This window comes from Bacillus sp. FSL K6-1145, assembly GCF_038003425.1.
GTDB classification, from domain to species: Bacteria; Bacillota; Bacilli; order Bacillales; family Bacillaceae; genus Bacillus; species Bacillus pumilus.
This window is the reverse complement of record NZ_JBBOPC010000001.1, coordinates 3,632,741-3,687,785: the sequence shown is the minus strand read 5'-3', so window position 1 is coordinate 3,687,785 and position 55,045 is coordinate 3,632,741. Positions and strand designations below refer to the sequence as shown.

The window sequence follows — 55,045 nt, the reverse complement described above, 5'->3', positions numbered from 1 at the left end:
AAGGCTTCTCCCCCCTCCTTTTCTTTTTAAAATGACCAGTATCAAACTGTTATAGAACACGAAAAAGAGCAAATGGTCATCACCATTCGTGCACATACATTGTTGAAAACAAATAATATAGTAGAAAAACGTCTTTTCGACAAATTACACAGCCTGTGGATAAACAATTCAACAACCTGTGTAATATCTTTCCACAGCTTATCCACAGATTGTGGATAACGCAAATAGGTCAGATAAGTAATTAAGAGTTAAAACACAAATATAATATCAAAATAAACGAGATGGTGCAATGGGTGTCACAAACTTATCCACACACTTTACATCCTGTTGAAAAATAATTATCCACATCGGTTATTTGTGTGAAAAAAATGTCGATAATGGATGTGGATAGTCTAAATATGCCGGAAAAATATCCACACCCTTGTTTTGGAGGCTTTTTAGGAGGAAAAAAAGAATAAAATGTTGGAAACTGAAAAAGAAGGTTTCTTCGTTTGATAAATTATGTTATGCTTATAAGGTTGATAATAAGAGTTTTATCATTGATATTGACAATCGATGGGTTACACAAATATAATGAGTTAGACTGTCTTAAACAGCTATTCCTCAGGGAGGTGTCATAAATGAAAAGAACGTTTCAACCAAATAACCGTAAGCGTAGTAAAGTTCATGGCTTCCGCAGCCGTATGAGTTCTAAAAACGGACGTCTAGTTTTAAAGCGACGCCGCAGCAAAGGTAGAAAAAAATTATCAGCTTAGGCCACTGAATAATGTCAGTGGTCTTTTTTACATAAAATCGTAATTGAACTGTCAGTTTTTATCGGAGTGGAAGAAAACATGAAGAAGCGAAACAGGCTAAAAAAAAATGAAGAGTTTCAAAAGGTGTTCAAAAAAGGTCAATCAATGGCGAACCGCCAATTCGTTATTTACCAGCTGGATCAACCAAATCAAGATGAACTGCGTTTAGGATTGTCTGTCAGTAAGAAGATTGGTAATGCAGTGATGAGAAATCGTATTAAACGACTGATCCGCCAGGTGTTTTTAGAGGAAGGTCATAAGTTAAAGCAAGAAAAAGACTACATTGTCATTGCAAGAAAACCAGCAAGTGAATTGACCTTTGAAGAAACAAAAAAGTCTCTCCAACATTTATTTAGAAAATCCGCTGTTTATCAACAACAACCGAAAAAGTCTTCGTAATAGAAACTTTCGTTGAATCAATTTTTAAAAGCGCTTCCTTCATCTAGTGAATTAAAATGAAACCACCACTTTGTAATGAAAAAATGTTACCATACTGATTAGGTGAGTCACTTTCGTAATCAATTCCAACTTAAATAAAGTTTGAAGTAATGGGAGGAATCTTGTTGAAAAGGCGATTATTACTAATATTTAGCTTGATTGGCGCATTGGTTCTATTGGCAGGATGTACACAGATTAATGAACCAATCACATCAGATAGTAAGGGATTCTGGAACTCATATATTGTTTACCCGCTATCTCAATTAATCACGTACATGGCAAATTTGACTGGTGAAAACTACGGGGTTGCGATCATTATTGTGACACTGTTAATCCGTTTGCTCATTTTACCATTAATGATTAAGCAGTTAAGAAGTACAAAAGCAATGCAAGCATTGCAGCCTGAATTGAAAAAACTTCGTGAAAAATATAGCTCTAAAGATCAAAAAACTCAGCAGCAGCTTCAGCAGGAAACAATGGCCCTTTTCCAAAAGAATGGCGTCAATCCATTGGCTGGCTGTTTCCCAATTTTAATTCAGATGCCAATCCTAATCGGTTTTTATCATGCGATTATGAGAACAGCAGAAATTAAAAAGCATACATTCTTATGGTTTGACTTAGGCAGTCCAGATCCATTGTTCCTATTACCGATCATTGCGGGGGTAGCTACTTTCATTCAGCAAAAACTGATGATGGCTGGAAATCCTTCGGACAACCCTCAAATGGCGATCATGCTGTGGGTTATGCCGATTATGATCATTGTATTTGCTATTAGTTTCCCAGCAGCACTTTCATTGTACTGGGTTGTAGGTAACATTTTCATGATCATCCAAACATTAGTGATTAAAACTCCTCAAGTAAAATTAGATACAAAAGAAAAAGCTGGCGGGAATAAAAAATGAAGGAAATAACTGCTGTCGGTCGCACAATCGAAGAAGCAGTAGATTCCGGACTTAAACAAATGCAGCTTCTAAAAGAAGAAGTAGATATCACAATAGTTGATGAAGGAAATAAAGGGTTCTTAGGATTATTTGGCAAAAGACAAGCTGTAGTCAAATTGATAGAAAAGAGAAATGCTCTTAAATTAGCTACACAGTATTTAGATAATATTGTTAAATCAATTGATCCTAAAGCGAAGATTGTTTCCAAACAGGAACCGAAAAAGATTTCTTTCCACATTGATGGAGATAAAACGTCATTAATGATTGGAAAAAGAGGTCAAACTTTGTACTCTTTAGAAACCTTGGTACAGTTAGTGTTTAATCGCTATTCTGATCAGTATCATCATATTACCATTGATATTGGAGATTATAGGAAGAAGCGACAAGAAGCACTTGAACAATATGCCGTCAAGACAGCAAACAAAGTTTTAAAAACGAAGAGAAAGGTTCATTTAGAACCAATGCCTTCGAACGAACGAAAAGTAATTCATGATACGATCGCTGCTTTTTCTAAAGAACTAGCAACGGCATCGGAAGATACAGGCAGCAAGCGTCATGTTGTGGTGCTGTATAAAAAATAACAGAAAGGCTAGAATTCAGCAAAGCTGGATTTTAGTCTTTTTTTATTGAAAAATTGTGTTTCTATAGAAGATTCATCCTTTATTTCTAAAAAGTTAGGGTGTAATTTGAGTGGAAAATGCCATTTTCACAAGTAAACAAAGGCATCGGGGCGTTTAAATTTATTGGGTTTCGGTGTAAGATGTGAAGATAAGTTGAGAACGTCGTTATTCACATGTGGATAAGTTAAGTGTTAAAATAGATAGGATGCCAAGCTGTGGATAATTAGATGGAGGATACTTTCACTTCGCTTTCATTTATGGTATCTTTAAATTTTGGATTAAGCGTTTTTGATATAGAGATGGACAACGTCCATTTAATAGATAAAAGACTGTCTATTAAGTAGAGAAAGAGGTGATTGAGCGATGGATACAATTGCAGCCATTTCGACACCGATGGGTGAAGGAGCAATTGCGATTATTCGTTTAAGTGGGCCTGAAGCGGTACAGATCGCTGATCGGATGTATAAAGGGCCTAAGGAGAAAAAACTTGTATCAGTGGATTCTCATACCATTCATTATGGTCATATCGTGGATTCAAAGACTGATCAAGTAATAGAAGAGGTCATGGTGTCAGTACTTCGAGCGCCAAAAACATTTACGAGAGAAGACGTTATTGAGATTAACTGCCATGGCGGAATTGTAACGGTCAATAAAGTATTGCAGCTTGCTTTAAGAGAAGGAGCAAGATTAGCGGAGCCAGGTGAGTTCACAAAGCGTGCTTTCTTAAATGGAAGAATAGATCTATCGCAAGCAGAGGCTGTCATGGATTTGATTCGGGCAAAGACGGATCGTGCGATGAATGTAGCAATCACTCAAATGGAGGGACGACTCTCCGGTTTGGTTCAGCGACTGCGCGGCGAGATCCTAGAAACACTGGCGCATATTGAAGTCAATATTGACTACCCAGAGTATGACGATGTTGAAGAAATGACACATCGCGTTTTAGTGGAAAAAGCGACATCGGTCAAAAAAGAAATTGAGTCGCTGCTCTCGACCTCTCAGCAGGGGAAAATCCTTCGAGAGGGCTTATCCACTGTAATTATAGGAAGGCCGAATGTTGGAAAGTCTTCCTTGCTGAATAGCCTTGTACAGGAAACAAAGGCGATTGTCACAGATATTCCTGGAACTACGAGAGATGTCATTGAGGAATATGTGAATGTAAGAGGTGTACCTCTCCGTCTTGTTGATACTGCGGGTATACGTGAGACAGAGGACATTGTTGAACGTATAGGGGTTGAACGATCTAGACAGGTCTTAAAAGAAGCTGACCTGATTTTACTTGTGCTCAATTATAGCGAAGAATTATCAGAAGAAGATATTAAGCTTTTTGAGGCTGTCTCAGGTATGGATATCATCGTAATTGTGAATAAGACAGACCTTGAGCCTAAGCTTGATGTAGAAAAGGTCAAGCAGTTAGCGAAGGATCGTCCGGTGGTCACTACATCATTATTACAAGAAAAGGGCATTGATGAGCTAGAAATGGCGATTCAATCACTGTTCTTCACTGGATCAATTGAAAGTGGAGATTTAACGTATGTAAGTAATACAAGGCATATTGCCTTACTTCAGGCAGCAAAACAATCAATTGAGGATGCTCTTGAAGGAATTGCAATGGACGTACCGATCGACATTGTTCAAATAGATTTAACACGCTGCTGGGAACAGCTCGGTGAAATTATAGGAGATGCTGTTCATGAAAGCTTGATTGATCAGTTATTCTCTCAATTCTGTTTAGGAAAGTAAAGGGAGGAACATAAGAAATGGGTTATGAAGCTGGCAATTATGACGTCATCGTCGTGGGTGCCGGTCATGCTGGGGTTGAGGCTGCTCTTGCTTCTGCAAGACAGGGCGCCAAAACACTTGTATTGACTATCAACCTCGATATGGTTGCTTTTATGCCATGTAATCCGTCCGTAGGCGGTCCTGCAAAAGGGATTGTCGTTAGAGAAATTGATGCACTGGGCGGAGAAATGGCACGAAATATAGATAAGACGCATATCCAAATGCGCATGCTGAATACGGGGAAAGGACCTGCTGTCCGTGCGTTAAGAGCGCAAGCAGATAAGTTCCAATATCAGCATGAAATGAAAAAAACAATGGAAAATGAACCGAACCTGACAATGCTTCAAGGGATGGTGGATCATTTAATTGTAGAAGATGATGAATGTAAAGGTGTCGTTACCCAAACAGGAGCAAACTATCGTGCGAAGTCTGTTGTATTAACGACTGGGACTTTCTTAAAAGGTCGCATTATTTTAGGGGATCTATCGTATTCAAGTGGTCCAAATAACCAGCAGCCATCCATCAAATTATCGGATCACCTAGCAGAGTTAGGATTCGATTTGGTTCGCTTTAAAACAGGAACACCTCCTCGAGTGAATAGTCACTCGATTGACTATAGTAAAACAGAAATTCAACCAGGTGATGACGTACCGCGGGCGTTTTCCTATGAAACGGTTGAATATATTACTGATCAACTGCCATGCTGGTTAACTTATACGAGTTTAGAAACACATCAAATTATTGATGAGAATCTTCACCGTTCTCCAATGTATTCAGGTATGATTAAAGGAACTGGTCCTAGATACTGCCCTTCCATTGAAGATAAAGTGGTTCGTTTCAATGACAAACCAAGACATCAAATTTTCTTAGAGCCAGAAGGTCGTAATACGCAGGAAGTGTATGTTCAAGGATTATCTACAAGTCTTCCAGAGGATGTACAGCAGCGCATGCTTTCCACCATCCCAGGGCTCGAAAATGTACAAATGATGAGAGCGGGTTATGCCATTGAGTATGATGCAATTGTGCCTACTCAGTTGTGGCCTACACTTGAGACGAAGAAAATTTCTGGATTATATACAGCCGGCCAAATTAATGGTACGTCAGGTTATGAGGAAGCAGCAGGTCAAGGGATTATGGCAGGTATTAATGCAGGAAGAAAAGCATTGGGTAAAGAAGAAGTCATTTTAAGCCGATCTGATGCATATATCGGTGTTCTCATTGATGACCTTGTCACAAAGGGAACAAATGAACCTTACCGTCTTTTGACATCCCGTGCAGAGTATCGTTTGCTTCTTCGTCATGACAATGCGGATTTAAGATTAACTGAACTTGGCTATCATATTGGATTAATTTCTCAAGAAAGATTCCAGGCATACCAGCAGAAAAAAGAAGCCATTGAAGCAGAGAAAAAACGTTTATATTCTGTCATCATTAAACCCACAGTAGAGACACAAGAATTTATTCGTTCACTTGGTGGAAGTGAGCTGAAGGACGGTATTCGTGCAAGTGATTTGATGAAGCGTCCAGAAATGAACTATGAATCTGTTGTGAGGTTAGCTCCTGCTGAAACACCGCTTCCTTCTGATGTGTGTGAGCAGGTAGAGATTCAAATTAAATACGAAGGTTATATTGAAAAGTCACTCCAACAAGTTGAAAAGCTGAAAAAGATGGAGAACAAAAAGATTCCTGATCGTATTGATTATGATGCCATCAAAGGGATTGCAACTGAAGCGAAACAAAAGCTGAAAGAAGTCCGACCGCTTTCTGTTGCACAGGCTTCTCGTATTTCAGGCGTTAACCCTGCTGATATTTCTATCCTTTTAGTATATTTAGAGCAGGGACGTATTGCGAAGATAGCAGAATAGAAAGGATGTCGGCATGAACATTGAACAATTTACAGCAGCACTAGAGGAGAAAGGGATGACTCTTTCTCCTGTGCAGCTTGAACAATTTGAAACTTACTTCCGCATGCTTGTAGAATGGAACGAGAAAATGAATTTGACGTCCATTACTGAAAAGGAAGAAGTGTATTTAAAGCATTTTTATGATTCAATTTCCGCATCATTTTTCATTGATTTTCACAAAGTAACGACGATTTGCGATATAGGAGCTGGTGCTGGTTTCCCAAGCATTCCTCTTAAAATTTGCTTCCCTCATCTACATGTGACCATTGTTGATTCTCTTCAGAAACGAATTACGTTTCTCAATGAGTTAGCAAAAGGGTTAAACTTACAAGATACTACTTTTTATCATGATCGTGCGGAGACGTTTGGACAACGTAAGGAAAAGCGTGAAAGCTATGATCTTGTCACTGCTAGAGCAGTTGCGCGTTTATCCGTCTTGAGCGAACTATGTCTGCCCCTTGTAAAAAAGGAAGGATTGTTTGTGGCATTAAAAGCATCTGCTGCTGATGAAGAAATGCAAGCAGGGAAGAAAGCCGTTACTGTCCTCGGAGGAGAGGTTGTTGAAAAGCATTCCTTTGTCCTTCCTTTAGAAGAAAGCGAACGGAACATCATTGTCATTGAAAAGAAAAAGCAAACACCAAAAAAATATCCTAGAAAACCAGGAACACCTAATAAATCACCAATAGAAGGTTGATCATGTAAAAGGTCGGTTTTTCTTCAATATTTAAGATTTTACAGAAGGAAAAAACATGAGAAAATAGAATTATAAAAAGGTAGTTTTTAAAGGTGGTGTAGGTTCATGAAGCATTCACTCTCACGCTTCTTCGGGCTTGGTGACAAAGAACATCCTGAGCGTGAAACCGAAATAGAGGCAGAGATTGCTGAGCATGATACATTAAAGGAAGAGATACAGGAGCTCCCGGTCGACACAATTATGCCAAACCGTTTTCAGCCACGCACCATTTTTTCAGAAGAAAAGATACATGAGCTGGCCACGACGATTCATACCCATGGCATTATCCAACCTATTGTTGTCAGACCGACAGAAGAAGAAGGAAAATATGAACTGATCGCCGGCGAAAGACGTTGGAGAGCGGTACAGACTCTTCACTGGGAGAAAATCCCCGCTATTATAAAAGATTTTACTGATACGGAAACGGCATCTGTGGCATTGATTGAAAATTTGCAAAGAGAAGAGCTGTCTGCTATTGAAGAGGCTCATGCCTATGCACGTCTTTTAGAGCTTCATGATTTAACACAGGAAGCGCTTGCTCAGCGTCTAGGTAAGGGACAATCAACTGTTGCAAACAAATTAAGACTTTTAAAGTTGCCTGAAGAGGTACAACAGGCCATCCTAGAGAAAAAAATCTCTGAAAGGCATGCACGTTCACTTGTACCCCTAAAGCTTCCAGAATTACAAATCGCGCTATTGCAGGAAATCATCGAAAAACAGCTGAATGTAAAACAGACTGAAGAGCGTGTAGTGAAAATGCTTGAACAAAAAACAGATCGCAAACCGAAGCCAAAACGTAAGGCGTTTAGTCGTGATACACGAATTGCGATGAATACCATTCGTCAGTCTCTCCATATGGTAGAAGACAGCGGGCTTAAAATAAATACCGAGGAAGAAGAATTTGAGGAATATATCCAATTAACAATTCGGATTCCTAAATAGAAAAAAGCTGATGAGAGCCACTCGTCAGCTTTTTTTATTGGTTCTACTTTATATTTACTTATTATTCACAAATTGGTAAAATATGATTTTCATAGAGGAAAGGAGGTGACATGACTCGATGAAAATGAAAAAGACGAATTTTGTTATTATTTGTTATTTACTATTTTCTTTTTCTCTTTTTACAAATGAAACAACCACATTTGCTGTGAATTCGCCAACGGTTCCTGCAGAAGAAAGTCCGCTGACCAAAAAAGAACTGAACGTCCTGAAGAAACAAGGTGTTGTTTCGAAGGAGATCACTTTAGATCAATTAAATCATGAGCATGAGTCTCAGGACGACACAATTGACCTGATTTCAGCTGGCGATCATTTGAAGGCTTATGGCTTACAACAAAACAAGCAGGATGAGTTTGTGACGGATGAAAAGCCGCACACCATCAAGCGCCTTTTAGGAAAGCCGTATCCTGGTACTGATATTTTGCCTAAAAAAGGGGATATATTGGTGACAAACACTGATGCTTTGAAGGGCATCGTTGGACATGCAGGTATCGTCATTAATGAGAAGAGCTTTGCTTCTATTCCAGGGTTTCGACAGCATCCTCAGCTTGATTCCATTCTTAACTGGTTTCGCTATAATGCCAATACAAAGGTCATTCGTATTAATCAAGAGAAAACAGCAGACCTAGCTGGGGAATGGGCGCGCGATTATGTGAAAGCTCATCCAAAGGCTCGATACTCCATCACCATGTCTATTCAATCACTGGACCCGACTTATTGTTCAAAGATTGTGTGGCAGGCCTATGCCAAAACAGGCGATGCTGTAGGACATGCGACATTTACCATTAAGACCCCCTATGGATTCTTAAAAAAGAGAAGCTATAAAACGGTGACCCCTAAGATTATTGTGAACGAAGGCCGTACAATTGGTGGATTACATTTTTGACAAGTGCCCCTCACTTATGATGGAAGTGAGGGTTTTTTATGCATATCTTTTTCTCCAAAAAGATATATTGATATATTTTTTACTACGTTTAAGTTCGTCTTTTCATGTACGAAAATAGACATTTGCTGACGAATATATAATGGAGAAACAAAAAAAGCAAACGTTTCATACTTTTTTTGATAGAATAGGAAGTATGAATGAATGAGAAACTTGTTAAGTTGAAAGTGGGTGACATCGTGGGAAAAATCATAGCGATTACCAACCAGAAGGGCGGCGTTGGGAAGACGACAACTTCTGTTAATTTGAGTGCGTGTTTAGCATACATAGGTAAACGAGTGTTGTTAGTTGATATTGATCCGCAGGGCAATGCCACGAGTGGTATTGGGATTGAGAAGGCCGACGTAGAGAAGTGCGTGTACGATATTTTAGTTGATGATGCAGATGTTCTTGATGTGATTAAGACGACAGAGGTCGAAAATCTTGATGTCATTCCTGCGACAATACAGCTTGCAGGGGCTGAAATAGAGCTTGTGCCTACGATTTCACGTGAAGTGAGATTGAAGAGAGCACTTGAATCTGTTAAGCAAAATTATGATTATATGATTATTGACTGCCCGCCATCACTCGGATTACTGACGATTAATGCGTTAACAGCATCCGATTCCGTTTTAATCCCGGTACAGTGCGAATATTATGCGCTTGAAGGATTGAGCCAGTTGTTAAACACCGTTCGTCTCGTGCAAAAACATTTAAATACGGATCTCGCCATTGAAGGTGTCTTGCTGACAATGCTTGATGCACGAACAAATCTTGGGATTCAAGTCATCGAAGAAGTGAAGAAATACTTTAGAGATAAAGTCTATCAGACCGTGATTCCGCGAAATGTAAGACTGAGTGAAGCGCCTAGTCATGGGAAACCGATTATCTTGTATGATCCACGTTCAAGAGGTGCAGATGTCTATTTAGACTTAGCAAAGGAAGTGGATGCGAATGGCTAAAGGTCTTGGAAAGGGTATTAATGCACTATTTAACACTGTAGACTCAAATGAAGAAACGGTTGAAGAAATCAAAATAAAGGATTTGCGTCCAAACCCGTATCAGCCAAGGAAAACGTTTGATGAAGATGCATTGTCTGATCTCAAAGAATCCATTCAGCAGCACGGTGTTTTACAGCCGATCATTGTCCGTAAATCGATTAAAGGATATGACATTGTAGCAGGTGAACGTCGTTTCCGTGCAGCACAACAAGCTGGTCTGACAACGATTCCTGCGATCGTCAGAGAATTTTCAGAAACGCTGATGAGAGAGATTGCCCTTTTAGAAAATCTGCAACGCGAGGATTTATCTCCATTAGAAGAAGCGGAAGCCTATGCTTCCTTACTAGATCACTTAAGTGTGACGCAAGAGGAATTAGCGAAGCGATTAGGGAAGAGCAGACCGCATATTGCGAACCATCTCCGTCTTTTGACTTTACCGGATGAAGTACAAAAGCTGATTGCAGATGGAAAGTTATCAATGGGTCATGGAAGAACATTGCTTAGCTTGAAAAATAAAAATAAGCTGGCGCCATTGGTAAAGAAAATTGTGGACGAGGGGTTAAACGTACGTCAGGTTGAGAAACTTGTTCAGCAATTAAACGAAAATGTTCCACGTGAAACAAAGAAAAAAGAAGCACCAAAAGATCGAGTGTTGAAAGAAAGAGAGTCTTTCTTACAAAACTACTTTGGCACTTCAGTGTCGATCAAGAAACAGAAGAAAAAAGGAAAAATAGAGATTGAATTTCTCTCCAACGAAGATTTAGAAAGAATCCTCGAATTGCTTTCTACAAGAGAATCATCAGAGTGACCATCTTGATACGAGATGGTCTTTTTTATATTCTCCCAGTGATATTTTGAATAGGAGCGAAGAGAGAACGGCTTTTTTCTCTTGTCCAATCCATTTGATCAATATGAGATAGACTTTCAGAAAGTGTGTTGGCCATAGACATGACAAGATGAAGGCGTGTGTTTTGGAGAACGAAGTATTCCATAAAGCCGCTCACATTGACGATCCCATTAATATGAATATCTCCTACCTCTGGCAGTTCCTTTTGTACACCTGCTCCAGGCTTTAACGGTCCATCTCCAATTTGGAAGGAGCCTACACTTTTCACTCTTCCTAAACAGGCATCAATCGCTACAATAAACGGATGTTTATGAGCTTGTTCAATTTCGGCGAGCTTTTCTTTTAAATTGACCGCATGAACTGGGTCAGAGAGCGTGCCATATACATGAAGCTTTTTCAAATCAAGACCTGAAAGCTTTGTACCAACAAGTGGACCTAGAGAGTCGCCAGTTGAGCGGTCTGTTCCAATACAAACGATGGCAACGGGTCTTTTTCCTGCTTTCTGAAGATGCGAGAATAAAATACTTTTAAGCTGTTGAATGGCGTTTGTATCCGTATGGGACACGTATTCTTTCACCCTATTTCTAAAAAAAAGACCGTTCTTGCTATTCATAGGTCTCACTTCCTTGTCATAGTAGTTAGTAACAGTATACGGAAACAAGCTTAATTCTATACCTATGAGGTGATGATTGTGTGGAAGGCTGGTTCAAGGTGGACGCTTTTAATTTTAGGAAGCTTAATAGGAGCGGGGTATGCTTCCGGCCAAGAAATTTGGCAGTTTTTTGGCATTGATAGTGGACTAGCCATTCTACTGTTTACATTGATGTTTATGCTGTCTACCTATGTGGTGTTGAAAATCAGTTATGAGGTACGTGCCGATCACTTTGTGCCAGTGCTAGAGCGGCTTGTCGGTCCATGGCTGGCTAAAGTGTATGATGTTTTAATTGTCCTTTATTTATTCACGACAACGACAGTCATGATTGCCGGTGGCGGGGTGACACTCGAGATGTATCATGTGCCATTTTGGATTGGCATCGGTGCATTTTGTCTGTTTTCATTTATGATTTTTTTCTGGGATGTGAAAGGGCTTTTATCTGTGAATGCTTTCATTATACCAATTTTGGTGGCGGGGCTCATCTATGCATTTGTTTTTTATTATATGAACCATGATCATATGTGGCGGATTGATTTTGGGCAGCAGTACAATTGGCCTGCCAGCATTGTCTTTGCTTCTTTGAATATATTATCTGTAGTCGCAGTGCTGTCTTCGGTTGGAAAAGAAATGAAGGGGCTTGGCGAGGCAAAAGTGGCGAGTATATTAAGCGGCCTGATTTTTGGGGTCATCTCGTACGTGTATAACGAAATACTGGTTGATATTTCTGGGAGCCTATCAGCAGAAGGCATTCCTTTGTTTACAGTATTAGAAGGAGCGCCGACATCATTGTTTGTGTTTATGACTGTTGTCCTTTGTCTAGCCATTTATACGACGACAGCGGCAGGTTTATTTGGTTTATCGAGCCGAATGCTCTCTTTTGTACCATTGCCCCGCTGGCTGGTTGTGTTCGTGATGCTTCTGTTGATGGCGCCTTTGACATCTCTTGGGTTTGCCGATTTAATTGCTTTCTTGTATCCGATATACAGCTTGCTGAATCTTTATTTGCTTGTCTGTTTAATGCTATATCCGATTTTAAGTAAAAAGATATTTTCTCGCCCTAAAAATTATATTGATAAAATAAAATAAGCACCTCTCTTTGTCAGAGCTGTGCTTATTTTATCCGAATAGAGTCAATGGCGTCTTTGATATCATCATAGACTGGCATTTGCTTGAGACGCTGAAGGCGTTCCTCTAATTCTGAAATGGCTTGTCCCTTTAAATGCTGGGAGATGTGTTGCTTGACAATGGTCGTCTGGTTGATCATGTCTTCGGTTTTAGACAATTGATACTCCAAGTGCACGCGAGTGTTTGCTAATTCGTCATGCAGTCGCATTTTGAGCAGCCGTTTTAGATCTTTTCGCTGTCCTTCTCTTCGTAGGGCCTGAATTGCGGCTATTTCTTCTGGGGACTGCGTTTGCGTTTGTGGTGCCGATTGATTTTCAAATACAGACATGGATCGGCGGGTACTCACATTTTGCAAGAAACGCTGGGCGTCACTAGGAGGTTTATTTTGATTGATCATGCGGCGACTCCTTTCTTAATGAATACCCATTTGCATCGCAAGGCGCCTATCTGCCTTGGCGTAATCATCACCCATTGTGTACATATGTCTTGAAAGGGAAGAAAGTTCTTGTTCGTAATCTCTCAAGGTGTACAGGGCATTCAGTTGTTTTTCGTGTGAATAAAAGGAGGAATGATGTTGTTCCATCCTCACTTCTTCTACCAATGCTTCCACATCACTTGAACTTAATAAATCATAGTGGCCAAAGCCGATGAGTCCTTTGAGCTCTTGTTTTACATGCTGGACGGCGTCTTTTACACTTTCATCGATCCCATCGATTTTATCAAATATAGTGTGTACTTCATGTTCAATCACACTTTGGAGATCGTAGGATGAATTTTTCAGTAAATGGGATTTTATGATAATTTCTAGACCGCTTTGTGCATATGCACGTCCAGAATGGATTTCTTGCAACAGCAAGGCTGTAAAACTTGTATTATGATCAAGCTGTTCATCTAAAATCCGGGCAGATCCATCTTTGTGGAATGAATACCCATTTCCTTTTAAACTCCCAGAAATAAGAGCTAAAAAGGCATTTGTATCAAAGGATTCGTTCCATTCTATATTCATAGACGCAAAAGCTGATTTTAAAAAGGTGTCAATTTCTCTTTGTTTATATTTAACGGATTCTTGGGCGTCGCCTTGCTGCCTTGGCGGTACGGTGTACTTCACTTGACCAACTCCATGATCATGGCGATTGAGTAAACCTACATAATGACTGGGTTGAATATATTCAGTCAAGATCCGTTTATATTGACCTTGCTGCGCTTTCTGCTGAATCGAAGGCGCCAGACTGCTCCATATATTTGGGCTATCAAAGGTGACGGCTTTTTTGACAGCTGGCTGTTCTGTCGCAACATAAGCACAAACAGCACCGGCAAGGGCTTGTCCAGTGAGATAGATACCTGCATTGGGATGCTTCTGGCTGACTTGCTCTATGTATTCCTTCCCTTTAAAAAAGACATGATCTTGATTGCTATCAAGGGACTTCCTTTCAATGGGATAGGCATAATCCGTTTTGAGCAATGACTGTGCCGCGGTGTGTACATCTTGTGGCGAGGTCACCGGCATTTGCTTTGGCATCGGACAGTGAAAAGCGACGATGAACTCGTCTGATTGTTCAGGCTGCATCGTTAAACCATATAATTGATGATCGACCTTGAGAAAATCATGGACAGTGAGCGTTTGCTGACCTATTTCTATCGTATGGTGCTGCTGGTAATTGTCTATGTTTCCAGCATGATCGGATATGATTTTATATTCTTTATCAGTTAATCTATCCTTTCGATTGACCATCGTACCTGCTCCCTCACATAACATTTATGCAGATATCATAAATCAAAAAATATGGAAAAACCACAGCGTTCTACCAATAAAAACCTTTTGACCTACGGTGTTTGTGACAATATTGAAAAAAAGCGGAGTTTAAGTAACTATTGGTCACAAATAAAATGATCTAAAAGAAGGGTTTTTTCTATAAAAAAGAATAGGATGAACGATTGAAAGAGGGTCTTTGCTTTGTGCATTGCTCTTCATCGCCGTTTTTTTGTACAATAGATTCAATGAAGTGAGCAAGAGAGGTGAAAGCTGATGGCAGACAAAGCGTTTGGGTTACATGACGTCGTTGAAATGAAAAAGCCCCATCCATGTGGTGTCAATCGGTGGAAAGTGATTCGGTTGGGCATGGATATTCGCATTAAATGTGAAGGCTGCGGGCATAGCGTCATGATCCCAAGAAGAGACTTTGAAAGAAAAATGAAGAAAATTCTCGTCAAGCATGAGGAGCCAACTGCTTAAGTAGGCCTCATGCTTTTTTAATGAAATTCTTCTTTTGTATAGAAGAATTAGATGCAAATTCCCGTTTTGAAGGATTGATTTATTCTTTTTGGCAATGTTTCTTCTATTGATAATGCATAACGGTTAGCTTGTCTTTTCATGTAAACCTACTTATAATTGCTCTAGGTTCATATTACGCAGTATAACGAGCACGTTTGATATAGAGGAGATGAAAGAATGGCTTTAACAGCTGGTATTGTTGGCTTACCTAACGTCGGGAAGTCAACGCTATTTAATGCAATTACACAGGCTGGAGCGGAGTCTGCTAACTATCCGTTTTGTACCATTGATCCAAACGTCGGAATTGTAGAAGTTCCAGACGAACGTTTGCAAAAACTAACAGAATTGGTGCAGCCGAAAAAGACAGTTCCGACTGCTTTTGAATTCACTGATATTGCTGGTATTGTCAAAGGGGCTTCAAAAGGTGAAGGTTTAGGGAATAAATTCCTTTCTCACATTCGTCAAGTAGATGCGATCTGTCACGTGGTGAGAGCTTTTGCAGATGATAACATCACACACGTATCAGGTAAGGTTGACCCTGTGTCAGATATCGAAACCATTAATTTAGAGTTGATTTTGGCTGATTTAGAAACAGTTGAAAAACGTTTGGCTCGTGTGAGTAAGCTTGCAAAACAAAAGGATAAGGAAGCGGTAGCTGAATTTGATATTTTGTCGAAGCTAATGAACGCATTTGAAGCTGGGAAATCGGCAAGATCTGTAGAATTTACAGATGAGCAGCAAAAGCTTGTGAAACAGCTTCATTTACTCACATCTAAACCAGTTCTTTATGTAGCAAATGTGAGTGAGGATGAAGTAGCAGATCATGACGGCAACGAATATGTGCAGCAAATCCGTGAGTTTGCTTCTAGTGAAAATGCTGAAGTCATCGTCGTATGTGCGAAGATCGAGTCTGAAATTGCAGAGCTTGAAGGAGAAGAGAAGCAAATGTTCCTTGAAGAGCTTGGCATCAAAGAGTCAGGTCTAGATCAGCTGATTCAAGCATCTTATTCACTTCTTGGTTTAGCTACTTATTTCACAGCAGGTGAGCAGGAAGTACGCGCTTGGACGTTTAAAAAGGGAATGAAAGCACCGGAATGTGCTGGAATCATTCATACGGACTTTGAACGTGGGTTTATTCGTGCTGAAACGGTTGCATATGAAGATTTACTTGCTGGTGGAAGCATGTCTGCTGCAAAAGAGGCTGGAAAAGTCCGTCTAGAAGGTAAAGAATATGTAGTGAAAGATGGAGACGTCATTCATTTCCGTTTTAATGTATAGGTTCTTGTCATAGGCCAAGTAATTTGTTATAATATACAATTGTGAGTAATATAATTTATTGCTCCTTGCCCGTATAGGGCCGCTTAGACCAAAAGGAGGTGCAATCAGATGAGAAAGTACGAAGTTATGTACATCATCCGCCCAACAGTTGACGATGAGGCTAAAAAAGCAGTTATCGAGCGTTTCAATAACGTGTTAACTTCTAACGGTGCGGAGATCACTGGAACAAAGGATTGGGGTAAACGTCGTCTTGCATACGAAATCAACGATTTCCGTGAAGGCTTCTACCAAATCGTAAACGTTCAATCTGACGCTGCAGCAGTTCAAGAATTTGACCGCTTAGCTAAGATCAGTGACGATATCATTCGCCACATTGTTGTTAAAGAAGAAGTATAAATCATTGAAATATATATTTAAAGGTGGTCTTTCAATATGCTAAACCGTGTTGTATTGGTCGGAAGACTAACAAAAGACCCTGAGCTTCGCTACACGCCTAATGGTGCGGCTGTAGCCACGTTTACTCTAGCTGTGAATCGTACGTTTACGAATCAATCTGGAGAGCGTGAAGCCGATTTCATTAACTGTGTTACTTGGAGAAGACAAGCCGAGAACGTGGCTAATTTCTTGAAAAAAGGAAGTCTTGCCGGTGTAGACGGTCGTTTGCAGACAAGAAACTATGAAAATCAGCAAGGACAGCGTGTCTTCGTGACAGAAGTTCAAGCTGAAAGTGTTCAATTTCTTGAGCCTAAGAGCGGCGGTGCTGGTTCAGGTGGATACAGCGGCGGTGGTAATAGCGGAGGCCAGTATTATGGCGGTAGCCAAAACGATCAGAATCCATTTGGAAATGAACCAAGTCAAAATCCATATGGCAATCAAAGCAACCAACAAAATCGTAATCAGGGAAATAGCTTCAATGATGACCCATTTGCGAATGACGGTAAACCGATTGACATCTCCGATGATGATTTGCCATTCTAATTGATCTGAAAAAACTAATGACTAAAGGAAAGGTGTGAAAACAAATGGCAGGTGGACGCAGAGGCGGTCGTGCGAAACGTCGTAAGGTATGTTTCTTTACTTCTAACGGTATCACGCACATCGATTACAAAGATGTTGATCTTCTTAGAAAGTTTGTTTCTGAGCGTGGTAAAATTTTACCTCGTCGTGTAACAGGAACTAGCGCTAAGTATCAACGTAAATTGACATTAGCGATTAAAAAATCACGTCAAATGGCATTACTTCCATACGTTACTGGTGAGTAAGTCGTTGACTTAAAAGCGGAGAGCCTCGAGCTCTCCGCTTTTTTTATTGTCTCAAGAAGATCTCATCCGAACTGACTAGAGCTGTTTTTGGCGGGCTCCTTAGGGGAAGTATGTAAAAGAGAGTAAAAGTGACAGTTTGTTCTATACAAATATGGGGTCGATCTGTCATATTGGTAGTCTAGAAAATAATTGCAGTCAGGGCGTGGGAAGATGATTGAATTTAAGAAGGTATCGATGCAATTTTCAGATGAGCGTTATGCCGTTGAATCCGTTGATTTAGAGATTCAAAAGGGTGAGTTTTTTGTATTCATTGGACCTAGTGGAAGCGGGAAAACGACGACATTGAAAATGATCAATCGTCTCATTTCTTCTACAGAAGGTGAGATTTACATAAAGGGTCAAAAAATAAATGATTATGATCTGTATGAGCTGCGCTGGGATATTGGGTATGTTCTGCAGCAAATTGCTCTTTTTCCTCATATGACCATTGAAGAAAATATCGCTGTAGTACCAGAGCTCAAACAATGGAGCCGGTATGAGATCAATAAGCGAGTGGATGAATTGATGCAGATGGTTGGGCTTGATCCAGCTATGTATCGACATCGGAAGCCGTCAGAGCTATCTGGTGGACAGCAGCAGCGTGTCGGTGTGGCACGCGCACTTGCAGCTGATCCTGAGATTATCCTGATGGATGAACCATTTAGTGCGTTAGATCCACTAACGAGGGAGAAATTGCAGGATGATCTGCTTGATTTGCAGCGCCGTATTCAAAAGACCATTGTTTTCGTGACGCATGATATGCAGGAGGCGATGCGGCTTGGTGATCGAATTTGTATCATGAAGGAAGGGAAAGTGGTGCAGATTGGTCGTCCAAAGGAATTGGTTCAACACCCAGTCAATGCTTTTGTTCGGGAGTTTGTCTCAGGTGCTGCTCGCCATGTAGGACAACAAGCGTTTGAGCTAGAGGCCATGGCTAGACCAATGCCTCATGAGTCTCTTTTAGGCTATGAAGCGATCACAGCACATGCCACGCTGGATGAGGTCTTATCCCAATTGGCAAAGCATGAGGAATTGGCTGTGGAAAAGGATGGGGAGCGAATTGGACTAGTGAATCGTCAAGCTGTGATTCAGTTTTTAGCTGATTCACCTAGTGAGAGGGGCGAGTCACATGAATGATTGGATCAGTGTGTTATTGGATCGAAAAGAACAATTGGGACACGCCTTGCTTGAGCATATTCAAATTTCGTTTATTGCTTTATTTTTAGCCATTTTGATTGCCATTCCCTTAGGTATCTATTTAACGAGGGTGCCAAAGCTTGCAGAATGGGTGATTGGGGTGACGGCGGTCTTGCAAACAATCCCGTCGCTTGCGCTGCTTGGCCTGCTGATTCCTCTCGTTGGGATTGGGCAAGTGCCTGCGATTATTGCGCTTGTCGTTTATGCCTTACTCCCTATTTTAAGAAATACATATACAGGCATTCAGGAGGTCGATCCTTCCCTGAGAGAAGCGGCGCTTGCCATGGGAATGAATCACCGCAAACGATTATTAAAAGTAGAGCTGCCTCTGGCCATGCCAGTCATCATGGCAGGTATCCGAACCGGGATGGTTCTCATTGTGGGAACTGCCACACTTGCCGCACTGATCGGAGCTGGGGGATTAGGAAGTCTGATTTTGCTGGGAATTGACCGAAATGATATGTCACTCATTGTCATTGGCGCTATACCAGCAGCCTTACTCGCACTCTTATTTGATGTGGTGCTGCGTACGTTTGAGAAAATTTCTTTTAAAAAGACTGTGATTTCTGTGACGGTTTTTGCTGTGATTGCAGGAGCTATTGTCGCGGGCCCAGCACTTTTTCAACAAGAAAAAAAAGAAATCACCATCGGTGGAAAGCTAGGATCAGAGCCTGAAATTCTGATCTCGATGTATAAGCTTTTAATTGAACAGGATACGGATATTCAAGTCAATCTTAAGCCTGGTCTTGGCAAGACGTCTTTTGTTTTTCAAGCTTTACGTTCTGGTGATATTGACATTTATCCTGAGTTTACGGGTACTGCAATTTCTGAGTTCCTTAAACAAACAGCGAAAAGCACAGATAAAGAAAAAGTGTATGAGCAAGCGCGGCGCGGTTTGGAATCATCCTTTCAGCTCCGCCTTCTTGAGCCGATGGCTTACAACAATACGTATGCTTTAGCCGTGCCTCAGTCGCTAGCTGATCAATATGATGTATCCAATATTTCTGATCTAGCTAAAATCAAGAATCGCATAAAGGCTGGATTCACCTTAGAATTTTCTGATCGACAGGACGGGTATCGAGGTATTCAAAAGACCTATCAATTTTCCTTTGATGATGTAGTGACGATGGAACCGAAGCTTCGGTATCGAGCGATTCAAAAAGGAGATATCAATTTAGTCGATGCCTATTCGACAGACAGTGAATTGAGGCAATACAAATTAAAGGTGCTTGATGATGATCAGCATGTTTTCCCGCCATATCAAGGAGCACCGCTGTTAAGGCAGGAGACATTAACGGAGTACCCTGAGATTGAGGCTTCTCTCAATAAGCTTGGTGGTCAAATCACAGACGATGAGATGAGAGAAATGAATTATGAAGTGAATGTGAAAGGTAAGGATGCATTTCAGGTAGCGAAAGCCTATTTAAAAAAGAAAAAATTACTGCGATAATCATGGAAGAGCAGGTCTGTTATGTAAAAGCAGACCTGCTTTTTTAAAAGGAAAAACAAAAATCGTTGACTTTTATTTAAAAACATCATATCCTTAATTCGAGATAAATATATTTTTTTGTTTTAATATCTCGAATTCGAGATAATATAAAGACGTCAGTAAAGACATAATGAATAGAGGCTTGTTACTTCATGATTAGGAGGTCATTAGAAGTGAAGAAAACAGAAGGAATTCACCATATCACTGCAATTGTAGGGCATCCTCAGGAGAACGTTGATTTTTATGCAGGTGTTTTAGGACTTCGTCTCGTGAAGAAGACCGTGAATTTTGATGATCCAGGTACTTACCATTTATATTTTGGAAATGAAGGAGGATCTCCGGGAACGATTATCACGTTTTTCCCTTGGCCAGGTGCTCAAAAGGGACAAATTGGCGCAGGTCAAGTGGGCGTGACGACATATGTTGTACCGCCAGGCGCTTTCTCTTTCTGGAAGGAACGTCTTGAGCAATTTGATATTTCTTATGAAATGGTTGAACGCTTTGATGAAGCCTTTCTCTCATTTGAAGATCCACACGGCTTGTTGATTGAGCTAGTAGAACGTGCGGAGGGAAAACAAAATGATTGGACATTTAACGGCGTTACGCCAGATGTTGCGATCAAAGGATTTGGCGGAGCTGTTTTGTTAACATCACAGCCTGAGCAAACGATGCAGCTACTAGAACAAACAATGGGTTTTGAACGAGTTGGAGCAGAAGAGGACTATGTGAGATTCCGTTCGTTTGGTGAGATAGGCAATGTCATTGATGTGAACAAGACACCTGTTGCACGCGGACGTATGGGTGTTGGAGTGGTGCATCATATTGCATGGAGAGCGACAGATGATCAGGATCAATTAGATTGGCAAAGACATATTGCACAAAGCGGGTATCAAGTGACACCTGTGCAAGATCGAAATTACTTCAATGCCATTTATTTTAGAGAGCTTGGCGGTATATTATTTGAAATTGCGACTGATCCTCCAGGGTTTGCACACGATGAATCAGTGGAAACTATGGGTGAAGCATTGAAACTGCCACCGCAATATGAAGCGCAGCGCAGTCAGATTGAACAAATTGTGCTGCCTATTGAGGTAAGAGAAATCAAAGGGAAAGGAGATTTATGATGAAACATCTTTTTCGAAAAGGAAAGAATGAACAAAGACCTGTTTTGTTATTACTGCATGGTACTGGCGGGACGGAAGAAGATTTATTGCCGCTTGCCGATTTAGTAGATGCTGACGCATCCGTTCTTAGTGTGAGAGGGAATGTGTTGGAAAACGGTATGCCGCGCTTTTTCAGACGTTTAGCAGAGGGTGTTTTCGATGAGCAGGATTTAATTGAGCGGACAGAGGAACTGTATACATTTATCGGAGAAGCAGCAGATGAATATGGGTTCGATCGTCACAATGTCGTCGCTCTCGGATATTCCAATGGGGCGAACATTGCAGGAAGTCTTTTATTCCATTACGAGGATGCGTTAAAAGGAGCGATCCTGCATCATCCAATGGTTCCAAGACGCGGAGTTTCATTGCCTTCATTGGCGGGGAAACAAGTCTTTATCGCAGCTGGTGAAAATGACCCAATGTGCCGTCCAGAGGAATCACAGGAGCTTGAGCAATTGCTGCAAGGCGCAGGCGCTTCGGTCACACTACATTGGGAAAATCGCGGACATCAGCTAACGAGAGAAGAAGTCGATGCTGCGGCATTATGGTATCGTCGTCAATTTTAATGAAGGTAGGGAATATAGATGGGATTTTTACAGAAGCTTTTTGGGCAAAATAAACAAAAGGAGATGGAACAAATGGAAAACGTAAAATTAGCAATTATTTATTATAGTTCAACAGGTACAAACTATCAGATGGCAAAATGGGCAGAGGCTGGAGCGAAAGAAGCTGGCGCTGAAGTGAAAGTATTAAAGGTTGCTGAATTGGCACCAGAAGCAGTTGTAGCATCAAATCCAGCATGGAAAGCACATTTAGACGAAACAAAGGATGTCCCAGAGGTTCAATTAAGTGATTTAGAGTGGGCAGATGCCATCATCTTTAGCATGCCAACACGTTTTGGTAACCTACCGGCTCAAATGAAGCAATTCTTAGACACAACTGGCGGCTTATGGTTCCAAGGGAAATTGGCAAACAAAGCAGTGAGTGCGATGACCTCTGCACAAAACCCAAATGGCGGGCAGGAGCAGACCATTCTCAGTCTTTACACAACGATGTTCCACTGGGGAGCGATTATTGCCGCTCCTGGATACACAGATGACTCATTATACGGTGCAGGGGGCAACCCTTACGGCGTGAGTGTCACTGTTGACCAAAATGGAAAGATCCAAGAGGACGCAGAAGCTGCTGCAAAACATCAAGCAAAACGTACAGTCAATGTAGCAGAATGGATCAAAAAAGGTCAAAACGCTTAATCAATGAATACAAAAAGAATGCAGCCCAGGCGCTGCATTTTTTTTTATTTAATAAGGATCTGATGGTGTGCTGTTGTTAATCGCTTCGTCTACAGCTTGTGCGGCGCCTGTAGATCCTATAGGTCCGCTTGGCTGCTCTTGTTTAAAAGCTTTTAAGCCGTCAGCGACACGCTTTCCGTAATCAGGGTCAGCCTTTGTAAAGTTTTCGATCATTTGCTCTTGAATGTCTTTTTGACAGGTCGCAAGGGTGTTGACTAAGTTCTTAATCAATTCTTCACGTTCCCAATCATTGAAGCGGCGATACGTTTCTCCGGCTTGTCCGAAGTTGTTTGGGCGGTCAATGGCTTCCCGTTTGACGTTACCCTCTACAAAAGGCGTATGATCCTTTCCATCCTGCTTGGCTTCTTTTAATCCGCCGAGGATCGATGGTTCATAATTCACATGGGGATTTTGTCCTTTGCCTTGATCGACATGGTATTCCATTTGCCCATCTCTTTGATTCGTGGCGACATGTTTTTTCGGTGCATTGATCGGCAGCTGTAAATAGTTCGGTCCCACACGATATCGCTGCGTATCAGAGTAAGAGAAGGTGCGCCCTTGAAGCAACTTATCATCTGAGAAATCCAAACCGTCTACGAGAACGCCAGTCCCAAAGGCAACCTGCTCAACTTCTGCGAAATAATTTTCTGGATTTTTATTTAATACCATCCGTCCGATCGGTTTCCATGGATAGTCATCCTTGTACCAAAGCTTTGTCGGATCAAGCGGATCAAAATCGAGGTGAGGGTGGGCATCATCTTCCATGATCTGCGCATAGACCTCCCATTCAGGATGATCTCCTTGCTCAATGGCTTCATATAAATCCTGTGTGGCATGATTAAAGTTTTCACCTTGTATCGCTTGAGCCTGTTCTTGCGTCAGGTTGCGAATCCCTTGCTTCGGTTCAAAGTGATATTTGACCAGCACTGCTTTTCCTTCATGGTTCACCCATTTGTACGCATGGACACCTGAGCCTTGCATGTGCCGATAGGTTGCTGGGATGCCCCAAGGTGAGAAGAGAAATGTCACCATATGCGTCGCTTCAGGAGATTGCGAAACGAAATCAAAAATACGCTCGCCGTCCTGCCGATTGGTGACAGGATCAGGCTTAAAGGCATGAACCAAATCTGGAAACTTCAAAGCATCTCGGATAAAGAAAATTTTCAGGTTGTTTCCAACGAGGTCCCAGTTGCCTTCTTCTGTATAAAATTTAATCGCAAACCCTCTCGGATCGCGCAACGTTTCTGGCGAATGACCGCCGTGAATGACAGAAGAAAAACGAACGAAAACAGGAGTCTTTTTTCCTTTTTCCTGAAATAACTTCGCTCTTGTATAAGTGGAAATGGGCTCGTCACCGAATGTGCCATAGGCTTCAAAATAACCGTGAGCTCCGGCCCCGCGCGCATGGACGACACGTTCAGGAATACGTTCGCGATCAAAATGACTGATTTTCTCTAGGAAATCGTAGTTTTCAAGCGTAGTGGGCCCTCTATTCCCAACGGTTCTCATATTTTGATTGTCTGTTACGGGATGACCTTGACGATTTGTTAAAGTGTCTTCTGACTCTGAAGATGGTTTAGGGTGTTGATCTTCTTTCAATTAAATCCCTCCTTCAATATCTCCCTAACAATATGGTCATCTTTCTCCCTATTTCATACAAGGATTGATATAATGATTGAAAACTTTCACGAGGAGCGAACCTGATGATTCGATTACACTGCCTTCATGCCCATCCGTCTAATCAGTCCTATATAGAAGAGGTGTTTGGTGATACAGATATTGAGTTGCATCACACGGTCGATTCATCATTTATAGAACGTGCTACACAAGATCCCGATTTTAATCCTCACAAGCAGCAAACCTATGCCATCAACAAATTGATGAAAGAAGATGAAGCCGACATCATTCTGCTCACGTGTACACAATACATTGCCGCCTTGGGTGATCAGCAGGATCTCTTTAAGCAACCGATTGTTCCGATTGATGAACCGTTATTTGAACAGGTTTGTCAGAAAAAAGGGCCTCTTCAACTTGTGTTTTCAAACCCGAATACAGTGGATGGGACAATGGAGCGGCTTGAATCATATGCAAATGAGCACGGCAAAAAGATTGATGCAGAAGTTATGGTAATGGAGGATATCTTTCACCTTTGCCTAAACGGTGACATGCATGCTTATGAGAAGCAAATTAAAAAGCAACTCAGAAGATGTATGCAAAAAAGTGGAGACATTTGCGTGATGCAGCTATCGATGGTTCATGCGGCACAGCAGATGGAAGAGGAGACAGGCGTTCCGATCATTCATCCGCTTTCTCCACTTAAACAGTTTGTCCATCAAACAATATCTGCTTTGAAAGAGTGAACCTGTCTGGTTCACTCTTTTTGTATAGAAATGGAAATGGAATGACATGTTAAAAAAATAACCGAGCACAAACTATTTCCAAAAGGTGCGCGTCTATCCATTGTAAGAAATAACCGATGCGCATTTAAGATAAAGGAGCTCTTTGTAAAATGAAGAAACGAAAAATTGAGGATCAATTTGCTGATTACGTAATGGAGCATAAACACAGTTTTTATCGATTGTCCTATAGTTATGTCAAAAACCCAGAAGATGCGATGGATGTCGTTCAAGAGGCGATTCATAAAGCACTCAAATCTGTTCACCGATTAGAGGATGCGACCAAGATGCATAGCTGGTTTTATAAAATCGTGGTGAACGCAGCCCTAGACTTTTTACGAAAGAAGAAGCGGGTGCAGGTGACAGACGATGACACGCTTGAATTCTTATCACAGGGTGAATTAGATGTCTATGAAGATCAAGATGTCAGACGAGCCATAGAGGATTTGCCCGACATGTACCGGGTCATCATTATCTTGAGATTCTTTGAAGATTTAAAACTAGAGGACATCGCCCACATTCTCGAAGAAAACGAAAACACCATCAAAACAAGATTATATAAGGCGTTGCGGCTTTTAAAAGTAGAATTATCGCAGGAGGAAATATAAATGGATAAGTATTTGGAACAGTTAAAAGAGGAATATTTAGAAATCCCTATTCCGCCGGAATATGATGCTATGGTTGAACGGACATTAAAACGAAAAAACAAAAAACCTCATTTTCAGCAATGGACGATCGGACTTGTTGCTGCGGCTGCTCTATTTGTCACGACTGTGAATGTCAGTCCACAGGCGGCAAGAGCGATTTCGGAGATACCTGTCATTGGCGAGCTGGTGAAAGTCGTGACATTCACAGAATTTAAAAAGAGCGATCAAGGAACGAATATTGACCTTAAAACACCACACGTTTCAGGGCTTGGGGACGGAAAATTACAAGACAGCCTGAATCAAAAATATTTAGCTGAAAATAAAAAGCTGTATCAAGATTTTGAGAAGGAAACAAAGGGTTATAAAAATGGTCATTTAAGTGTAGAGAGCGGATATGAAGTGAGAACAAACAATGATCAAATTCTTTCACTAGGTCGATACAAGGTGACGACTCAAGCTTCTGCGGCAGAGGAAATGACGTATGATACGGTGGATAAGAAAAATCATGTACTCATTACATTACCAAGCTTGTTTAAAGATGACCGTTATATTGATGTGATTAGTGAAAATATTAAAGACCAAATGAAGAAACAGATGAAAGAGGATTCAAATAAGATTTATTGGATTACCAAGCAAGATACGGTTGATCCGTTTAAGAAGATTCAGCCAGATCAAAGCTTCTATATCAATTCAAAAGGCAAACTGGTGATTTCCTTTAATGAATATGATGTGGCGCCTGGTTACATGGGTGTAGTGGAATTTACGATTCCAACAAGTGTGTTAAAGGATGTCCTTGTAAGTGATATGTACATTCATTAAAAGAAGAAACAAGACTGCTGAACATGTCAGCAGTCTTGTTGTGTTTATGAAGAAAGTGCGTCTGTCAGTGCAGGTACGACTTGTTTCTTTCTTGATACAACACCTTTTAGTAAAGCGGTGTTGTTTTCAAGTGTGACGTTAAATGCTTTTTCTACTTTTGCAGCTTCGGCACCGAGTGCAAGTGCAAGAGAGTCATTTTCTAGGATGTCTGTGATCACTAGAACGAATAGATCAAGACCTTTCGCTGCGATGACTTCATTGATTTTCGCTTCAATATCAGCCTGTCTTGCTGTAACTTCTGCGATATCTACTGTATTGACTTGCGCAATTTCCACTTTGCTATTTCCTAGTGCGAATTCTTTTGCATCAATTGTAATTAGTTCTTGAACCGTTTTTTGGCTTAGGTCAGCGCCAGCTTTTAGCATGTCTAGGCCGTAAACTTCTGGATCTACCCCTGCGATTTTTGCGAGCTCATGCGCAGCATCAATGTCTTGTTGTGTGCATGTTGGTGATTTGAATAGCAAGGAATCAGAAATGATTGCAGATAAAAGTAAACCAGCGATTTCTTTTTCAATCTTCACTTGGTTCTCTTTGTACATTTTGTTTAAGATTGTTGCTGTACAGCCAACAGGCTCAGCGCGATAGTATAGAGGTTCACTTGTTTCAAAGTTGGCAATACGGTGATGGTCAATGACCTCAGTCACTTGTACTTGATCAATATCGCTTACACTTTGTTGGAATTCGTTATGATCGACAAGAATGACTTGCTTTGTTTCGTTTGCAGCCGTTTCAATGAAACGAGGTGCTTCTTGTTTAAAGAAATCTAATGCGTATTGTGTTTCTCCATTGATTTCTCCAAGTCTGACGGCTTCTGCTTCGACGCCGATTTTGTTTTTTAGATCAGCGTAAGCGATAGCAGAGCAAATCGTGTCTGTGTCAGGGTTTTTGTGTCCGAATACGAGTGTTTTTCCCATGTGAATTCTCCTTCTTACATTTATTGATGATGCTTCTATTCTAACAGCTTTTGACCTTGAATTCAGGGTTTATAGCTAAGAATAATCTAAAAAATTGTAACATGCTGTTTGAAAAGTTGCATGTACGAATCGATATCAGTGTTCCACGTGAAACGCTCCTAAGATAGCCTGCATTTTACTTGCGATTTACCGCTATGGTAAAATAAAGGTTGGGGTAAGACATGGTGTAGCTTACATCGTACGTATACATAGAAGGACACATTGAGCAAGATATAGTAAAAGGATTAGATAGAGGTGAAGGTGTGAAACAAACAAAAGCGTTAGTAGAGGGCGCTATCATGATCAGTATTTTCTCTGTCATGACGCTGTTTTATTTGTATGTGCCGCTATTATCCATTATTTTTTTTCTAGCTGCTCCGATTCCGATCATCCTCTATACAATCAGGCACGGCTTGAAAAAAGGAATTGCTGCTGGCGCTATTGGGATAGTGATCAGCTTTTTAATTGGATCTATTAATGGACTCATGACGGCACCAATTCTGATTGCTGTCGGATTAGGCATGGGTGTTTTCTACAGCAGACGGCAGCCTGGGAATGCCATCATTGCAGGTGCGCTGATCTATTTATTCAGTTTCCTTATCTCCTTTGTTGTCAGTGTTCAGCTTTTTCAAGTCGATATCATGGGTATCGCGAAAGAGTCGATTGAGCAAATGATTCCGATGTTAGAGAGTGTCTTAAAGCAATCCGGCGCTTCTGAGCAGGACATTGCGAAGCAGCTGAAGCAGTTCAGAGAGATGCAGGATGCTGCATTGAGTGCTTTACCTGTCGCGCTGTTGATGTTAGTTACGCTGACGGCGTTCGTGAACCACTGGTTTGTGAAGCCTCTGATCAAACGGTTTGTCAAAGACATGCCAGCCTTGAAGAAATTTAAGGATATGCGGCTGCCAAAAAGCATGGTATGGTATTATTTACTCACACTGCTTTTGATGCTGATTCAGACGGAAAAAGGCAGCTTTTTATCGCTCGTTCAAACGAGTGCGTTTCAAATTTTATTTATACTGGTGCTTATTCAGGGATTTTCTTTTATCTTCTATTATTGCCACGAAAAAAGCATCTCAAAAGCGGTGCCCATTTTCGCTATCGTGTTAGGGGTTCTCTATCCGCCAGTCGCTGTGATTGTGCGTATTATAGGGATTGCTGACATAGGCTTTGATTTAAGAGAAAAAGTAAAAAACAAATAATTCACTCTGAATGTTGAGGAGTTGATATCAGTGCCAAGCTTCTATAGAAAACCTGTCATCAAGTATCCGATCATCGCTTTGATTTTCCTTGCGGTGGTCACAGTCCTCCTCAACCTTTATTATAATTGGATCATAGGAGCGGTTGGTCTTTTAGTCCTTGCAGGTGTGCTCTACTTCTTAAAGTGGGCAGATACGCAAGTGCAAAAAGAGATTGATTCATATATTTCAACATTATCCTATCGAGTCAAAAAGGTTGGAGAAGAAGCATTAATGGAAATGCCAATTGGTATTATGCTGTTTAATGACCAGTATTATATCGAATGGACAAATCCATTTCTCGCTTCGTGTTTTCATGAAAGCACGCTTGTCGGCAGATCCTTGTATGATACATTCGAGTCCATTGTGCCTCTTATTAAACAAGAGGTCGAGACAGAAAATGTGACGCTGAATGACCGAAAATTCAAAGTCATTATTAAACGGTCAGAGCGCCTTTTATATTTCTTTGATGTCACAGAACAGGTACAAATTGAAAGACAGTACGAAAATGAACGAACGGTGTTATCTTATATCTTTTTAGACAATTACGATGATGTCACGCAGGGTCTTGACGATCAGGTGCGCAGCACCATTAATAGTGAAGTGACGTCTCTGTTAAACAATTGGGCACAGGAATATGGCATTTTCCTGAAGCGAATTTCGTCCGAACGATTTATGGCGGTTCTAAATGAGAGCATTTTAGCAGAGCTGGAAGCGTCGAAATTCTCTATTCTAGACGAGGTCCGTGAGAAAACAGGAGCGCATAGTGCGACGCTTACCTTGAGTATCGGGATCGGTGCGTCCGTACCTTCTTTAAAAGAGCTTGGGGCACTTGCGCAGTCGAGTCTTGATCTTGCCCTCGGACGAGGCGGGGATCAGGTAGCCATTAAGCAGCCGAATGGAAAAGTGAAATTCTACGGCGGAAAAACGAATCCAATGGAGAAACGGACACGTGTACGCGCACGAGTCATTTCTCATGCTTTAAAAGAAATTGTTTCTGAAAGCGGAAATGTCATGATCATGGGGCATAAGTTCCCAGACATGGACTCAATCGGTGCATCCATTGGGATTTTAAAGGTCGCCCAGGCTAATGGGAAAGAAGGCTATATTGTCATTGATGCCAACCAGATTGGGGACAGTGTTCAACGTTTGATTAGTGAAATTAAGAATTATGAAGATCTTTGGTCACGTTTTATCACCCCAGAGGAAGCCATGGAGCTTGCGAAGGATGACACGCTGCTTGTGGTCGTGGATACACATAAACCGTCTCTCGTCATGGAAGAACGACTACTCAATAAAATTGAAAATATCGTGGTCATTGACCATCATAGACGCGGCGAGGAGTTTATCCGTGACCCATTACTTGTCTATATGGAGCCGTATGCTTCATCCACAGCAGAGCTTGTGACAGAGCTTTTAGAGTATCAGCCGAAGAAATTGCGCATTAACATGATTGAAGCTACTGCGCTTCTCGCAGGGATCATCGTTGATACGAAGAGTTTCTCGCTGAGAACGGGATCAAGAACGTTTGATGCAGCATCCTATCTTCGTGCGAAGGGGGCAGATCCTGTCCTTGTGCAAAAATTCCTAAAAGAGACCGTCGATCATTACATCAAACGGGCAAAGCTCATTCAGCATACAGATCTGTATCAAAATCAGGTGGCGATTGCTTCATTACCGTCAGACAGCTCGGAGTATTATGATCAAATCACGATTGCCCAGACGGCAGATTCCCTGTTGTCAATGAGTGAGGTAGAAGCGTCCTTTGCTGTCGCTAGACGAGATGACAACACGGTGTGCATTAGTGCGAGATCATTAGGAGATATCAACGTCCAAATTATCATGGAAGCGTTAGATGGCGGCGGTCATTTAACTAACGCTGCAACCCAAATGTATGGTATAACCATTGAAGAAGCGGTAGAGCAGTTAAAAGCTGCCATTGATGAATATTTCGAAGGAGGGGTTCAAAGATGAAAGTCATCTTTCTAAAAGACGTAAAAGGCAAAGGGAAAAAAGGCGAAGTCAAGAATGTAGCTGACGGATACGCTCACAACTTTCTCATCAAACAAGGGTTAGCAGTTGAAGCAAACCCAACGAACCTAAGCGCATTGGAAGGGCAGAAGAACAAAGAGAAAAAGAATGCCATCCAAGAGCTTGAACAAGCGAAACAATTAAAAGAAACACTTGAGGCGCTAACAGTGGAACTAACAGCAAAATCAGGTGAAGGCGGCCGTCTGTTTGGATCTATTACAAGCAAACAAATTGCTGATAAATTGCAAAAAGATCATCAAATCAAAGTCGATAAGCGCAAAATCGAGCTGAATGACGCCATCCGTGCATTAGGTTACACAAATGTACCGGTGAAGCTTCATCCAGAGGTACAAGCAACATTAAAGGTACACGTGACAGAACAAGCATAAACCGAAAAGAACCCGTCTCATGAGGAGGCGGGTTCTTTTTTTATGATGGATCTGAAATATAGACGCTTCGTCCGGCTCGCATACCGGATATAAACATGAAAAATAGGATGATGATAAAGATGATAATGGATGGCGTCCATGTATGTGTGAGATCAAAAAGGATACCGATCATGAAAGGACCAACGGCGGCTAATAAATAACCGAGAGACTGCGCCATTCCGGAAAGGGCAGCGGCTTGCTCCATATTGGTCGTCCGTAATCCGATAAAAGTGAGCGCCAGACTGATGCTGGCACCTTGTCCAATGCCGATCAATAAAACAGAGATCACAAGAATAGGCGTCGATCCTCCGAGAAGAAGCCCAATCATGCCAAGTAAATACACAAGGACAAGGCCCAAGACAAGCGGTCTTTGTGTTTTTAATTTTTCCGCGAAAACAGGCGTTAAAAAGGTGGATGGCAGCCCAGCAAACTGCATAATGGACAGCATCCAGCCGGCTGTCGACAGGTTCATTCCATGTGATGTTAAAATATCAGGAAACCAGGCGATGCTGCTATAAAAAAGGAATGACTGCAAGCCCATAAAAAAGGTCACCTGCCATGCGACACGCGAACGCCATATCGGCTGCTCTGTGAGCGAAATGCTTTTGACGGCCGCTGTGTTCTGATGAAGAAGCTGCGGCGCCCAGACCATCATCGCGAGAAGTGCAAGGCCAGCCCATACGAGGAATGAAGTATTCCAGCCGCCAGGCATTGCATGGCTGAGCGGAACACTGACACCTGATGCAAGTGCCGCAAAGACGGACATCGAAGTCGTATACACGCTCGTCATCAAACCAGCATGTGCAGGAAATTTATGCTTCACAAGCCCTGGTAAAAGCACATTACATATCGCAATCCCGACACCGACAAGCGCGGTTCCCACCATTAAGAAGGTGATCGAGCCAAACGAGCGAATCACAATCCCAAATAGAAGGACAGCAAGCCCAAGCCAAAGGGTTCGTTCATTGCCAAGACGCTTTCCGATTTTAGGTGCAATTGGAGAAAGCAATGCGAATGAGAGCAGTGGTAAAGTGGTGAGAAAACCCGCAAGTCCATTTGAAAGCTGCAAATCGGAACGAATGGCGCCGATGAGAGGTCCCACGGACGTAATGGCAGGCCGCAGGTTAAATGCAATGAGTAAAATCCCAGCAATCAGCAGGATGGTTTGTCCCTTGCTGCGGGGATGTAATGTTGATTGTTCTAGTTGTTGTTCCATGAATGTAAACTCCTTTATTTCTTTAAGAAGAACGATCTTTCTTCTGTTCAAGTTCTGCTAGTTTAGCGATTAAGATATGCTGCGGCATATGCATGATTTGTTCAATGGGTACATTAAGTGATGCCGCAAGTTTTTGTGCTGTATCGGCTGAGATTTGTAAAGGTCTCATACGCAAATCCCTCCTCTTTCAATCTATAGGTTCCAATATATCATATCGGCTTTGTGCCATGCAGATAAAAAATTAGAGTTCTCTTTGATAAAACCACTTTAGGGCTGATAAGAAATTTTTTTGAAATTGTTTCAGATGATGGCCCTCCCCTTGTTCGATGTGATAGTGCAGCTGCCATTCCTGCATCCCTTTCTGTAATAAAAGATCATGTAGTTGTTTATTGAATAAAGACATGTGCTGTTGAGCAGATGTTTTGCCTTTACCTTCTTCACTGCCCACAGACAAATAAATAAGGTGATCCACATACTGAATGCTTTGTTGTTTAGCAAACGGCAGAAAATCTTGATACCAAAATGACCCAGAGATAGATGCGATGTTTTTAAAAAGAGCAGGGTACATCAATAAAGTATAAATTGCAAATAGCCCACCTAATGAAGCACCTATGTGACTATGTTCATGACAGGTCTGTTTGACTGGATATTTTCTTTTGATATATGGGAGCAAGTCATTCGCTAAAAATGACACATACGTCTGTGCCTCGCCTTTAAAGTCAGGAAACCCAGAGTGCAGTGATGACGCCTTCCATGGTGTATACTCGTCAAGTCGATTGAAGGGGTGTATGCCGACAATGATGATTGGAGAGATGGTTTTGGCTTCGATCAGTCTTTCGATCTCTAGCAGGTGTGTTCTAAACAAAGAAGAGCCATCTTGTACAAAGACAGCTGGAACATTAATAGAGGTGTCCTGTGGAACGTAAATATCAAGCTGACGCCCGTTAAACTCGTCATATAGAAACGTTCCGTTCATATGTATTCACTCCTCAAGATTCTCAAATAAGCTGAAAAGAAGACAAAGGGCTAAACATTAACCCTTTGTCTTCTTTTTTTAGTTGTTTTTCTCTAACCATTTGACGGCCTTATCAAGGAAGGTTGTTTTGCTTAGTGCAGTTCCTCCTTGAAGCATAGGATCAACGACATTTTCATTGATGTGCCCATTTTTCACAGCTTTTAGGCTTGTCCAAATTTTATTTTCCTCTAAGTCCTTTAATGCGTTAGGTTTCGATGAGTTTTCCTCTTTAGAGAACTGAACGAAAATATAGTCAGGATTGAGTTCGCCCAGGCGCTCCAATGAAATCAATGCTTGTGCTTTGGCTTTTTTGATATCACTTGGTGCTGTAAATCCTAAGTCCCCATATAAGGTAGAGTTGAAGTATACGTCTTCAGGGTACACGTACAGGTCGCCTTGTCTAATGCGTAAAATGACAGCTGTTTTGTTGCTGCTTTTGTCTTTCAGGGTTTCTTTCGCTTGTTTGAGGTCTTTCTGATAATCAGAAATGATGTTTTTCGCTTCTTCACTTTTTCCAGTAAGTGTACCGAGCAATAAAAGATTGCTTTCCCAGTCAGAAGAGACATGGGATACTGGGATCGTTGTTTGGACTTTATCCAATTTTTTAATTGTTGCAGGTGGAAACTTTGTTGATCCGAGTATCACGTCTGGTTTTAGTTTTAAGATTTTTTCTAGATTCGGTTCCGTTTTTTCACCGATGCCTTCTGTTTTCGCTGTGATGTCTTTAAATAATTCAGGGAATGTGCCGCCTACTGTAGAAGCACCAATAGGCTCGATATTAAGTAATTTGGCATCTTCCATTGATTCTAGGCTTCCAGCAATGACAATTCGTTTCACTGGCGTTTTGAGTTTGTACGTTTGATCTAAGTAATTGATGTTTGTTTCTGCTATTTCAGCTGACTTGCTTTTGGTTGTGTTTGAAGCAGGTTTATTTTCTGCAGCACCACAGGCAGCTGTGGTGATCGTCATGATACAAAGGATAAGCAATGCTAACCATTTTTTCATTTGTTTTCTCCTTTAACTGATAATTGTTCTCAATTAAAGATTGTATTAGGCTTTTGTCCTTTTATCCATAGACAATTCTCTGTCAAATGATGGACTTTTTACGGAAAAAAAGATAAAAGGTCCTGAATGACTCGTTTATGACTGGCTGCTGTGTATTCACGCCAAGGGTCAGATGCTAGTGGATAGACTGCTTGTTGCGTCACAGCTTTGAGATTTTGCCAATCTTCCTGTTGCTTTAACTTTTGATAAAAAGCAAGGGTTTTTGGCTCCTTATGCAAGTAGAGGAAGATGGCGTCTGGATCTAGCTGTTGTATGGAGCGAATGGTGATTTTCTTTTCTATTAGCTGTCCATCATTCTGAAAAGCTGGCAGAAGACCAATATCATGAAAAATCACTTCTGACATGGTGCGATTTACAGACAAGTAGAGTTGATCTTGAAAGATACGAAGAGGCAGGACGGTTTTTGGTGGATGATCAAAAAGGCATGTCTTTTTCGCCTGAATGACGAGCTCCTCATAATGAATCAACCATTCTTCTGCTTCCTTCGCTTCGTTTAGGAACATAGCTGTTTGTCTGAATTGAGTGCGCCAATCCAAATGGGTGAATGGAACAAAGTGAACAGGACAGATGGTTTTCAACACTTGTTTTTCTTCCTCTGTCACATGATCATTGGCAATGATCAGCTCAGGTTTTGTTTCCTTTAATTGCTGTAAATTGGCTTCAGCGTGCTCATTGATCCGATGTGCACTCAGGTGAATCGGGATTTCTTCTGCATGATGCTCAAAATCATGTGCTGTCCATTTAGGGTGAAGAGGGGCAGCATACGGGATGATATGAATGGGTGTGAGCTGACCGAGTATGGAATGGCCATAGGCTGCAATTTTCCGCTGACGGCTTTTCATATAAGTAGAAGGGGTCATGCCCGTTTTTTTCTTAAAGATGCGGCTAAAGTAATAGGGATCTTGATAGCCGATTTCCAGTGCAATGTCTTTGAGCTTTGCGTTGCCTTTTGCCATTAGCTGTTTGGCTCTAGCCATCCTTTTCTTGGTGATATAATCAGTGACACTCACATTAAAATGCTTTTTAAATAGCTCACTGTAATGATTGGCGCTGATGCCAGCCATTTGAGATAGACTTGTAAGGCTGAGGGGTTCTTCGGAATGTTGATCAATATATTGTTTTGTTTTGAAAAGGGCATGTGTCGTGTCACAAATATCTTCATTATGCAGTGTGAAAAGCTGCAGGATGAGCTGTTGAAAAAGGGATTGGCTTCTAAAAAAGCTAACGGATTCATGTCTTTTCCATTCCTCTGTCATTTCGGACAGTAAAGAATGAATTTGTTCAATTGAGCTAATATCGATAAATTGCCATACATTCAGTAAAGACCGGGCATGTTCAGTTGATACTTCTTCTATGTGTTGACCTTGCGGCGTGTACATTTGAAAGCGAAGCAGATAGAGCTCGTGTTTTTGATAAGGCTTTGTTTTTAACATAAATGTCTCATTAGACAGAATTGTATAGAGCGTTAGATTTTTCAATCGCCATTTTTGATCGTTCAGCGTGAGTAAGCCGCTGCTGCTTATGCTAACGAGGAGGCAAAATGTATCTGATAACTGCTGCTCCTTATGCGGAAGCTCTGCATTCTTTATTTTTTCAGCAAATGTCAATCGATAGATGAATTGTTCGGCATTTGCCATTGTACGTAATTGATTGTTTCCCATAAAACCACCTGATCTCTTATTTGTTGATAAACATTCTCAATTAAATTGTAGCAGAAAGAGCTGGAAAGATGGTGATGTTTATTCTGTCAAAAAAGCACCCTGAGTCAGATCAGGGCGCGATGATTTAGTCTGTTTTTCCATGTGCTAGCGCAGGTTCTTTTGTTAAGCTTAATGGCCGTAAGTCCTGCCAGTGTGTCTGGATATAATCGATGCAGGCATTTCTAGTGTCTTCACCAAAGACCTTTTCCCACCCATCTGGCACTGGTGCAAATGATGGCCAAAGTGAATGCTGTCCTTGTTCATTGACAAGCACAAGAAATACACCGTCTTCACGATCAAAGGGATTTGTCATTTGTCATCTCTCCTTTATTCTTAGTGCTTTTGTTTGACCCGATGCAGAGAGTCGTCTAAGATGACACCAATTTCTGCTAGGGGTTTAGGCTGGCACATGTCTTTGTGCCGGCAATGAATGTCGTGCTGTTCAATGGTTCCGTTGATATAAGGTGCCCATGCTTCGGGATCAATTGGTGTAAACCAATCTGGGATAATGGTAGATCTAAAGAATAATATGTCCCCATGATAAGTTTTTGGCTGATATTCTCCGAGCAATCGAACTGAATTGACATAGGTTTCCTTTAGATTTCTAATGGCATCTTCATTTAAGCTTGCTAGTGCACTGCCGTCTTTCTTCAAGATGTCGACAGCACTTTTCATCGTGAGCGGTTCACCTGTTAAGGTATCTGGATCATAACCCCCGAGTGCAAGAAGAGCGATTAGTGCTTCTTCTTCATCGGGTGCTTCTTTAATCGGTAAGAAATGGTTTGGATAGGCATCTAGCATCGCAACGAGAGCGATTTCTTCACCTTGCTGCTGGAGTTGTGTAGCCATTGCCTGTACAACGTTTCCGCCTAGTGACCAGCCAAGAAGATGATAAGGACCTTTTGGCTGAATCGTTTGGATGTGCTTGATGTAATCCGCAGCCATATCATCTAGTGTGTGCGGGTAGTCATCTTTTCTTGCGATTCCTCTTGCCTGTAATCCATAAATAGGAATGTCTTTCTCTAATGTATTCAAGAGACCTGCATAGCACCAGCTAAGACCACCAGCTGGGTGAACACAGAAGAGAGGATATCTTTCTCCATTTGTTCGTAGCGGCAGCAGGATTTCTAGTGCGTTTTCATCGCTTCCTGTTTCTAGTTTCTCTGCCAAACTTGCAACATTTGGTGCTTCAAACAACGTTCCGATGCTTAGTTTGACACCAAGTGCATCACGAATGCGGCTGATTAAACGAACCGCAAGTAAGGAATGCCCGCCAATGTCAAAAAAGCGATCGTCAATGCTGATTTTTGGCAAATCAAGCACCTCTTCAAAGAGGTGGCATAGAACTTCCTCTTTCGGGTTTCTTGGGCCGCGGCCATCCGTTTGCTGTATATGCAATTGAGGTGCCGGTAGTGATTTTTGATCAAGCTTTCCGTTTGCTGTAAGTGGCATCGTATCAATCTGTACATAAGCCGCAGGCACCATGTAATCAGGAAGACTGGCTGACGCAAAATGGCGAAGGGTCTCTGTATCGAAACGGTCTTCTTCAGTTGTGACGATGTATGCGACTAAGCGTTTGTCACCAGGCTGATCCTCTCGCATAATCACGGCAACTTGTGCAACTGCGTCGTGGCGTGATAGAACGGCTTCGATTTCTCCAAGTTCAATTCTAAACCCGCGTATTTTAATTTGATGATCTGCTCTGCCAATGTAATCAAGTGCCCCTTCTACTGTCCAGCGAGCGAGGTCGCCAGTTCGATACATCCTTGTGCCAGGTGCTCCATAAGGATCGGCAGGGAATCGATCTGATGTCAGGTCAGGCCTGCCTAGATAACCTCTTGCCAAACCAGCTCCAGCTACATACATTTCACCTGTCGTCCCAGGTGGAACAGGCTGTAGGTATTCATCTAGTACGTACACGTGTAAATCAGGAATCGGTTCGCCTATTAAGCTGCTGGATTTCTTTGCGATCATGTCTCGATTGAGTACATTGTACGTAACGTGTACGGTGGTTTCTGTAATGCCGTACATGTTAATTAGCTTTGGCTTGCAGTCTGAGTGACGGCTGTACCAATCTTCTAATCTGCTAAGCTCTAATGCTTCACCGCCAAAGATGACATAGCGGAGTGATAATGCTTGACCAAGTGTTTGTTGTTCCTTGTCTATCTGCATGAGCTGATAGAAGGCAGAAGGTGTTTGATTAAGCACAGTCACACCTTCATCGACTAGAAGATGCAGCATCTCTTCTGGAGAACGAGAGATGGTATGAGGAACAATGACAAGCCGACCGCCATATAAAAGGGGCCCCCATATTTCCCAAACTGAAAAGTCAAAGGCATACGAATGGAACATTGTCCAAACATCCTCTTCGTCAAAATGGAACCAATGTTCAGTAGATGTCAGAAGACGGATGACATTTTGGTGTGGGATGACCACTCCTTTTGGTTTCCCTGTAGATCCGGATGTATAAATAATATAGGCCGGATGCAGAGGAGATAGCGGCTCAATTCTGTCTATATCAGCCGGATTGTGATTTGGCGTAATCTGTAATTGATCATTTGTTTCTTTTTCGTCTAACAAAATCAAATCGCAATCAGCAGGGAGATGCAATGCAGCTGCTTTTGTTGTGATGCTGCAAACTGGTTTGGCATCTTGTATCATGTATGCCAGCCTGTCTGCTGGATAATCAGGATCAAGCGGAACATAGGCTGCGCCTGCTTTATGAACGGCTAATAGGCTGACGAGCATATCGATTGATCTAGGCAGGGCAAGTGCAACGAACTGTTCTGGTCCAACGCCTCTTTCTATTAATAAATGAGCAAGACGATTGGCTTTGTTGTTTAACTCTTCATAGGTAAGCTGCCACTTGCCATCCGTTACTGCCACTCGATCAGGATATTGCTGCACCGTTTTTTCAAATAAGGTCGGGAGACGAAGTGCTTGGTCTAACTGAGCGAATGTCTTTTTGTCAGGTAGAAATGTTTGCCGCTCTTTATCTGATAAAATGTTCACTTGACCAATCGGCAGAGTGGGCGCTCAGCTATCTCTGTTAAAAAGCGCTTCATTCTGGCAGCGATTGCTTGAATGGTACTTTGTTTAAATACATCTGTGCTGAATTCAAACAATCCTGTTAATCCTGCTGCTGACCCAGTTTTAGTTCTTTGTTCTGTTAATTCGATGGTCAGGTCAAATTTAGCTGATCCTACTGGTTTCACGTAGAGGTCTGAGTCAAGTTGTGTCAGCTTCATTTCCGCCTTCGGTGTATTTTGGAAGGCAAGCATGACCTGGAACAATGGATTGCGTGATCTGGAGCGGTTTGGATTTAGAATTTCCACTAGCCGTTCAAATGGCAGATCCTGATGCTCATAGGCTGCTAAGTCAACGTCTCGCACTCGCTTCAATAGCTCACTAAAGGTTGGATTACCAGCTGTATTTGTACGTAATACTAGTGTATTCACAAACAATCCCACAATGTCGTCAAGTGCATCGTCATTCCGCCCAGCAATTGGACTGCCGATAGGGATATCTGTTCCCGCTCCAAGACGTGTCAGTAATGCTGCAAGTGATGCTTGAAGCACCATGAACAAGCTCACCTGATGCTGCTTTGCAAGTTCAAGGAGCAGCTGGTGTAAAGCGGGCTCAATCGTAAAGTCGATCGTAGCACCGTTGAAGCTTCCTTCCTGTGGACGCGGGTAGTCATAGGGAAGCTCCAGTTCTTCAGGCAGGTCATGTAAGGCACCTGTCCAATAGGTAAGCTGCTTGGCAAATAGACTATCCGTCTCTTCCTCACTGCCCAACAGCTTCTGCTGCCAAATAGCATAGTCAGCATATTGAACAGGTTCGGCTGGCAAGGAGATTGATTTTCCTTGTATACGGGCTTCGTAAGCAGCAGCTAAGTCTCGTGTCAATGGTGCAAGTGACCAGCCGTCACCAGCGATATGATGCAGCAATAGAAGCAGCACGGATCGATTTGCATCAAGTATGAATAATTCAGCTCGAAGTGCAGGTTCTTCTTCAATCTTAAAGCTATAGCGAATGGCTTCGTTTAACTGATTATCAATTTGTTGATCACTTGAAGCTGTGACGTGGAGTTCAGGCTGAACACTTTTCGGGTGTAAAATAACCTGTCTTGGCATGCCGTTCTTATTTGGAAAGATGGTTCTAAGGGTTTCATGTTTTTCAGTGATATCTGCTAAAGCACCAATGAGAGCTTTTTGATCTAATGTACCTGTCAGCTGAATGACAAGTGGAATATTATAAGTTGGACTTGGACCTTCAAGGCAATGAAGGAACCAGAGCCGTTTTTGGGCAAAGGATAATGGAATTTCATCTGGCTTTTTTTCTACCTGAAGCGGCGGCCGAATGTCCTTTGCTTTGTCTAAGTGCTGTGCAAGTTCAGCGACTCGAGGTGATTCAAAAATGGTGCTCATGCTTAGGTCTGCACCGAATGTATCGCGTATACGTCTAAGCAGACGAGCGGCAAGTAAAGAATGTCCGCCTAAATCAAAGAAACTATCATCTATGCCAATTTGAGATAGACCAAGGGTTTCTGCAAATAAACTACATAACATGTCTTCTTGGGGTGTTCTAGGTGTACGCTCAGAACTAACTAAAGACATATTTGGCACTGGCAATGCTTTGCGGTCGATTTTGCCGTTTGGTGTAAGTGGAAGTTCCGGCAAAAAGACAACAGCAGAAGGCACCATGTAGTCTGGAAGTAACGCAGCCACAAACTGCCTAAGCTCTGAAGGGTGAAGAGAAGAGTCGTCTGTCAGCACAACATACGCACAAAGCAGCTGTTGTCCAGGTTGATCCTCCCGAACGATAACGGATGTATGCTTTATGGCTGGGTGCTGCATAATAACTGTTTCAATTTCACCTAGTTCAATACGGAAGCCGCGAATTTTAATTTGATGATCAGCACGGCTAATATAATCAATCGAGCCATTCTCACGCCATCTGGCTAAATCACCAGTGCGATACATTCTCGTGCCTTTTGTGCCGAATGGATCAGCGACAAATCGTTCAGCCGTTAAGTCATATCGTCCAAGATATCCTCTGGATACTCCTTCACCTGCAATATAAAGTTCACCGATTGATCCTGCTGGGACTGGGTTTAGTCCTTCATCTAAAATGTAAATGTTCGTATTCCAAATGGGTTTGCCAATCGCCGGTCCACTATTCTCTCGATGTGCTGTGACATTTTCCATGGTAGACCAGATCGTCGTTTCTGTAGGTCCGTACAAATTGGTAATGTCGCATTGAAGAGATTGTAATGTGTGCAAAAGGGAGGCAGGGAGTGCTTCTCCTCCAACAAGAACACGCATACCTGTTATCACGTCAGGGTAATCATCTGCTAACGCATGCCACAACGTTGGTGTTGCCTGCATGATTGTGACATGATGAGAACGAATCATGTCTGAAAGCTTTGCTGGTTCTTGTATCGTTTCTTTTTTTGCTAATAATATAGCGGCACCATGTAAAAGCGGGAGGAACATTTCTAGCCCGGAAATATCAAAGGCAATGGTCGTTACCGCTAAAAGCTGGTCCCCTTGATCTAATAAAAATGAATCTTGCATGGACAATATAAAGTTGATCACATTTCGTTTTGTTACAACAACACCCTTTGGTTTGCCTGTCGATCCTGACGTGTAGAGGATGTAAGCCGGGTGATGCGGGGAGCCTTCGCTCCAAGTCGGATTGAGATGCGGGCTGCCTGCTATCTCCTGATGAACAATTGAATCATCCAGTTGAACGATGTGCGGATGCTCCAAACCGTCTCCTGTCTCTTTGACTGTGAGCAAGCACGCCGGTTTGGCATCTTCTAGCATATAGGCGACACGATCGTTAGGGTAATCAGGGTCTATTGGCAGATATGCGGCTCCTGTCTTGATAACGGCTAATAGACTTACGACCATATCGATGGAACGAGGCAGAGCAATTGCGACAAATTGTTCTGGTCCAATGCCGCGCTTTTTCAAATAATGAGCCAATTGATTTGCCCGCTGATTCAACTCTTCGTAGGTCAAAGTGATTTCTTCAAACTGTAATGCTTTTGATTGTGGTGTTTTGCTGACTTGTTTTTCAAATAGTTCCCGTAAAGATTCTTTTGGTAATTCTCGTTTTGTATCATTCCAGTGCTTGAGAATGTTCTCTTTTTCTTCAGACAAAAGAAGGTTGAATTGACTGATCGTCTGATCTTGCTCTAGTCCGGTTATTTCCTCCAGCAATTGAAGAAAACGCTGCTGATGAGCGTCAACTGTTTGCTCTTTGTAAACGGCAGGGTTTGCATCAAAGTCGATTTGAAATCCGTTCCCATCTGCGCGGTCGTATATGTTGATCGATATATCATCTACGGGTCCTGCTGAAAGATTATGTGCTTGACCAATGCTCTGATCGAACTTGAGATCATAATCAAATGGCATGATATTGATCTGCGGGCCGAATAATCGTTGATTTCTTCCGATGAGTTTAAAGTCTCTCCGCATGTCTTCATGACGATATCTTTGATGAGGACGAATGGCTTTCAGTTCATCAGATACTTGGCGAACAAGTGCTGAGAGCGTCATTTCTGGTTTGCATGTTAAACGAAGCGGTACCAGGTTCATGACCATTCCGGGCGTTTGCAAGGCGCACGATCCAAGGCGCATCATAACAGGTAATCCTAAAACAATATCATGTGCACCAGTCATACGATGCATATATATAGCGGATGCCGCAAGAATCATTTCATGCCACGTACCGCCGAAAAATTGAGCATTTTTTTTCATTTTGCTTACCTTTTCGGCATCGCAGCTAGCCGTTTTACGGATAAAATGATCCGACGTTCTTGGGGCAAGCTCAGCAAGGCTGACAATTTCAGGTTGATCAGCAAAGCGATTTTTCCAAAATGCTCGATCATCATCATACCGATTGGACTGTTGATAGGTGATCTCCTCTTGGACTACGTCAAGTAAGGCTCCAAATGTTTGAGGAGGCACAGGTGTCCCTTTCGATAGGGCTGAATAGACCTCAGCAACACGACGTGCAATGAGCGAAAAGGCGAATCCATCAATGGCAATGTGATGAATGCGCTGATACCAGATAAAACGGTCGTCAGCAAGTTGAAAAAGTACTTCACGGAATAATACATCTTTCTCTAAAGAGACTGGTGTTGCAAGGTCTGTCTTCATCCATGCTATAGCCGCATCAAGCGGCTGTTTTTCATTTTGTAAATTGATAGATTGAAATGGAATCTCTTTCTTAGATATCAACCATTGCTTTGGACCGTCAGTATCCTCAACGAAGCGCATATACAAGGAATCTGCTTCTAAGACAGTCTTTCTAATGGCTGCTTCAAAGTGTACGGGATCAATAGGACCTTTAATATCTATATACTCAGCTGTATTGAAAATAGGATTAGATGGATCAAGCTGCTGCGCATACCAAATGCCTGATTGGGCACCGGTTAGTGGGAATGAATCGACTGACTGGATCGACAAGGGTCTATACCTCCTTTACAAGTAATCGATATTTGGGATAGATGGCTGTTTTTCTGGGAAAAGAAGAGTCCGCCAAGACGTGAGCGTTGGATTAGCTGCAAGCTCAACGAAATTGACTGTCGCTCCTTGCTGTCTCCATTTTTCCGCTAGACTCATCATTCGAATAGAATCAAGTCCAAGATAGACGAGATTCTCGTCAAACGGTATTTCATTCGGCTCGATTTGGAGATACTCAGCTACTTGGTGAACGATAGCATCAAAGGATAGATCATCACCGTCTGCTTCCTGTCCTGTTAAACGACGAATGATTTGGCTTGTCGTTGTGGTTACTGCACAGCGTTCAGCTGCATAGGTCATTGCCATTTTGTGATGCTTAAGTGAAAAGTCAGCGACGGCATCGGCGACAAAAAAGGTTTCAATATCGAGCATGAATGCTTCTGCGGCTGTCAGCATACAGCCAATATGTGCATATACGCCAGTAATGATCAGTTGATCACGCCCGCCTTCGTGAAGAATATCTAAAAAATTGGATTTTTTGAATGCGCTATAACGCCATTTTGTCAGCATTGTATCTGCTTCAGATGGAGCAAGCTGATCAATGATTTTTGTCAATGCTTCATCATCACCAAGTCCAGGCCCCCAAAAATCTGTTAATAAGGCCCGATCCTTCGGGTCTTGGTCACCAGGTTGAGCTGTATAGACGACAGGAATGCCAAGTTCTTTGCATGTATCACGTAATTGTTCAATATGCTGCACTAACTCTGTGATCGGTGATGTATCTTGTTGAAATGCATTTAAAAAATATTGCTGCATGTCATGTATTAGCAGGACAGCACGTTTCGGATCAGGGATCCAGTTCACTTTATTTTCGGGTAAATCTTGTATGCTTGGCATTGGATACGCAGGAATAGTAGGGATTGCCATGGTTTTCACTCCTCTTTTTTTATACGTTGGCAGTATGGATTGAAGCTAATTCTCTTAATGCTTTTTTACTGACTTTGCCTACACCTGTTTGCGGGAACGCATCGATCCATTCAATGCGGTCGGGAATTTTATAGGCAGCAAGCCCGCGTTCTCTTAGAAATGACTTTAAGGCGTGTGGTGCTGGCTTGTTGTTTCCTTTCGCAATAACAAAGGCACATGAGCGTTCGCCAAGAAACGGATCTGGCATGGACACCATGGCGGCATCATGAATGTCAGGATGCGCAAGTAAATGATTTTCAACTTCTTCAGCGGCAACCTTTTCGCCGCCACGATTGATTTGATCCTTGTCTCTGCCTTCTACTACCACATTTCCTTCTTTTGTTAATCGCACGATGTCACCTGTTCTGTAAAAGCCATCGGCTGTAAATGCTTTCTTGTTTTGTTCATCGGCTTTATAGTAGCCGCGAATCGTATAAGGTCCTCTTGTTAAAAGGTGTCCAGCCACTTCATTCGGGACGGGCTTGTCCTCATCATCTACCACTAGTACCTCATCATATTCAGACATCGGGCGTCCTTGTGTGTGAATAATGACATGTTCAGGATCATTCAATCTGGTATAGTTGACCAGACCTTCGGCCATGCCAAAAACTTGCTGTAACTTACACCCAAGGGCAGGCATTACTCGTTTTGCTGCCTCGGCGCTTAATTTAGCACCACCGACTTGTAAAACCTCAAGACTCGATAAGTCATCTGATCGATGTGGAGCGGCTTCTAGCCAGATCAATGCAATAGGCGGAACGACTGCGGTAATTGTTGCCCGTTCTTTTTCAATGAGTGGAAAGACGACATCAGGACTTGATCCAGGTGCAAGAACGACTCTTCCACCTGCGTATAACGTCCCAAGGACTCCAGGCGAGCTTAATGGATAGTTGTGCGCAACTGGAAGTGTAGCTAAATACACACTATCTTTTGTGAGCTCGCACACCTCATTGCTTTTCCAAAGACTATACATATAGTCATCATGTGTACGAGGTATGAGCTTAGAAAGGCCTGTGCTGCCTCCTGATAACTGAAGAAATGCAATATCACTTGCCTCTACATGAATTTGAGGATCAAGTGCTGGGTCCTTGCGCAGATCATCCAAGTCAAGGAATTCCTCAGCCTTCCCTGCAACAATGACATGAGGTAATGAGGAAAGCTTTTCTTTCACTTGACGTGCGAGTGATCGATAATCAAAGCCATCATGGATATCTGGTATGACATATGCATCTGCTTCGGCAAACTCAATAAAATAAGTGATTTCGCTGCTTCTATGAGATGGCAGTGAGAAGACGGGTAAAGCACCGATTCGAAATAAAGCGAAAATGACTTCAAAAAAAGCAGGAATGTTAGGAAGCTGCACGACAACTCGACTGCCCTTTTGAATTCCAAGCTGGTGGAAACCGGCGGCAAGACTGCTGACGCGCTCATCAAGTTCTTGGTAGCTCATGTGCGTATCAGCGTATGTAATCGCAGTTTTATTCCTTAACGATACGGCGCGTTCACGAAGCATACCGCCAAAGGTTTCTCCACGCCAACAGCCGTTTTCACGGTAGCGTTTTGCAAATTCTTCTGGCCATGTAGGTGGTTGAACAAACATGTTTTTGTCATCTCCTATGTATTTTTATAGCTGATGGATGCCCATCGCACGAAGCATCGTGTTAAATTTTGCAGATGTTTCGGCTAGCTCTTCTTCTGCCTTAGATCCTTTGACCACTCCTGCACCAGCAAAGAGGCGAAGGGATTGACCCTCAGCTTCTGCACAACGAATAGTGACAATCCAATCACCATCACCATTTGCATCTGCCCAGCCGATCATTCCTGTGAAAAATCCTCGATCGAAGGGTTCAATTGCTTGGATTGCTTCACGTGCATCTGCTGTAGGTGTTCCGCATACTGCGGGTGTTGGATGAAGGCTCAGCGCTAAATCAATTGAGGATACACTGGAATCTGCTAATTCACCTTTTACGACAGTAGATAAATGCCACATCGTTTCTGTTTGTATGACGGATGGTGATACAGGCACATCTAACTTACGACAGTAAGGAGCAAGCGCTTTAGTGACAGCGTCGACAACCACTGCATGCTCGTGTAAATCCTTCGCTGAAGTAAGGAGTTCATCGTGACGGCGCTGATCTTCTACTGGATCTGAACTACGCGGCCGAGAACCAGCGAGTGGATTGGAAATCACAGATGAACCCGTTTTTGAAAGAAGCAGCTCAGGACTTGCCCCAAGAAGTGTGCGCTTTTGGGGAGATTTCGGATCAGCTACATTTGCAGCAAACGTATAGCCAGTCGTATTGTGACGAGCCAGCCGTTCGAGTATTGCTTTCGTATGAATGTCTTGATTTGATTTGAGATGGAGAGATCGAGAAATGACGATTTTGCTAAGCTCTCCTTTTTCAATTTTAGCTAACCCTTCGTTCACACCATTCATGTAGACTTCAGGAGAAGGGACAGGTGTCACCTCATAGGATGGCGATGTCACTTCCGATTCCTCATCACCTTGATGAAATTCGAGTGGATCACTAAACTGTACATGGATTGGCACATTTAAACGAACGGGTTGCGCCGGATCAAACGGAACAGCACCAGCAATAATTGGTGATTGAATACCAGCTTGTTTGGCAGTGTCAAATACGTGCGCTACCCTTGTGGAGAGTTCATTGAGCTGATTGGTTTCAATATGCTGGAAAATTCCTTCTGCAAGTATTGTACGTTTAGGGGAAGCAAGGAAAAAAGCGCCTGGCTGATAGTCTTGAATCAACTGTACTTTTTCTTCTGACGGCAATAATGAATGTTTCATGAAAAGGCCTCCTTTTTGATGAAATGCTAGATTCCGAGTGTTGCGCCACCATCAATCGTGAGATTCTGCATCGTAATATGACTGGATTGTTCAGATGCAAAGAAGATGACTGCATCAGCGATGTTTTGAGGATCAGCGATTTTTTGTAAAGGAATACCGGTTTTATACGTCTCTAATGACCCTTTGATCACATGGTCTGCGCCTTGTTCATCAGACCATAAAGCCCATTGCATAGGTGTTGCGGTAGAGCCAGGAGAGACAACATTGCATCTGATTCCATAGTCTGCCAGCTCTAATCCAAGCGTTTTTGTAAAGGAAGTAGCTGCTGCCTTTGAAGCGGCATAGGCAGCCATATTCATTCTAGGAATGGCACCTGCGTTAGAGCTGACGGTCACAATGACCCCTGCTGATCTTTTCATCATGTATTTGGAGACAGCTTGTGATACATAAAAGACACCATGTGTGTTGACTGCGAAGGTTTGTTGCCAGTCATCTGCACTAAGCTGGTCAATAGAACTGATTCGAAGAATGCCTGCTACATTGACTAGTAAATAAATGGGTCCAAGCTGTTTTTCAATTTGATTGATCATGTGCTGAACAGATGCTTGATCGGTAATGTCACCTGGATAGGCAAAGGCACGTAAGCCTTCATCATTCATTTGATGGACGGTGCTCTGAAGCTGATCCTCATTTGCGTCAACTGCTGCAATGATCGCACCTTCGTCGGCTAGTCTTTTTGCGACTGCTTGTCCGATACCTTGTCCTGCGCCTGTGACAAGGGCAATCTTTTGAGATAGACCGCTATGTTTCATACGTTCACTACCTTTCTTTCATGTCTGTGGTTGTTAAAAGATCATCATGATAGAGCGCAAAACGAAAAGCGTAATTCATCAGCACCGGTAAAACGGACGTATGTCCTTCTTCAGGGAACTCGTGATAGGCCGTATGTAAGCCATATGTGGATAAAGGCTGCATACGATTTGCTAGTGACTTTGCATGAGCATTCATTTGACATGGATGATGTTTTTCTAACTCACCTACACCTACAAGCAGCCTGACATTCATAGGCACCTGACGTATGCGGTTGGTGAATTGGTATTCTTTTTCTAGAAATAATTTTTTGTTCCAGTGGATAGAAGGACTGCCTGCAATATATGTCTGATAAGCATCAGGGTGCTCAAATAGTGTGTGTAATACAAAAAGACCGCCAAGAGAATGCCCAAACAGTGTTTGACGACTTAGGTTGATCGGAAAACGTTGCTCGATATAAGGCTTCACAGTCTTTTCTAAAAAAGAAAAGAAAGCAGAGGCCCCACCATATGTATGGATGGAGAAGTCTTTTCTTTTGCCCCCGATGGAAGCGTCAGGGCTGGTAAGAGTGAGATCATAATGCCTGAGCGGATGATAGGGCGCTTCTGTCTGATAGCCAATTCCAACAATGATGGCAGGTACAACACCTGTTTTTTCAGGTCTTCTTGACTGTAAACGAATGGCTTCGACCATTGTGCCAAAAAGTGAATTCCCATCAAGCACGTACATGACTGGAAAACCAGCCGCTGGAGGAGTAGTATTCGGTTTAAATATAAAAATTCTGTATGGGTGTGCTGTGATATCTAGTTGCTCCGTCCCGGGTATAAAAAAAGGACGGCTTTCTCCGAAAAATGAATCCTCAGTACCCATTCCTTCAGGGCGTTTGGACATATGTGACAAATCTCCTTCCTCAAATTCGACTCTCATACGATGATAAAAGCAGGCTTGTAGCTATTGGATGAGTGTAGTACTTGAAGAATGGCTTCTCCAAATGAAAATGATTCTCAACTATCCGCAAGCAAAACAAATGATAATGGTTATCAATTATGAAGTCAAATGTTCATCAAGTTGTGTATTTGATTTTTTTATTTTAATATTCAGAAAATAAAGGACTAACTCACTAACAAATGATTTGAAATAGGGAATATCGGACCTTGTCATTTAAAAATAGGAGAAATGTCAAAAGACCTTGACTGCCTCGGAATTTTTACCATTTTCTTCTGTTTGATACAGGAATAAATATGGGCTTTTCTTCTCGAAATGATTTTGAGGAAAAATAAGTCTATAGACTCATTTGTATTTTTAGGGACATTGAGGAGGATTTTGCGAAAAGTAGGTGATCTCATATCTCAAAACTGATTCAATAGTATGCACAGCTTTTTTAAGAGTGGCGAATGATAACAATTAAAAAAAGTAAGGGATGTACCCTTACTTTTTAATTCTGTAAACACCATTCAATTAGAATCCATCTGTGACATCATATTCGTAACGGATATCGGCTTTGACATTGCTCATAGTAGATCTCGCTGTAGCCTTTGCGTTGTACTTAAAGCTCCATTTTTGCGCGACTTTTAATTGATCTTCAAGAGAAATACGGTAAGAACCACTTGTTGCAGATGAAAAAATGGATTCGTTCCAAATCTTGTTTTCATCAGCCATCAGCTTGTGAGTAACATTTCCTTGGTTAGGCGATTGTGTACTCGTTGTTGAAATTGATTTAACGATTGCACTTCGGGGAATAGCCGTATGATTAGTTAAATCCATTGTAATGACTGAAGAATCAACTCCTAAAAAATTCAAAGAAGTATTCCCCAAGTTGGTAGCGGCCCCCGTAAAGTTGAATGTCCCATTTCCAGATTTAATTCGATCTTGAATGGAGACAGTAAAATACATATTCCCTGTATATGTACCACGGGTCACTTTCACAAAATAGGTTTCTGAAATTGAAGTAACGTCACCAGTATTAGCAAAAATAAATGGTGTAATTGAATCAGGATTTATAACCTCGGACCCTGTCATAGATTGTTTTGAATTATACACTTCTATTTTCATACCTGTATAATTCTTATCATATGAGCTTCGCACATAAACCCTTTCACCCTTATTGATCGTGAACTGATAATAAGCTTCATTTTCACCTTCAGGTAAGATTGTCGTATCTGGACGACTATATTTCCAATATCCCATTGAGCTTGCTGTGTTAGGACTGTTATTTCCTGTAATCGCTGCTTCTGCTGAATTAGGTGCAAAAAAACTAGTAACAAGCACTAATAATAATGCAGGTAATAAAAAACGTTTGAAGATAGTATTTGTCATATTTTAACCCTCCTTGTAATAATTACTATATCGGATCAAAACTAACAAATTTTAACTGAATTGCCGATATATTTAATAATCACTAATTTTTCAAAAAGGAGAATCAAAATGAATATTAATACGTCATACAGGGCAGCTACTTCAAACACTCATAAAGAAACAGATTCTAAAAACCAATCGACTATTAAAAGCACAAACGAGACGATGACCGAAGCAGATAAACGAATGAAGATACTTGATGAGAAATATCAAAAAATTAATGAACAAAATAAAAGATTCAATGATCCTCAAGACCACATATATAATAAGTATAGAAATCCATACTCCTCTTATTTCAGAAGTGATCTAACCAAGTCTGAAAGAGAAGCTGCGTACACTATGGAAATGAGTTGGGCAAGGAATAATAAGGGTGGGCAATATGACTTTAATGACGCCATCTTCCGTAACGAAAAACGGTACGATCCCACCCAAGAAAGCGTAGAAAAGAAAATATTCAATCGACAAAAGGTCAACGAACAATTGCAAGATTTATTCTCTAAAAACGGTATAACCATTCCTAAAAACACAAATTTAACTTTTACCATTGACCCAAATCATTTCAAATTAGTGGTGAGTGGATCAACAGATGAATCGCTGACCAAACAAATAGAAGACCTATTAAATACAAGCAACAATACAAGAGAATTGTTTTTCCATATTATGAAAAGTAGAAATGATGATTCTACTCAATTCACGCCTGATTCTCTTGCAAAGTTCCATCTTGTGAATCAAATCAAAACGGTCACAGGCTACAATTTAAAGGATTTAAGCATTGTAAATGGTCAATTTGTAACGGATAAAGGGACGAATATTTTTGATATATACAAAGAAGATCTCCTGAAAAACCCATACACAGCAGAACATGCACGAATTGCCGCTTCACATTACGGAGCACAGCTGTTTGATCTAGCGAAAAACGGGTTTGATTCTATTCCCGATTTGGTGTTATCAATTGGTTATCAAAACGGGTCTTTACATGACATTGGGCAAAAAGAAAATTATGGAGTGAAGAAAACGATCGATTAACAACATGTGAACGGTAACAGATACAAATCCCATTAGCGGCAATGAAGGACTCTATAACAATTGATGTTACAGGGTCTTTTCTATTGAGATGCGTTGGTTGGCTGTTCAGCGAAACATCCTCATGGTAATTTTGACTATAGTCGATGTTTTTCACTTTTTTATTGATGAAAATGTTAAAATGATGAGTAGCGTATTTTTTTATGAAAGGACGGTGCTTGGCATGACGGAACTTCTCGATGACCGGCTGCCGCCGCAAAATATAGAAGCCGAGCAGGCCGTATTAGGTGCTGTTTTTTTAGAACCATCTGCGCTCACGCTCGCTTCTGAGGTATTAATTCCAGAGGATTTCTATAGAATGTCGCATCAAAAGATTTACAATGCGATGCTTGTACTTGGTGATAGAGGGGAACCGGTCGATCTTGTTACGGTGACTTCTGAACTGGCCAATACAGATTTACTAGAAGAGGTAGGCGGGATTTCGTATTTAACCGATATTGCGAATTCTGTCCCAACTGCCGCAAACATTGAATACTATGCAAAAATTGTAGAAGAGAAATCAATTTTAAGACGTCTGATCCGCACGGCGACAACCATTGCACAGGATGGGTACACGCGTGAGGATGAAGTAGAGGATCTGTTGAGTGATGCTGAAAAGACCATTATGGAAGTGGCGCAGCGTAAAAACTCAGGAGCCTTCCAAAACATTAAGGACGTGCTTGTTCAGACATATGATAATATTGAACAGCTTCATAACCGAAAAGGCGATATCACAGGGATTCCAACAGGTTTCTCCGAGCTTGACCGGATGACAGCTGGATTCCAGCGAAATGACTTAATTATTGTAGCGGCTCGTCCATCAGTAGGGAAAACAGCCTTCGCATTGAACATCGCACAAAATGTTGCGACCAAAACGGACGAAAGTGTCGCCATCTTTAGTTTAGAGATGGGGGCTGAGCAGCTCGTCATGCGTATGCTTTGTGCAGAGGGGAATATCAATGCACAGAACCTAAGAACCGGTAACCTGACAGAAGAGGACTGGGGCAAGCTGACAATGGCGATGGGCTCGCTATCAAATAGTGGGATTTTCATAGATGATACGCCTGGAATCAGAGTAAGTGAAATTCGCTCGAAATGCCGCCGCTTGAAGCAAGAAAACGGTCTTGGCATGATCCTGATTGACTACTTACAGCTCATTCAAGGGAGCGGACGATCAAGCGATAACCGTCAGCAAGAGGTTTCTGAAATCTCTAGGGCATTAAAATCACTGGCAAGGGAGCTTGAAGTTCCAGTTATTGCCTTGTCTCAGCTTTCACGTGGAGTAGAGCAGCGTCAGGACAAACGTCCGATGATGTCTGATATTCGTGAATCAGGAAGTATTGAGCAGGATGCCGATATCGTGGCATTCCTTTATCGTGATGATTACTACGACAAAGAATCAGAGAATAAGAACATTATTGAAATCATTATTGCTAAACAACGTAACGGTCCAGTTGGTACAGTATCACTGGCGTTCGTCAAAGAATATAACAAATTCGTCAACCTGGAAAGAAGATTTGACGATGCGGGTGTTCCGCCCGGTGCTTAAAGCCCAGCTCAAGAAGCTGGGCTTTTTTTGATCAATCTACATCGAAAGAATGATTGAAAAACGATCGAAATGAGGAGGAGAGAAAGACAGAGAAATCGTATACTAAAAAGAGAAAAGGAGTGATGACTGATGAAATTTCAACAGTTCGAAGCCGCTCAATTACGCATCGCACGCCCAACTGTCAACATGGAAGAGGTTGTTTCCTTTTATGAAGAAGGCTTAGGACTCAAACGAATAGGTTCGTTTGATCAGCATGAAGGATATGATGGAGTCATGCTGGGGCTTCCTCATCAGCATGTTCATTTAGAAATCACGAAGCATGAAGAAGAAGAAAGCCTGCCCGCCCCGCATCCAGAACAGCTTCTCGTGTTCTATATTCCAGATGCTGAGGAATTCAGGCAAATGAAAGAGAGATTGCTCTCATTTGGCGGACGGCAAGTCACCTCTACAAATCCATATTGGGAACGGGGAGGAGCAACCATTGAAGACCCAGATGGGTATCGCATTGTGCTCATGAACACAGATGGAATCACCCCCGTTTAAAAAAAGACTCCCATGCCTGGGAGTCTTTTCTGTTATGAACGAGGTGTGACACGCAGTTTCAGCTCTTTCAGTCCATACATGCTGCTGCTTGTCATCGGAACGTAAGAAAGGAGCTCTAACGCCTCATATCGTTCGATTAAAGTCTTTATAGCTGTACATGCTTCAAGACGTGCGAGTGGTGCGCCAAGACAGAAATGGATGCCGTGCCCGAAACCAATATGAGGATTAGGGTGGCGGTGTATATCGTATTCGTGTGCGTTTGAAAATTGACGCTCATCTCGGTTGGCGGAAGCAAGAAACACAATCACATTGTCTCCCTTTTTCAACACTTTGCCTCCAAGCTCTGTATCTTTTGTGACATAACGGACGATCGTAGGAGCTGGTGCACGAAAACGGACGGCCTCTTCCACCGCACGTGGGATGAGTTCAGGTGATTGGGCGAGCGCTTCATACGCACCCGGCTGTTCTAACAAGCTGAAAATCATATTGGAGATCAAGTTGGTGGTTGTTTCGTTGCCGGCTAAAAGGAGAAGATTACAGAATGGTATTAGTTCATCCGCTGACAGTTTTTCTCCATTCTCCTCCGCTTGAATGATGAGGGAAATCAAATCATCACCGAGGTTGTGACGTTTCTTTTCAATGGTGTCTGCAAAAAACGCCATCATGTCAGCTTCTCCTTTGTCACGTGTTTTCTGCCATTCAGCTACATCCTCCTCATTTTCACTTTTAGGCATGCTGACGAGAATATCTGACCATTCTTTAAAGGATTGTTTATGCTCTGGCGGCACACCTAAAAGCTCTGCAATGACAATGACAGGAAGTGGATAAGAAATGTCTTGCACTAGGTCAATCTCTTTTTTTCCTTCAAGTTGTGCCATGAGTTCATCCATTAATTCTTGAATACGAGGCTCCCACAATTTCATGACTCGAGGGGTAAAGGCTTTGCTGACAATGGAGCGGATACGAGTGTGATTGGGAGGGTCCATCATCACCATTGTTTTCATCAGTGAATGCTTCCGTTGGTTTTTAGGAGGCTGACTCGAAAAGGTATCTTTATCGATTGTCACACGCTTTGCTTCCTCATAGGTGAATACGCTCCACGTTCGGCTGGCTTCGTCAAAATGAACAGGTGATGTCTGGCGCATGCTGGCATAC

Annotated in this window: 49 protein-coding genes and 1 pseudogene (1 of these 50 only partly in view); 31 read left to right on the top strand and 19 right to left on the bottom strand. The window is 41.9% G+C overall.

What is annotated here, in order from left to right:
* The first annotated feature begins 620 nt into the window (after positions 1-620).
* The 11 genes from rpmH to MHH41_RS18670 all read left to right on the top strand — a co-directional run bounded on the left by rpmH (position 621) and on the right by MHH41_RS18670 (position 10,942).
* A complete protein-coding gene (gene rpmH, locus MHH41_RS18720; protein ID WP_008360908.1) occupies positions 621-755 on the top strand; it encodes a 50S ribosomal protein L34 in 135 nt (44 codons plus the stop codon).
* Positions 756-833: 78 nt separating this feature from the next.
* Entirely contained in the window at positions 834-1,193 is a 360-nt protein-coding gene (rnpA, locus tag MHH41_RS18715) for a ribonuclease P protein component (RefSeq protein ID WP_003214983.1), read from the top strand.
* Positions 1,194-1,351: 158 nt separating this feature from the next.
* Positions 1,352-2,134 carry a YidC family membrane integrase SpoIIIJ gene (spoIIIJ, locus tag MHH41_RS18710; RefSeq protein WP_095117972.1) on the top strand — a complete coding sequence of 261 codons (783 nt, stop codon included), beginning with the start codon at positions 1,352-1,354 and terminating at the stop codon, positions 2,132-2,134.
* Complete coding sequence (jag, locus tag MHH41_RS18705) at positions 2,131-2,754, top strand: RNA-binding cell elongation regulator Jag/EloR (protein ID WP_003215074.1); 624 nt, start codon at positions 2,131-2,133, stop codon at positions 2,752-2,754. The genes spoIIIJ and jag overlap by 4 nt, the downstream gene beginning before the upstream one ends.
* A gap of 402 nt (positions 2,755-3,156) precedes the next feature.
* Complete coding sequence (gene mnmE / locus MHH41_RS18700) at positions 3,157-4,536, top strand: tRNA uridine-5-carboxymethylaminomethyl(34) synthesis GTPase MnmE (RefSeq protein ID WP_253621942.1); 1,380 nt, start codon at positions 3,157-3,159, stop codon at positions 4,534-4,536.
* Between the two features lie 17 nt (positions 4,537-4,553).
* The gene (mnmG, locus tag MHH41_RS18695) at positions 4,554-6,440 is read left to right on the top strand and encodes a tRNA uridine-5-carboxymethylaminomethyl(34) synthesis enzyme MnmG (protein ID WP_340866656.1); all 1,887 of its coding nucleotides are present in this window, start codon (positions 4,554-4,556) and stop codon (positions 6,438-6,440) included.
* Between the two features lie 13 nt (positions 6,441-6,453).
* Positions 6,454-7,173, top strand: coding sequence for a 16S rRNA (guanine(527)-N(7))-methyltransferase RsmG (gene rsmG / locus MHH41_RS18690; RefSeq protein WP_003215161.1), 720 nt, complete (start codon positions 6,454-6,456; stop codon positions 7,171-7,173).
* 105 nt (positions 7,174-7,278) lie between these two features.
* Positions 7,279-8,154 carry a nucleoid occlusion protein gene (gene noc, locus MHH41_RS18685; protein ID WP_003214896.1) on the top strand — a complete coding sequence of 292 codons (876 nt, stop codon included), beginning with the start codon at positions 7,279-7,281 and terminating at the stop codon, positions 8,152-8,154.
* A 118-nt stretch (positions 8,155-8,272) separates the two neighbouring features.
* Complete coding sequence (locus tag MHH41_RS18680) at positions 8,273-9,097, top strand: orthopoxovirus pf05708 family protein (RefSeq protein WP_268459991.1); 825 nt, start codon at positions 8,273-8,275, stop codon at positions 9,095-9,097.
* A 236-nt stretch (positions 9,098-9,333) separates the two neighbouring features.
* The gene (gene soj, locus MHH41_RS18675) at positions 9,334-10,095 is read left to right on the top strand and encodes a sporulation initiation inhibitor protein Soj (protein ID WP_034620351.1); all 762 of its coding nucleotides are present in this window, start codon (positions 9,334-9,336) and stop codon (positions 10,093-10,095) included.
* On the top strand, positions 10,088-10,942 hold the full coding sequence (locus MHH41_RS18670; RefSeq protein WP_003214953.1) for a ParB/RepB/Spo0J family partition protein: 855 nt from the start codon (positions 10,088-10,090) through the stop codon (positions 10,940-10,942). The genes soj and MHH41_RS18670 overlap by 8 nt, the downstream gene beginning before the upstream one ends.
* A gap of 25 nt (positions 10,943-10,967) precedes the next feature.
* Here the strand turns inward: MHH41_RS18670 and yyaC are convergent, their stop codons facing one another.
* A complete protein-coding gene (yyaC, locus tag MHH41_RS18665; protein WP_003215235.1) occupies positions 10,968-11,594 on the bottom strand; it encodes a spore protease YyaC in 627 nt (208 codons plus the stop codon).
* A 72-nt stretch (positions 11,595-11,666) separates the two neighbouring features.
* Here yyaC and MHH41_RS18660 point away from each other — a divergent pair, with 72 nt between their 5' ends.
* The gene (locus MHH41_RS18660) at positions 11,667-12,722 is read left to right on the top strand and encodes a YkvI family membrane protein (RefSeq protein WP_106030161.1); all 1,056 of its coding nucleotides are present in this window, start codon (positions 11,667-11,669) and stop codon (positions 12,720-12,722) included.
* Positions 12,723-12,747: 25 nt separating this feature from the next.
* Here MHH41_RS18660 and MHH41_RS18655 read toward each other — a convergent pair whose 3' ends face one another.
* Entirely contained in the window at positions 12,748-13,158 is a 411-nt protein-coding gene (locus MHH41_RS18655; protein WP_003215287.1) for a hypothetical protein, read from the bottom strand.
* Between the two features lie 15 nt (positions 13,159-13,173).
* A complete protein-coding gene (locus MHH41_RS18650; protein ID WP_322000095.1) occupies positions 13,174-14,493 on the bottom strand; it encodes a hydrolase in 1,320 nt (439 codons plus the stop codon).
* Between the two features lie 294 nt (positions 14,494-14,787).
* On the opposite strand from MHH41_RS18650, the gene MHH41_RS18645 reads away from it, so the two are divergent.
* From MHH41_RS18645 to wrbA, 10 genes are all read left to right on the top strand, one after another.
* A complete protein-coding gene (locus tag MHH41_RS18645; protein WP_012011910.1) occupies positions 14,788-14,994 on the top strand; it encodes a DUF951 domain-containing protein in 207 nt (68 codons plus the stop codon).
* A 216-nt stretch (positions 14,995-15,210) separates the two neighbouring features.
* Positions 15,211-16,311 carry a redox-regulated ATPase YchF gene (ychF, locus tag MHH41_RS18640; RefSeq protein ID WP_003214682.1) on the top strand — a complete coding sequence of 367 codons (1,101 nt, stop codon included), beginning with the start codon at positions 15,211-15,213 and terminating at the stop codon, positions 16,309-16,311.
* Between the two features lie 108 nt (positions 16,312-16,419).
* Positions 16,420-16,707, top strand: a complete 288-nt coding sequence (gene rpsF / locus MHH41_RS18635) for a 30S ribosomal protein S6 (RefSeq protein WP_003215073.1) — start codon at positions 16,420-16,422, stop codon at positions 16,705-16,707.
* A 36-nt stretch (positions 16,708-16,743) separates the two neighbouring features.
* Positions 16,744-17,289, top strand: coding sequence for a single-stranded DNA-binding protein SsbA (ssbA, locus tag MHH41_RS18630; RefSeq protein WP_003215157.1), 546 nt, complete (start codon positions 16,744-16,746; stop codon positions 17,287-17,289).
* 44 nt (positions 17,290-17,333) lie between these two features.
* Positions 17,334-17,573 (top strand): 30S ribosomal protein S18, encoded by a 240-nt coding sequence (rpsR, locus tag MHH41_RS18625; protein WP_008347556.1) that lies wholly within the window; start codon positions 17,334-17,336, stop codon positions 17,571-17,573.
* Between the two features lie 210 nt (positions 17,574-17,783).
* Complete coding sequence (locus MHH41_RS18620) at positions 17,784-18,749, top strand: ABC transporter ATP-binding protein (RefSeq protein WP_340866655.1); 966 nt, start codon at positions 17,784-17,786, stop codon at positions 18,747-18,749.
* A complete protein-coding gene (gene opuFB / locus MHH41_RS18615; RefSeq protein WP_212046505.1) occupies positions 18,742-20,259 on the top strand; it encodes an osmoprotectant update ABC transporter permease/substrate-binding subunit OpuFB in 1,518 nt (505 codons plus the stop codon). The genes MHH41_RS18620 and opuFB overlap by 8 nt, the downstream gene beginning before the upstream one ends.
* A 191-nt stretch (positions 20,260-20,450) precedes the next feature.
* Positions 20,451-21,422, top strand: a complete 972-nt coding sequence (locus MHH41_RS18610; RefSeq protein ID WP_284907703.1) for a ring-cleaving dioxygenase — start codon at positions 20,451-20,453, stop codon at positions 21,420-21,422.
* Positions 21,419-22,027, top strand: a complete 609-nt coding sequence (locus MHH41_RS18605) for an alpha/beta hydrolase (protein WP_034620304.1) — start codon at positions 21,419-21,421, stop codon at positions 22,025-22,027. Before MHH41_RS18610 ends, MHH41_RS18605 begins: the two co-directional genes overlap by 4 nt.
* Positions 22,028-22,045: 18 nt before the next feature.
* Entirely contained in the window at positions 22,046-22,714 is a 669-nt protein-coding gene (gene wrbA, locus MHH41_RS18600; RefSeq protein ID WP_284907704.1) for an NAD(P)H:quinone oxidoreductase, read from the top strand.
* A 48-nt stretch (positions 22,715-22,762) separates the two neighbouring features.
* On the opposite strand, the gene katX is transcribed toward wrbA, so the two are convergent.
* The gene (gene katX / locus MHH41_RS18595; protein WP_445661622.1) at positions 22,763-24,262 is read right to left on the bottom strand and encodes a catalase KatX; all 1,500 of its coding nucleotides are present in this window, start codon (positions 24,260-24,262) and stop codon (positions 22,763-22,765) included.
* A gap of 194 nt (positions 24,263-24,456) precedes the next feature.
* On the opposite strand from katX, the gene MHH41_RS18590 reads away from it, so the two are divergent.
* The 3 genes from MHH41_RS18590 (at position 24,457) to MHH41_RS18580 (ending at position 26,615) form a co-directional block, all read left to right on the top strand.
* On the top strand, positions 24,457-25,113 hold the full coding sequence (locus tag MHH41_RS18590; protein ID WP_284907706.1) for a hypothetical protein: 657 nt from the start codon (positions 24,457-24,459) through the stop codon (positions 25,111-25,113).
* A gap of 149 nt (positions 25,114-25,262) precedes the next feature.
* Complete coding sequence (locus tag MHH41_RS18585; protein ID WP_212046509.1) at positions 25,263-25,757, top strand: RNA polymerase sigma factor; 495 nt, start codon at positions 25,263-25,265, stop codon at positions 25,755-25,757.
* Complete coding sequence (locus MHH41_RS18580; RefSeq protein WP_044139051.1) at positions 25,758-26,615, top strand: DUF3298 and DUF4163 domain-containing protein; 858 nt, start codon at positions 25,758-25,760, stop codon at positions 26,613-26,615.
* 44 nt (positions 26,616-26,659) lie between these two features.
* Here the strand turns inward: MHH41_RS18580 and MHH41_RS18575 are convergent, their stop codons facing one another.
* Positions 26,660-27,589, bottom strand: coding sequence for a manganese-dependent inorganic pyrophosphatase (locus MHH41_RS18575; protein ID WP_212046510.1), 930 nt, complete (start codon positions 27,587-27,589; stop codon positions 26,660-26,662).
* Between the two features lie 302 nt (positions 27,590-27,891).
* On the opposite strand from MHH41_RS18575, the gene MHH41_RS18570 reads away from it, so the two are divergent.
* The 3 genes from MHH41_RS18570 to rplI are packed head-to-tail and all read left to right on the top strand — an operon-like array spanning position 27,892 to position 31,286.
* On the top strand, positions 27,892-28,830 hold the full coding sequence (locus MHH41_RS18570) for a YybS family protein (RefSeq protein ID WP_212046511.1): 939 nt from the start codon (positions 27,892-27,894) through the stop codon (positions 28,828-28,830).
* Positions 28,831-28,860: 30 nt separating this feature from the next.
* Complete coding sequence (locus MHH41_RS18565) at positions 28,861-30,840, top strand: DHH family phosphoesterase (RefSeq protein WP_003214961.1); 1,980 nt, start codon at positions 28,861-28,863, stop codon at positions 30,838-30,840.
* The gene (gene rplI / locus MHH41_RS18560; RefSeq protein ID WP_044139055.1) at positions 30,837-31,286 is read left to right on the top strand and encodes a 50S ribosomal protein L9; all 450 of its coding nucleotides are present in this window, start codon (positions 30,837-30,839) and stop codon (positions 31,284-31,286) included. The genes MHH41_RS18565 and rplI overlap by 4 nt, the downstream gene beginning before the upstream one ends.
* A 40-nt stretch (positions 31,287-31,326) precedes the next feature.
* Here the strand turns inward: rplI and MHH41_RS18555 are convergent, their stop codons facing one another.
* From MHH41_RS18555 to MHH41_RS18495, 13 genes and pseudogenes are all read right to left on the bottom strand, one after another.
* Positions 31,327-32,541: a CynX/NimT family MFS transporter gene (locus MHH41_RS18555; RefSeq protein WP_003214688.1), complete on the bottom strand. Its 1,215-nt coding sequence runs from the start codon at positions 32,539-32,541 to the stop codon at positions 31,327-31,329.
* 22 nt (positions 32,542-32,563) lie between these two features.
* Positions 32,564-32,710: a YycC family protein gene (locus MHH41_RS18550; RefSeq protein WP_003214589.1), complete on the bottom strand. Its 147-nt coding sequence runs from the start codon at positions 32,708-32,710 to the stop codon at positions 32,564-32,566.
* A 72-nt stretch (positions 32,711-32,782) separates the two neighbouring features.
* Entirely contained in the window at positions 32,783-33,517 is a 735-nt protein-coding gene (locus MHH41_RS18545) for an alpha/beta hydrolase (RefSeq protein ID WP_137054095.1), read from the bottom strand.
* 78 nt (positions 33,518-33,595) lie between these two features.
* Positions 33,596-34,561 carry an ABC transporter substrate-binding protein gene (locus MHH41_RS18540; protein WP_003215121.1) on the bottom strand — a complete coding sequence of 322 codons (966 nt, stop codon included), beginning with the start codon at positions 34,559-34,561 and terminating at the stop codon, positions 33,596-33,598.
* A gap of 98 nt (positions 34,562-34,659) precedes the next feature.
* Positions 34,660-36,282: an AraC family transcriptional regulator gene (locus tag MHH41_RS18535; RefSeq protein ID WP_212046512.1), complete on the bottom strand. Its 1,623-nt coding sequence runs from the start codon at positions 36,280-36,282 to the stop codon at positions 34,660-34,662.
* Positions 36,283-36,406: 124 nt separating this feature from the next.
* Positions 36,407-36,634, bottom strand: coding sequence for an MbtH family protein (locus MHH41_RS18530; protein ID WP_003215360.1), 228 nt, complete (start codon positions 36,632-36,634; stop codon positions 36,407-36,409).
* Between the two features lie 20 nt (positions 36,635-36,654).
* Positions 36,655-43,796, bottom strand: a pseudogene (locus MHH41_RS18525) (amino acid adenylation domain-containing protein).
* 21 nt (positions 43,797-43,817) lie between these two features.
* Positions 43,818-44,726, bottom strand: coding sequence for an isochorismatase family protein (locus tag MHH41_RS18520; RefSeq protein WP_212046514.1), 909 nt, complete (start codon positions 44,724-44,726; stop codon positions 43,818-43,820).
* Between the two features lie 19 nt (positions 44,727-44,745).
* On the bottom strand, positions 44,746-46,365 hold the full coding sequence (locus MHH41_RS18515) for a (2,3-dihydroxybenzoyl)adenylate synthase (protein WP_340866653.1): 1,620 nt from the start codon (positions 46,363-46,365) through the stop codon (positions 44,746-44,748).
* Positions 46,366-46,389: 24 nt separating this feature from the next.
* The gene (gene dhbC, locus MHH41_RS18510) at positions 46,390-47,571 is read right to left on the bottom strand and encodes an isochorismate synthase DhbC (protein WP_003214915.1); all 1,182 of its coding nucleotides are present in this window, start codon (positions 47,569-47,571) and stop codon (positions 46,390-46,392) included.
* A 26-nt stretch (positions 47,572-47,597) separates the two neighbouring features.
* Positions 47,598-48,383 (bottom strand): 2,3-dihydro-2,3-dihydroxybenzoate dehydrogenase, encoded by a 786-nt coding sequence (locus tag MHH41_RS18505; protein WP_212046517.1) that lies wholly within the window; start codon positions 48,381-48,383, stop codon positions 47,598-47,600.
* A 7-nt stretch (positions 48,384-48,390) separates the two neighbouring features.
* Positions 48,391-49,272, bottom strand: a complete 882-nt coding sequence (locus tag MHH41_RS18500; protein WP_340866651.1) for an alpha/beta hydrolase — start codon at positions 49,270-49,272, stop codon at positions 48,391-48,393.
* Between the two features lie 567 nt (positions 49,273-49,839).
* Complete coding sequence (locus tag MHH41_RS18495) at positions 49,840-50,697, bottom strand: hypothetical protein (RefSeq protein ID WP_340866650.1); 858 nt, start codon at positions 50,695-50,697, stop codon at positions 49,840-49,842.
* A 108-nt stretch (positions 50,698-50,805) separates the two neighbouring features.
* Here MHH41_RS18495 and MHH41_RS18490 point away from each other — a divergent pair, with 108 nt between their 5' ends.
* From MHH41_RS18490 to MHH41_RS18480, 3 genes are all read left to right on the top strand, one after another.
* Complete coding sequence (locus tag MHH41_RS18490) at positions 50,806-51,762, top strand: DUF4885 family protein (RefSeq protein WP_058013213.1); 957 nt, start codon at positions 50,806-50,808, stop codon at positions 51,760-51,762.
* Positions 51,763-51,982: 220 nt separating this feature from the next.
* Entirely contained in the window at positions 51,983-53,347 is a 1,365-nt protein-coding gene (gene dnaB / locus MHH41_RS18485) for a replicative DNA helicase (RefSeq protein ID WP_003214779.1), read from the top strand.
* A 129-nt stretch (positions 53,348-53,476) separates the two neighbouring features.
* Entirely contained in the window at positions 53,477-53,890 is a 414-nt protein-coding gene (locus MHH41_RS18480) for a VOC family protein (protein WP_058013214.1), read from the top strand.
* A 32-nt stretch (positions 53,891-53,922) separates the two neighbouring features.
* On the opposite strand, the gene MHH41_RS18475 is transcribed toward MHH41_RS18480, so the two are convergent.
* Positions 53,923-55,045, bottom strand: partial view of a cytochrome P450 gene (locus tag MHH41_RS18475; RefSeq protein ID WP_340866649.1) — the 3' portion only. It continues 83 nt past the right edge of the window; only the last 1,123 of its 1,206 coding nucleotides appear in the window; its start codon lies beyond the right edge, outside the window; the stop codon is at positions 53,923-53,925.

What these genes read in the sequence shown, in the direction of transcription:
- MHH41_RS18540 (WP_003215121.1), bottom strand. Translation starts at nt 34,561, where the DNA reads ATGAAAAAATGGTTAGCATTGCTTATCCTTTGTATCATGACGATCACC.
- jag (WP_003215074.1), top strand. Translation starts at nt 2,131, where the DNA reads ATGAAGGAAATAACTGCTGTCGGTCGCACAATCGAAGAAGCAGTAGAT.
- rnpA (WP_003214983.1), top strand. Translation starts at nt 834, where the DNA reads ATGAAGAAGCGAAACAGGCTAAAAAAAAATGAAGAGTTTCAAAAGGTG.
- rpmH (WP_008360908.1), top strand. Translation starts at nt 621, where the DNA reads ATGAAAAGAACGTTTCAACCAAATAACCGTAAGCGTAGTAAAGTTCAT.
- wrbA (WP_284907704.1), top strand. Translation starts at nt 22,046, where the DNA reads ATGGGATTTTTACAGAAGCTTTTTGGGCAAAATAAACAAAAGGAGATG.
- dhbC (WP_003214915.1), bottom strand. Translation starts at nt 47,571, where the DNA reads ATGAAACATTCATTATTGCCGTCAGAAGAAAAAGTACAGTTGATTCAA.
- noc (WP_003214896.1), top strand. Translation starts at nt 7,279, where the DNA reads ATGAAGCATTCACTCTCACGCTTCTTCGGGCTTGGTGACAAAGAACAT.
- MHH41_RS18515 (WP_340866653.1), bottom strand. Translation starts at nt 46,365, where the DNA reads ATGTTTGTTCAACCACCTACATGGCCAGAAGAATTTGCAAAACGCTAC.
- rpsR (WP_008347556.1), top strand. Translation starts at nt 17,334, where the DNA reads ATGGCAGGTGGACGCAGAGGCGGTCGTGCGAAACGTCGTAAGGTATGT.
- MHH41_RS18650 (WP_322000095.1), bottom strand. Translation starts at nt 14,493, where the DNA reads ATGGTCAATCGAAAGGATAGATTAACTGATAAAGAATATAAAATCATA.
- dnaB (WP_003214779.1), top strand. Translation starts at nt 51,983, where the DNA reads ATGACGGAACTTCTCGATGACCGGCTGCCGCCGCAAAATATAGAAGCC.
- MHH41_RS18530 (WP_003215360.1), bottom strand. Translation starts at nt 36,634, where the DNA reads ATGACAAATCCCTTTGATCGTGAAGACGGTGTATTTCTTGTGCTTGTC.
- rsmG (WP_003215161.1), top strand. Translation starts at nt 6,454, where the DNA reads ATGAACATTGAACAATTTACAGCAGCACTAGAGGAGAAAGGGATGACT.
- MHH41_RS18605 (WP_034620304.1), top strand. Translation starts at nt 21,419, where the DNA reads ATGATGAAACATCTTTTTCGAAAAGGAAAGAATGAACAAAGACCTGTT.
- MHH41_RS18505 (WP_212046517.1), bottom strand. Translation starts at nt 48,383, where the DNA reads ATGAAACATAGCGGTCTATCTCAAAAGATTGCCCTTGTCACAGGCGCA.
- MHH41_RS18645 (WP_012011910.1), top strand. Translation starts at nt 14,788, where the DNA reads ATGGCAGACAAAGCGTTTGGGTTACATGACGTCGTTGAAATGAAAAAG.
- opuFB (WP_212046505.1), top strand. Translation starts at nt 18,742, where the DNA reads ATGAATGATTGGATCAGTGTGTTATTGGATCGAAAAGAACAATTGGGA.
- MHH41_RS18550 (WP_003214589.1), bottom strand. Translation starts at nt 32,710, where the DNA reads ATGAGACCTTTACAAATCTCAGCCGATACAGCACAAAAACTTGCGGCA.
- MHH41_RS18660 (WP_106030161.1), top strand. Translation starts at nt 11,667, where the DNA reads ATGATTGTGTGGAAGGCTGGTTCAAGGTGGACGCTTTTAATTTTAGGA.
- MHH41_RS18580 (WP_044139051.1), top strand. Translation starts at nt 25,758, where the DNA reads ATGGATAAGTATTTGGAACAGTTAAAAGAGGAATATTTAGAAATCCCT.
- MHH41_RS18680 (WP_268459991.1), top strand. Translation starts at nt 8,273, where the DNA reads ATGAAAATGAAAAAGACGAATTTTGTTATTATTTGTTATTTACTATTT.
- yyaC (WP_003215235.1), bottom strand. Translation starts at nt 11,594, where the DNA reads ATGAATAGCAAGAACGGTCTTTTTTTTAGAAATAGGGTGAAAGAATAC.
- MHH41_RS18535 (WP_212046512.1), bottom strand. Translation starts at nt 36,282, where the DNA reads ATGGGAAACAATCAATTACGTACAATGGCAAATGCCGAACAATTCATC.
- MHH41_RS18555 (WP_003214688.1), bottom strand. Translation starts at nt 32,541, where the DNA reads ATGGAACAACAACTAGAACAATCAACATTACATCCCCGCAGCAAGGGA.
- MHH41_RS18655 (WP_003215287.1), bottom strand. Translation starts at nt 13,158, where the DNA reads ATGATCAATCAAAATAAACCTCCTAGTGACGCCCAGCGTTTCTTGCAA.
- MHH41_RS18500 (WP_340866651.1), bottom strand. Translation starts at nt 49,272, where the DNA reads ATGTCCAAACGCCCTGAAGGAATGGGTACTGAGGATTCATTTTTCGGA.
- MHH41_RS18490 (WP_058013213.1), top strand. Translation starts at nt 50,806, where the DNA reads ATGAATATTAATACGTCATACAGGGCAGCTACTTCAAACACTCATAAA.
- MHH41_RS18585 (WP_212046509.1), top strand. Translation starts at nt 25,263, where the DNA reads ATGAAGAAACGAAAAATTGAGGATCAATTTGCTGATTACGTAATGGAG.
- MHH41_RS18545 (WP_137054095.1), bottom strand. Translation starts at nt 33,517, where the DNA reads ATGAACGGAACGTTTCTATATGACGAGTTTAACGGGCGTCAGCTTGAT.
- MHH41_RS18575 (WP_212046510.1), bottom strand. Translation starts at nt 27,589, where the DNA reads ATGGGAAAAACACTCGTATTCGGACACAAAAACCCTGACACAGACACG.
- MHH41_RS18620 (WP_340866655.1), top strand. Translation starts at nt 17,784, where the DNA reads ATGATTGAATTTAAGAAGGTATCGATGCAATTTTCAGATGAGCGTTAT.
- rpsF (WP_003215073.1), top strand. Translation starts at nt 16,420, where the DNA reads ATGAGAAAGTACGAAGTTATGTACATCATCCGCCCAACAGTTGACGAT.
- mnmE (WP_253621942.1), top strand. Translation starts at nt 3,157, where the DNA reads ATGGATACAATTGCAGCCATTTCGACACCGATGGGTGAAGGAGCAATT.
- MHH41_RS18520 (WP_212046514.1), bottom strand. Translation starts at nt 44,726, where the DNA reads ATGGCAATCCCTACTATTCCTGCGTATCCAATGCCAAGCATACAAGAT.
- rplI (WP_044139055.1), top strand. Translation starts at nt 30,837, where the DNA reads ATGAAAGTCATCTTTCTAAAAGACGTAAAAGGCAAAGGGAAAAAAGGC.
- mnmG (WP_340866656.1), top strand. Translation starts at nt 4,554, where the DNA reads ATGGGTTATGAAGCTGGCAATTATGACGTCATCGTCGTGGGTGCCGGT.
- ychF (WP_003214682.1), top strand. Translation starts at nt 15,211, where the DNA reads ATGGCTTTAACAGCTGGTATTGTTGGCTTACCTAACGTCGGGAAGTCA.
- MHH41_RS18670 (WP_003214953.1), top strand. Translation starts at nt 10,088, where the DNA reads ATGGCTAAAGGTCTTGGAAAGGGTATTAATGCACTATTTAACACTGTA.
- katX (WP_445661622.1), bottom strand. Translation starts at nt 24,262, where the DNA reads ATGAGAACCGTTGGGAATAGAGGGCCCACTACGCTTGAAAACTACGAT.
- ssbA (WP_003215157.1), top strand. Translation starts at nt 16,744, where the DNA reads ATGCTAAACCGTGTTGTATTGGTCGGAAGACTAACAAAAGACCCTGAG.
- MHH41_RS18495 (WP_340866650.1), bottom strand. Translation starts at nt 50,697, where the DNA reads ATGACAAATACTATCTTCAAACGTTTTTTATTACCTGCATTATTATTA.
- MHH41_RS18610 (WP_284907703.1), top strand. Translation starts at nt 20,451, where the DNA reads ATGATTAGGAGGTCATTAGAAGTGAAGAAAACAGAAGGAATTCACCAT.
- MHH41_RS18480 (WP_058013214.1), top strand. Translation starts at nt 53,477, where the DNA reads ATGAAATTTCAACAGTTCGAAGCCGCTCAATTACGCATCGCACGCCCA.
- MHH41_RS18590 (WP_284907706.1), top strand. Translation starts at nt 24,457, where the DNA reads ATGATTCGATTACACTGCCTTCATGCCCATCCGTCTAATCAGTCCTAT.